Below are 56,086 nucleotides of genomic sequence, written 5' to 3' on the forward strand. Positions count from 1 at the left end.
CGCGACACGCGGATCAACCGGGGTGGTCGCAGAGTAATCAAGGTAAATCGGCAATTTCATGGACTATCTCCTAAATCAGGCTGGCTGGCGTACCGCTAGCTCTTTGGCTGTCATTCGACGGCGGACGCTTCAATCTTGTCCAGGCGTGGCACCTTGCTGTTGCAACGGCGCTGATCCTGACGCTGGGCTACTTCTTGTACCTCACGGCGAGTGACAAGGTCAGCCAAGCTGATACCGCTGAGAAATTCGTGAATCTGCAGGCTCAGATCGCACCACAAATGGTGGGTCAGGCAGGTATCGCCGTGATGGCAATCGCCCTGGCCCTGGCACTTGGTGGCATCGACCGATTCGTTCACCGCATCGATCACCTGGGCGACCTGGATGCCCTGCATGTCGCGCGACAGCTGGTAGCCGCCGCCCGGACCGCGGACGCTGGAGACCAGGTTGCTGCGACGCAGCTTGGCGAAAAGCTGTTCGAGGTAGGACAGGGAGATGCCTTGGCGCTCGGAGATATCGGCCAGGGACACCGGCCCGTGCTGCGCGTGCAACGCCAGGTCAAGCATGGCGGTCACGGCGTATCGGCCTTTTGTAGTCAGTCGCATGGACAATTACCACGGAGTTCGGAATGGGGCGAGTATGCAATTCCCGAGTATTTAAGTCAACTATAAGACCTAGTACTTTAGTCAGGATTACCCGCAAAAGAGCGGCCGCATCATAGCAAAGGCTGGCGGCGTACAGCCAGTAAATGCGCGTTATCGTTCTTCGCGGGCAAGCCTCGCTCCTACAAGGATCACGCACTACCTGTAGGAGCGAGGCTTGCCCGCGAACGCGTCGGCACTGTCTAGCTGGCCTGACTCTGATCCTTGTCCTTCACACACGCGAAGTCTTCTTCACGCAGCTCAGGCAGATCTTTCGCACAGTAATTACTGCCCAGATCCTTCAACGCCCCGCACATCCCCTCCAGACGGCCATCGACCGCCTGCAGATGATCGAGCAACTGATTGATGGCCCGCGCCACCGGGTCCGGCATGTCTTCGCCGACACCGTAGGCATCGAAGCCGATCTTCTCGGCCATGGCCTTGCGCTTGGCGTCCTGTTCTTCATCGGATTTGACGATGATCCGCCCGGGAATGCCGACGACGGTCGCCCCGGCAGGCACCGCCTTGGTCACCACGGCATTGGAGCCGACCTTGGCCCCCGCCCCCACCGTGAACGGGCCGAGCACCTTGGCACCGGCGCCGACCACCACACCGTCTTCCAGTGTCGGGTGACGCTTGCCTTTATTCCAGCTGGTGCCGCCGAGCGTCACACCCTGATAAAGGGTGACGTCGTCGCCAATCTCGGCCGTTTCACCAATGACAATGCCCATGCCATGGTCGATAAAGAAACGCCGACCGACCTTGGCACCCGGATGAATCTCGATCCCGGTCAACCAGCGACCGAAGTTCGACACCAGCCGCGCCAGCCATTTCAGCTCTGCGCGCCACAAGGCCGCCGACAGCCGATGGATCCAGATGGCGTGCATGCCCGGGTAGCAGGTCAGGACTTCAAATGCGTTACGCGCCGCCGGGTCACGATGGAAAACACTCTGGATATCTTCACGCAAACGCTCGAACATCATTAATCCTTCCGCTTTAGAAGCTCGCCACGGGCCGCTTTCTGGGTTTCCGTGAGGATGCCACGCAATATATTCATTTCCGCCCGGCTGACCGAGCTGCGTCCGTACAACCTGCGCAGGCGCGCCATCAAGTGCCGCGGTTTTTCCGGATCGAGGAACTCGATGGCCACCAGGGTTTGCTCCAGGTGCTCATAGAATCGCTCCAGCTCATCCATGGTCGCCAGCTCACCACTCTTGGTGGATGCCACTTCATCCTTCTCGACCTTGCTCGGCTGGCCCTGGGCCGCGAGCCAGGACATGCGCACTTCATAACTCAACACCTGCACCGCCGCCCCCAGGTTCAGCGAACTGAACTCGGGGTCCGAAGGGATGTGCACGTGATAATGACATCGTTGCAGCTCGTCATTGGTCAGGCCGGAGTCTTCACGACCGAACACCAGGGCAATCTCGGTGCCCTGCGCGGCTTCCTCCACCACCCTCACACCGCATTCGCGCGGATCGAGCAATGGCCAGGGAATGCGCCGATCACGGGCGCTGGTGCCCAACACCAGCGTGCAGCCGACCAGGGCATCTTCCAAGGTGGCGACGACTTGCGCGTTTTCAAGGATGTCCCCGGCGCCGGAAGCGCGAGCATCGGCCTCGTGGTGCGGGAACAGCCGCGGTTCGACCAGCACCAGCCGCGACAGGCCCATGTTCTTCATGGCACGCGCAGCCCCGCCGATATTCCCGGGGTGGCTGGTATTGACCAGGACGACACGAATGTTTTGCAGCAAGGGAGGCACTCTCGAACACATCAAAGGGGAGCAAATCTTACAGTTCCTCCTACCGTTAAGCTATGAAAGCGCACACTGTCCTTCACCTGTAGAAACTTTCTGAGTAGAATGCCCGGCTTTCTTTAACAACCTTAGGTGACACATCCATGCAGCCCATGCTGAATATCGCGCTGCGCGCCGCCCGCAGCGCCAGTGAATTGATCTTCCGCTCCATCGAGCGCCTGGATACCATCAAGGTCGACGAAAAAGACGCCAAGGATTACGTGTCCGAGGTGGATCGCGCCGCCGAACAGAAAATCATCGACGCGCTGCGCAAGGCCTACCCGAATCACTCGATCCTGGGTGAAGAAACCGGCATGCACGCCGGCAAAGGGATTGAAGGCGAAGAATACCTGTGGATCATCGATCCGCTGGACGGCACCACCAACTTCCTGCGCGGCATTCCTCATTTCGCTGTCAGCATCGCCTGCAAATACCGCGGTCGCCTGGAACACGCTGTTGTTCTGGATCCGGTGCGCCAGGAAGAATTCACCGCCAGCCGTGGTCGCGGCGCTCAATTGAACGGTCGTCGCCTGCGCGTCAGCGGTCGCACCAGCCTGGACGGCGCCCTGCTGGGTACCGGTTTCCCGTTCCGCGATGACCAGATGGACAACCTCGACAACTACCTGGGCATGTTCCGCGCCCTGGTGGGCCAGACCGCCGGCATCCGCCGCGCCGGTTCGGCTAGCCTGGACCTGGCCTACGTGGCCGCCGGCCGTTTCGACGCGTTCTGGGAGTCGGGTCTGTCCGAGTGGGACATGGCCGCAGGCGCCCTGCTGATCCAGGAAGCAGGTGGTTTGGTAAGCGACTTCACCGGCGGTCACGACTTCCTCGAGAAAGGCCACGTCGTTGCCGGCAACACCAAGTGCTTCAAGGCCGTACTGACGGCGATCCAGCCGCACCTGCCGGCTTCGCTGAAACGCTAAGCGAGCCGCCGCAAAAAAGCACCCTTCGGGGTGCTTTTTTTATGCCTGGAATACGCCCACAAGAACACCGCCCCGCCCTTGTAGGAGCCGGCTTGCCGGCGAAAGCGGTGTAACAGTTGATATCAATGTTGAATTTCCAACCGCTTTCGCCGGCAAGCCGGCTCCTACAGGGATTGGCGGCGAGTTGAATTCCGGGCACAAAAAAAGCACCACGCAGGGTGCTTCTTTTTTAATCTGAATTTAGCTCTTACTGAGCCGGTTCATTCTGCGACAGGATCAACTTACCTTCCTTATCGACCGGTATCTGATTACCCGGATCGCGATCCATCCGCACCTTGCCTTCCTTGCCATCCAGCGAATAACGCACGTCGTAACCTACTACCTTGTCACTGATGTCATTCACCGTGTTACAGCGGGTCTGGGTCGTGGTGTAGGTATCGCGATTCTGCATACCTTCCTGCACCTTGTTCCCCGCGTAACCGCCACCGACCGCACCGGCCACTGTGGCAATCTTCTTGCCCGTACCGCCGCCGACCTGGTTACCGAGCAAACCACCCGCAACGGCACCGATGGCGGTACCGAGAATCTGGTGTTGATCTTTGACCGGCGCCTGCCGGGTCACTGCTACGTCCTTGCACACTTCACGTGGCGTCTTGATTTGTGTCTTGACCGGTTCAACGGCTAGCACTTGCGCATACTCAGGGCCGCTTTTAACCAGGCTGTAGGTGGCAACAGCACCCCCGGCAGTTACACCGACAGCACCCAATACCGCACCAACCAGCAACGACTTGTTCACATGAACCTCCTGACCATCACATGCGGGACGCGCCCGCGCTTCTCCCAGCCTTGGAGCATAAAAAAAGGCGCGAGTTCAACTCGCGCCTTTTGACCGCTGGAGGACTGCCGTGGAATCGAGAGCCCCCCTCAAGGACGGTCGTCGATTTCCTTTTCGGTAGCCACGGTCGGAATCAGGTCTTCGGTACTCAGGTTCAGCCAGATCAACACCACGTTGGCGATGTAGATCGACGAATAAGTACCCGCCATCACCCCGACAAACAGCGCGATGGAGAAGCCCCACAGGTTGTCACCGCCGAAGATCAACAGCGCGCCGATCGCCAGCAACGTGGAGATCGAAGTGGCCATGGTCCGCAGCAGGGTTTGCGTGGTCGAGATGTTGATGTTATCGATCAGGCTCGCCTTGCGCAGCACCCGGAAGTTCTCGCGAACCCGGTCGAATACCACGATGGTGTCGTTCAGCGAGTAACCGATGATCGCCAATACCGCCGCCAGCACCGTCAAATCGAAGGTGATCTGGAAGAACGAGAGGATCCCCAAGGTCACGACCACGTCGTGGATCAGCGAGACGATGGCACCGACCGCGAACTTCCACTGAAAGCGGAACGCCAGGTAGATCATGATGCCGCCCAGCGCCATCAGCATGCCGAGGCCGCCCTGGTCGCGCAGCTCTTCACCGACCTGCGGGCCGACGAACTCGACGCGCTTGACCACGGCCGGGTTGTCGCCGCCGGCTTTCTGCAAGGCTTCAGCGACCTGGTGACCCAGTTGCGGGTCTTCGCCAGGCATGCGCACCAGCAGATCGGTGGTCGCGCCAAAGCTCTGCACGATGGCGTCGCTGTAACCCGACGCCGTCAGCTGCTCACGCACCTTGGTGACGTCGGCCGGACGCTCGTAGGTCAGCTCGATGAGCGTACCGCCGGTGAAGTCCAGACCGTAGTTCAGGCCCTTGCTGAACCAGCTGAACAACGCCAGAACCGTAAGGAGCAATGTGACGCCGAACGCAACGTTGCGAACGCCCATGAAGTTGATTGTACGTAACATGGCAGCCCCTTAAATCCACAACTTCTTGAAGTCACGACCGCCGAAGATCAGGTTGACCATCGCACGGGTCACCATGATGGCCGTGAACATCGAGGTAAAGATCCCGAGGGACATGGTCACTGCGAAGCCCTTCACTGGACCTGTGCCCATGGCGAAGAGAATCCCGCCGACCAGCAACGTGGTCAGGTTGGAGTCGAGAATCGCGGTGAAAGCCCGGCCGAAGCCTTCGTTGATTGCCCGTTGCACGGTCATGCCCGCCGCGATCTCTTCGCGTATCCGCGAGAAGATCAGCACGTTGGCGTCGACCGCCATGCCCATGGTCAAGACGATACCGGCGATACCCGGCAGGGTCAGTGTGGCACCCAGCAGCGACATCAAGGCCAGCAGCAACACCATGTTCACCGCCAGCGCGACGGTGGCGATGATGCCGAAGAAGCGGTAGATGGCGATGATGAACAGCGAGACGAACAGCATGCCCCACAGCGAGGCATCGACACCCTTGACGATGTTGTCGGCACCCAGGCTCGGGCCAATGGTGCGCTCTTCCGCGAAGTACATCGGTGCGGCCAGACCACCGGCACGCAGCAGCAGCGCCAGCTCGGACGACTCGCCCTGGCCGTTCAGGCCGGTGATGCGGAACTGAGCACCCAGCGGCGACTGGATGGTCGCCAGGCTGATGATCTTCTTCTCTTCCTTGAAGGTTTGCACCGGTACGTCTTTTTCGACGCCGTTGACCACTTGTTTGACGTAAGTGGTCACCGGACGCTGCTCGATGAAGATCACCGCCATGCTGCGACCGACGTTGCTGCGAGTCGCACGACTCATCAGCTCGCCACCGTGGCCATCCAGACGGATGTTCACTTCAGGCGTGCCTTGCTCGCCGAAGCCAGCCTTGGCGTCGGTTACCTGGTCACCGGTGATGATCAGGCCACGCTCGATCTGTGCCGGTGGACGATTGCCCTCACGGAACTCGAAGGACTCGGAAGTGGCTTTCGAAGCGCCCGGCTCTGCAGCCAGGCGGAACTCGAGGTTGGCCGTCTTGCCGAGGATACGCTTGGCTTCTGCGGTGTCCTGCACACCCGGCAGCTCAACCACGATGCGGTTGGCGCCCTGGCGCTGAACGATAGGCTCGGCCACACCCAGCTCGTTGACGCGGTTACGGACCGTGGTCAAGTTCTGCTTGATGGAGTATTCGCGGATTTCCGCCAGCTTGGCCGGGGTCATCGCCAGACGCAGTACCGGCTGGCCATTGAGGTCGGCCGGAACAATGTCGAAATCGTTGAAGTTCTTGCGGATCAGGGTACGAGCCTGTTCGCGGGCGGCTTCATCGGTGAAGCCCAGCTGAATGGCACCATCGACTTGCGGCAGGCTGCGATAGCGCAGTTTCTCTTTACGCAACAGGCTCTTGACGTCGCCTTCGTAGACTTTCAGACGCGCGTCGAGGGCTTTGTCCATGTCCACTTCCAGCAGGAAGTGCACACCACCGGACAAGTCCAGGCCCAGCTTCATCGGGTGCGCGCCAAAGCTGCGCAGCCATTGCGGGGTGGTTTGCGCCAGGTTCAGTGCAACGACGTAGTCATCACCCAATGCCTTGCGCACAACGTCCTTGGCCGGCAACTGGTCTTCAGCCTTGGTCAGGCGCAGCAGACCGCCCTTGCCGTTTTCCGCCAGCGTGGCCGCCTTGACGCTGATCCCGGATTCCTTGAGCGCTGCGCTCACGCGATCCAGATCGCCCTGAGTGACCTGCAGCGAAGTGCTTGCACCGCTGATCTGAATAGCCGGGTCATCAGGATATAAATTGGGAGCGGAATACACCAGACCGACCGCCAGCACCGCCAGGATCAGAATGTATTTCCACAGAGGGTATTTGTTCAGCATCACGCCGCCCGCTTATGACGCGGGGCGCCTTGCGCGCCCCGTCGATTGAGTAGAAGTTGAAACTTAGATCGCTTTGAGCGTGCCTTTTGGCAGCGTGGCGGCGATGGCGCCTTTCTGGAATTTCATTTCGACGGTGTCGGAAACTTCCAGAACCACGAAATCGTCGGCCACTTTAGTGATCTTGCCGGCGATACCACCGGTGGTCACAACTTCGTCGCCTTTTTGCAGGCTGCCGAGCAGGTTTTTCTGTTCTTTGGCGCGCTTGGCCTGTGGACGCCAGATCATCAGGTAGAAGATGACCAGGAAACCGACCAGGAAAATCCACTCAAAGCCGCCGCCCATTGGGCCTGCAGCAGGTGCAGCAGCATCAGCCATGGCGTTAGAGATAAAAAAGCTCATTTAGCACTCCAGTTGCAAATGTTGAATCTTGGGGTCAGAAAACTCAGTCCAAAGGCGGAACGGGAAGTCCGCGTTTGGCGTAGAAGGCATCGACAAAGGCGGCCAATGTACCCTGTTGAATAGCCTCGCGCAAACCAGCCATAAGCACCTGGTAATGGCGCAAATTGTGGATGGTATTCAACATGCTACCCAGCATTTCGCCGCACTTGTCCAGATGGTGCAGGTAAGCACGGGAGAAGTTCTGGCAGGTGTAGCAATCGCAGGTTGGATCCAGCGGCGAATCATCATGGCGATGAAACGCGTTGCGGATCTTCAGCACGCCTGTATCAATGAACAGATGCCCATTGCGGGCATTACGGGTTGGCATCACGCAATCGAACATGTCCACACCGCGGCGCACACCCTCCACGAGATCTTCCGGTTTGCCAACGCCCATAAGGTAACGAGGTTTGTCAGCCGGCATCTGGCCCGGCAGGTAATCCAGCACCTTGATCATTTCATGCTTGGGCTCGCCCACCGACAGGCCGCCGATGGCCAGGCCGTCGAAGCCGATCTGGTCGAGGCCTTCCAGGGAGCGCATGCGCAAATCCTGGTGCATGCCGCCCTGCACGATGCCGAACAGCGCCGCCGTGTTGTCGCCATGAGCTTCTTTGGAACGCTTGGCCCAACGCAACGACAGCTCCATCGAAATCCGCGCGACGTCTTCGTCAGCCGGGTACGGCGTGCATTCGTCGAAAATCATCACGATGTCCGACCCCAGGTCACGCTGGACCTGCATCGACTCTTCCGGCCCCATGAACACCTTGGCGCCATCGACAGGAGAAGCGAAGGTCACGCCCTCCTCCTTGATCTTGCGCATGGCGCCCAGGCTGAACACCTGGAAACCGCCGGAGTCGGTCAGAATCGGGCCTTTCCACTGCATGAAATCGTGCAGGTCGCCGTGCTTCTTGATCACTTCGGTGCCAGGACGCAGCCACAAGTGGAAGGTGTTGCCCAGAATGATTTCCGCGCCCGTGGCGGTGATATCCCGCGGCAGCATGCCCTTGACCGTGCCATACGTGCCCACTGGCATGAAGGCCGGGGTCTCGACGGTACCGCGCGGGAAGGTCAAACGACCGCGACGAGCCTTGCCGTCGGTGGCCAGCAGTTCAAACGACATACGACTCATTCTGTTTCCTCAGGGCCTGATTCTTTAGGGGCAGTCGGCGCCGGATTACGGGTGATAAACATCGCATCACCGTAGCTGAAAAAGCGGTAACCATGCTCGACGGCGGCTTTGTAAGCGGCCATGGCTTCGGGATAACCGGCGAACGCCGAAACCAGCATCAACAGCGTGGATTCGGGCAAATGAAAGTTGGTGACCAGGGCATCGACCACATGAAACGGCCGGCCCGGGTAGATAAAGATGTCGGTATCGCCACTGAACGGCTTGAGCACGCCATCGCGCGCCGCGCTTTCCAGGGAACGCACACTGGTAGTCCCCACCGCCACCACCCGACCGCCACGGGCGCGACAGGCGGCCACCGCATCCACCACGTCCTGGCCGACTTCCAGCCATTCACTGTGCATATGGTGGTCTTCGATCTTCTCAACGCGCACCGGCTGAAACGTGCCCGCACCCACGTGCAAGGTCACGAACGCCGTCTCGACGCCCTTGGCGGCAATCGCCTCCATCAAGGGCTGATCGAAATGCAGCCCCGCCGTCGGCGCCGCCACCGCGCCCAAACGCTCGGCGTACACCGTCTGATAACGCTCGCGGTCCGAGCCCTCATCCGGGCGGTCTATATAAGGCGGCAACGGCATGTGCCCGACGCGATCGAGCAGCGGCAACACCTCTTCGGCAAACCCCAACTCGAACAACGCATCGTGACGCGCCAGCATCTCGGCCTCGCCACCGCCGTCGATCAGGATCTTCGACCCCGGCTTCGGTGATTTGCTGGAACGCACATGCGCCAGCACCCGATGGCTGTCCAGCACCCGCTCCACCAGGATTTCCAGCTTGCCGCCGGAAGCCTTCTGGCCAAACAGCCGCGCCGGAATCACCCGGGTATTGTTGAACACCATCAAATCGCCCGGACGCAAATGCTCGAGCAAATCAGTGAATTGACGGTGTGCCAGGGCGCCGCTGACCCCATCCAGGGTCAACAGGCGACTGTTGCGACGCTCGGCCAAAGGGTGGCGGGCGATCAGCGAATCAGGGAGCTCGAAGGTAAAGTCAGCAACGCGCATGATGGGGTTCGTCTAGCAGGGCCGCAAAGTTTAGCGGAAATATCAAAAATTCTCCATGAAACCTGATTGACCAACGGTAATCTCATCTCTATACTTCGCCGCCATTGAGCCCTGATGGCGGAATTGGTAGACGCGGCGGATTCAAAATCCGTTTTCGCAAGAAGTGGGAGTTCGAGTCTCCCTCGGGGCACCAAAATTAAGAAAGGTCTTGCTTTGCAAGGCCTTTTTTTTCGCCTGCAGAAAAGCACCTGACACCCCACCGACCTGTAGGAGCCGGGTTGCTGGCGATGCTTTTGACCCTGCTCTTCAACGCCACCGGCACCGCCAGAACATCTCACGAGGATTCCCCCCCATGGAATTGCTGCTGGAAACCGTTGCCCTGTTCTCCCTAAAGCTTGCTTATGAGACGGAAGATTCAAGTCCGATTCTGCGGGATGATCTGATGATGAGTGATTATGAGCGGGAGGTGTTTGGGTTGCTGGTGCGTCGGGGGGATGTCGAGGCGATTCAGGGGAAAGTGGGTGAATGCCTGGGGTTGGCGCTGAACGCCATCGGGGGTGTCGATACTGTTCTGGGACGCGAGCTGCGTAGGTTGGCGGCAGATTTCAGCACTGCTCGAACGATTGAGCAGCTTGATGCACCGCTCATCGCACTCAAGGATTACCTGAAAGACATTCAGTAAATGACGGGGTAAACCCGAACGCAAATTCGGAAACGTCCCCAATCTCACAACGCTACATGTCGCAAAAGCCTCGACATCGCAACCTTCAAATGACATTCAGTTTGCTGCCCCAAGGCTTATCAATCTGTCCCCTTCCCCCCTTCCCCCTTGTCCTTCCCCCAAGTACTACGGCACACCGCTCACCGCCTTCCTGTCGGCCCTCTGTGAGCCCGGCAAGCGGCATGGCTGGTCGACTATCTTGCGTCACACCTTGGAAGGGTTCATCACCAAAGCGCTGCCTGCCTCGGCCAGCGGTCAGGCGTATCGAGCAGCCGCTCGCTTTGGTTTGGCTGCCGCCGCTGGCGAGCTGGCCACCGCGATGGGGATTACCGGCTGGCCAGACGGCACCGCCAATACTGCGGCCCGGGTATATCTGAACGCGTGGATGAATGAGCGTGGCGGCGCTGGCAACCTCGAAGGCGACGCGATTCTGGCACGGCTGCGCCAAGTCATCGAACGCTTTGGAGAAAGCCGCTTCACCCGCTGGGAATCGGCTGCCGCGAAAATCGATGAGCATGGCCCTCGCACCATCGACCGCTTGGGTTTTCGCAAGTCGTTGGAGCACGGCCTGGGTGACGCGCTGCACACCACCAACACCTACTACGTGTTGCCGGAGGCATGGCGTTCGGAAGTGTTCAAGGGCATGAACATCAATGCCGTGAACAAGGAACTGATTCGCCGTGGCGTCCTTGAGCCGGGGCCCGACGGCAAAGCCTCCTGTGCCGTCCGCTTACCAGGCTTGGGCATACAGCGTTGCTATGTGGTGAAGACGGTACCGGGAACGGATGAGAGCGAGGCACAGGCTGCTTAACGGCCCGCCTACTGATTGAGGTAAAGCCGGCCCGAACCGGCCTCGCCAGCCACTCCTAACCCAACCAAATTAGACAGGACAAAACACATGAACGCTATTCAGCAACTGAAAGACACTCGCGCCAACTTGGTCATTCAAGTGGAAGCCATCAAAGCGGAACTTCCACATTTTGAAGCGGCGCTGCACAGCGAGGAAATCATTAGCCAAGGCCGCGAGAGCGACGTCAGGCACGAGATCAGCAGTCGAAAAATAAAGATCGACTCGATCGACCTTCAGCTTTTCCAGCTGGATCAAAAACTGGTTCGCCGCGAGGCATTTGCCAACCGAGAAAGTTTGATGGCCACGCACGTTGAAGACATGGCGAATTGGAAAGCAGATGAGCAGGAACTCAACGTAAAACGTGAAAGCCTCAGCACTCGCTTGGAGGACATTCGCAAGCAAGCTGAGGTAGAGATGATGAACGCACGACAGGCTGAGACTCAGGCGGCCACCGCGTATGCACAAGCCGTGGCCTGGGGCGATGTAGAAGGCGAAAAAGCCGCCAACAACGACGCACAGAAAGCGGCGAAAAACCTGACTGCCGCGACCGAACAGCATCGTCGCCAGCAACTGATCATTGCCGCCCTGGAGCAGGAGCTGGCCATCGTTGATAAACACATCACCGAGGCTCAGGAAGAACACCAAAAAATTGAGAAAAAAGCCTTACGGCTCGCCCACGACGCCCTGGAGGAAAAGTGGAATGAAGCCGCCCAGGCCCTTCTTGATGTTGGCGGCAAGCTTTACGCCGCTGCCGGACTGATCGGCCGGGACCCAACCTCGCTGATGAAGCTCGACATCCCCGAGCAAGGTGAAAACTTTGGCAGTTGGAAGTGGCAGGACCTGACAGAGCGTGGGAACCAATATCGCCTGCAGGACCTGCTGTCGATGTAACGCTGACACCCCTGAAACTGCCTGCTTTGCGGGCTGTTTAAGCCACGTATGGATCGAAGTCATGAACACAACGACACAAAATAACTCACAAATTTTTGAAGATCTGAAAGCGAGAAAAGCCCACCTGATTGCTGTGCTCAAAATGGTGGACACCGGAACCAAAAAAAACACGATGCAAAAGCTCACCATTACGGCGATCAAAGCAGAAATGGGGTTCATTGAGCATAAGCTGAAAAAACGGTGATGAGGGTAAGCGGAAGCTCGCGAAAGCTTCCGTTGCATTCAATTCGGTGGGGCTTCCGGCTAAAAGCAGCCACTCGCGAACGGCATCTATCGACCCAGGCTGTGTGAAAACGCATGCGCCGTTTTGTAGTCTGCGTTACTACGTAAAATCTGCCCGCGCTTGGTTAGTCAGCCGCCCTGAAATTTACGTAGGAACGCGGTTTTCGTTCCTATTCTGACTGTAAAACTTGCTCTAAAACGTTTTCACACGGCCTGGACCCGAAGCGGACGGTCAAGCCGTTACTCTCCCTATTTTATTGGGCAATGCCCTGATGAAGGTGGCGGTTAGTTTTCATGTGCGAGAGAGCGGGACAACGCCAGTGCTGAGGGGAGCACGCATTACCGCTTATACAACCAGGATGGCAGTGGCATAGAAGCGCTTATCCGGTGATCAGTGAAGCCAAGCGGAATTGAACCAGTTGCCGAGATATCACTGACCCAGTCTGATTCTTCGCGAACCATTGCCTGTGCTGGATTTGTGCCGACTTGTGGGTGGGGCAGTTTTTTACCGGTACATGGGCCAATTCGACATTGGCGTCTACAAATCCTGACCTTTAGGGCTATCGCATCCGCTTAAAAATACGTGGACGCCAATGCGGGAGTTCGGAAGGTGTGTTGGCGGGACGCTTACTACTAAGGTGATGGCTTTGAGGGGGCTTGAAAAATATTAGTGTCCTCGGCTTGTATGAATTTATCTTCGGTATTTATTTATTGAATATAAATATCCGTTCTTTGATCCATTTTATAAGTTCTTCTGCACCAACAGATTGGGGCTTTCTTTTTTTAACTAGAAGACGAGCATATATGTTTTGGAATAGTGGGTGATCGATTGATCGAGTCACAAGATCTCCGCTGATCATATCGTTAAAGGCGGAAAATTCGCTCATCATCGTTACCGCATCTCCGATCATCACATAACGTCGGAGGGCGGTGAGAGAGTTCGTTACCATGGCCGGTCGAATGGATAGATTTTCTGTATGGGTTACGAGCTGAATAATCTGTCCTAATCCGTATTGAAGCGGCATCACAGCTAACGGGTAATGCAGTATCTCTTCGAATTTCAGAGGTTCACTGAGATGCGTAAGCGGATGATCTGATCGCATGAGCAATCGAACAGGTTGCAGTGATGATGCGCGGTAAATGACTTCAGGATGCGCAGGTGGATTGTACGCGAGGCCGATATGGGCAGCGCTCTGAACTACTTCCTCCAGAACGCTCTTGACCGGAAGCACATCTAGACTGATACGAATACCAGGATAGGTGGCGGTGAAATCCCTCAAAACATTGTCGATCAGCAAGTCGATGAATCCCTCGCTGGTAACGATACGGACTTCACCCTCCCTTAACCCCTTCAATCCTCGCAAGCGGTCTTCAAGATGCTCTTGTTGTGCCTGGCAGCCACGCCAGAACTCCAGGAGAAGGTGGGCTGCTTCAGTAGGAACCACGCCACGTGCTTGCCTTTCGAACAATACAGTTTCCACTTCCTCTTCCAGAAGTTGGATTTGACGGGTAATAACTGAAGGTGCCGTGTTCAGGTTTTCGGCTGCCCCACGAATGGAACCGCTGGACAGAACCTCATAGAAATACCGCATTCGGCGTTGATTCAGATCTCTCACAAAAAATCCTCCCTTGCATGACCGTTGCCCTCAGAGCAACGATACCATCAAAAAGTTGCTCTTGCTTGCCTTGCCATTCCGCCTGAATATCAATCGCACAATAAAAACGCCTACAGCGGAGGCAGTATGCAAAAGTGCATCAATCCATCGAGCGAGCTATCGACCATCTATCGGAAAATAGACTGGCGGTTATTACCCTTTTTGCTCCTATGTTACGTGGTGGCGTATCTGGATCGGGTAAATGTGGGATTTGCCAAGCTTCAGATGCAAAGCGATCTAAGTTTATCTGACGCTGCTTATGGACTTGGTGCCGGAATTTTTTTCATAGGCTACGCCTTGTTCGAAACCCCTAGCAATTTGCTATTGCCCAAGATCGGAGCGCGCAAGACGCTCAGCCGGGTAATGATTTTGTGGGGTATCACATCTGCATGCATGGTGTTCGTCGAAAGCGAGAGATCATTTTACGTGCTGCGTTTTTTCCTCGGAGTCTTTGAGGCGGGTTTCGCTCCCGGAATGATTTTTTACCTTACTTATTGGTATGGCCGTGAACGGTTAGGCAGAGTGATGGCAATCGTTATGCTTGCGGGGCCACTGGGCGGAATATTTGGGGCCCCTTTGTCCGCGTGGATCATGACCACCTTCGCAGGTTTCCACGGCTTGGCCGGATGGCAGTGGATGTTTTTTCTGGAGGCATTACCGGCTGTAGTGTTAGGTCTCATAGCGTTGAAAGTTCTTAGCGATAAACCCTCGGTCGCGCCTTGGCTGAGTGCGCGTGAAAAACAAGTGCTGAATGCGCATATCGGTGAAGGGCAGGGAGCCCACCATTCATTTGTACAAGTGTTAAAAGACCCACGTGTGTATCTAATGGCGGCTGGTTATTTCTGCTTGATTTGCGGAATTTACACAATGAGCTTTTGGCTGCCATCCATTCTGAAGGACGCAGGCGTTCAAGGTGTCATGCAGATCGGCCTGTACTCAGCGATTCCATATGTGGGTGCGATGGCAGGGATGTTGGTCTTTGGTCGTACATCAGATTACTTTTTTGAGCGGCGTTGGCATACCGCTGTACCGGCGTTGATTGCAGCCATTTGTTTAATGGGGTCTGTGATTTACAAGAATGAGTTTGTTTTTGCACTCACTTTCTTGACGCTTGCTACGACCATGATGTGGGTTGCTTATACAGTGTTCTGGGCAATTCCTTCGCAATACTTCAAAGGTGACACTGCTGCGGGTGGTATCGCAGTTATTAACACCATTGGGTTAACGGGCGGGTTTCTCAGTCCCACGGTGATCGGTTATGCCAAGTCCATCACTGGCAACTCTGATTCAGGTCTTCTGGTCATGGCTGCAATTCTAATAGTGGGTTCATTGATACTTGCCGCCAACAAGCCGCAACGTGTTCAGCAAAAAGCTTGCATTACACAGCCTGTCTAAAAATTTCAACGAGGCGTTTAATAGCCATGACATATCGAATTCTGATCGCTGGTTTTCAACACGAAACAAATACGTTCGCGCCCTCCAAAGCTGAATATGAGAATTTTGTCAGGGGTGAAGGTTTTCCTCAGATGGTAAGAGGCGTTGAGATGTTGGAGCTTCGGAATGTTAATATTCCGGCAGGCGGGTTTCTGATTGAAGCAGAGCGCTTGGGCTATGAAGTAGTCCCGGTGATCTGGGCTGGAGCCAGTCCATCCGCGCATGTTACTCAAGAGACCTACGACCGCATTACCGATGAAATCATAACGGCCGCTGCAAACGAAGCAATCGACGGTATATATCTAGACTTGCATGGCGCGATGGTTGCCGAACATACGGACGACGGAGAAGGAACGCTCCTAGCTCGGCTGCGAGCTGTTGTCGGCCAGGATATTCCGATAGTCGTATCTTTGGATTTACACGCTAATGTTACTGAGTTGATGCTCAACCACGCAGATGCAATGGTTGCATTTCGTACTTATCCCCACGTGGATATGGCTGATACTGGCGCACGAGCCGCCAAATTACTTGAATTGCGGCTCCGTTCGGGAAAACTGCATTGCGAGAGCCTGCGACTCCCTTTCCTGATCCCGATAAACGGGATGTGCACGCTCATGGATCCAGCACGAAGCCTTTACGACCAATTAGAACACCTTGAGTCCGAAGGTCTTTCATTGTCATTTACTCCAGGCTTTCCGGCTGCTGATTTCGAGGAGTGTGGGCCGGTTATCTGGGGTTATGGAACAGACAGGCAAGCGATCAAGGCTGCTGTCGCTGTCCTTTATAAAAAGGTAGTGGGGGAGGAGGATCAGTGGGAAGTACCTTTCCTGCTCCCGGACGAAGCAGTGCTCCGAGCAATGACATTAGCAGAAACCGCTCAGCGTCCAATCGTCATTGCCGATACCCAAGACAACCCGGGAGCAGGCGGGGATTCGAACACAACAGGAATGCTTAAAGCACTCATTAAACACGGTGCTACTAATGCCGCCGTAGGATTGCTTTATGACCCGGCAGCAGTTCAGTCCGCCATTGCAGCCGGGATAGGCGGTTTCATTGAAATAACGCTGGGGGGACAGTCGGGTGCACTGGGCGATAGTCCCTTGCAGGGGCGCTTTGAAGTAATGCATCTATCCGATGGCCGCTGTCGTTTTGCAGGCCCCATGATGAATGGCATGGAGGTTGATGTGGGGCCTGTTGCATGCTTGAAAATCGGGGGAGTGAAGGTTGCTGTCAGCTCTGGTAAATGTCAGATGCTGGACAGGAATTTGTATCGGATAGCAGGTATAGAACCAGAAAAAATGAGTGTACTGGTTAACAAAAGCTCTGTTCATTTCCGGGCCGATTTCGCGCCGATTGCCGACCAAATACTCGTTGCCAAAGCACCTGGGCCCATGACAGCGGATCCTGCGGACATTCCATGGAAAAGGCTTCGTGAGGGAATCAGGCTAAAACCCAATGGGCCTTCATTCCACAGCCCTGCACTCCGCGCTTAATGACCGTTTCCAACTTAGGTATTGGACTGCATTAACGTTAAATGGCGTAAGGGGACGTTCGCCTGGATTAAAAATACTTCCTGATCTCTCTGGAGTCAGAAAGTGGATTACACCAGTAGATAAGATAGAAGGCATTCCAGTTGTGCGTATTAAGTTGATGTATTCGCGTTAGCGAACGCTGCGTGGGATTCGTGTGTGTTGCGTTGGCGTGGAAGATTTCCTTGTTGCTTCTGTTACTTAAAAAGTATAAAAAAATCGGAGCGTTATAAGTGAGCGTAAATAAAATATCTGCAACTTTGATGTTTGGCAGCATTGCCATGAGTAGCCAGGCGTTTGCTGACTTCCTAAGTGATAGCAAAGCTACTTTAGGAATGAGGAACTTCTACTTCAATAACGACAACCGTGATGGCACCGCTGCCCCTTCGAAAACCGAAGAGTGGGCGCAGGGTTTCATGCTGGACGTCAAGTCGGGATATACCGATGGTACCGTTGGTTTTGGTGTCGATGCCTTGGGGTTGCTGGGTGTTACCCTGGACACAGGTAAGGGACGCCACGTCGGCAGCTCTATGATTCCCTCTGACAGTGATAAGTACAGCTGCCGATCAGCAAATCCAATATGCAAACGGAAGTCTTCATCACCAACCTCTAACGCATCACGTATTGATTGCTCGTTTAATTGGCACGTTTTGCGAGCCCAATCGAACTGGGCATAGATCTTCTGCAGCTGCATGAAATCATTGATGGCCGTGCCATCGCACATGACACCACCGCCTGGTGGGAAGATCACTTCACCAGAAAGCTTCGTCACGGTGACGTTCAAGGATTTTTTCCTGCAGCTCGCTCGCTCCTCAGCCGTCAGCGTATCAGGTGTCAAAGAACGAGAATTCGAAGGCAAGAGAGACGGCCAATTCTCTTCGATGATGTGGATAAGCTTCTCGCGAACCCAGACATCACCATGACCGGGGCCGTGGAGAAGTGTGTCAAGAAAGTAGATACAGTCCGCTTGTACCAAACCAAATGCGACGGTCTTAGTACCCTTAATCAGTCCATTGGGTAATCGCTCGATGCCAAGATGAAAATGCAGAATGCCCCAGTCATCAAGAAGCCCATCCGCTTTATTCACGCTGAACGTAGATCTGCTCAAAAACGGAAGCAGCGGCTGGCCTTGATGGACTGCAAGGCAAAGCCCATCGAACCCGCTTTTTAGATCAGGAGGGACAGAGAAAGAGGCTGCACACTCTGTTCGTCGTGGCGTGGCAACAGGGCATCTTCGTTGGAGTTTGAAAAGCAGCAAAGCGCAGGCAGTCACATCCCTATTGGGAGTCACAACGTTCAGTTTTGTCAGCTCCGATAGGACGAAAGACAGCAAGTCAGCTTCGAAATCTGTGCGCATGGTTTCCCTTTTTTTGATAGCCTCCGCGAGCTCTGATCGTAGCAGCACCTGATTAAGAAAGTGCCCCAACAGAACGTAGCGTGTATCCCTGCTTGTATCCCGAGATTCAGAATCGGTCTGAAAGCCTTGAGATACATGGAACACGCGAGTCTCCCTCGGGCACCAAAATTAAGAAAGGTCTTGCTTTGCAAGGCCTTTTTTTTCGCCTGCAAAAAAGCACCTGACACCCACCGCCCTGTGTAGGAGCTGCCGAAGGCTGCGATCTTTTGATCTTGCTCCTCGTCCACGCCGCCCGCACTGGTGGAACATTTCACAAGGATTCCCCCCATGGAATTGCTGCTGGAAACCGTTGCCCTGTTCTCCCTCAAGCTTGCTTATGAGACGGAGGATTCGAGCCCGATTCTGCGGGATGATCTGATGATGAGTGATTATGAGCGGGAGGTGTTTGGGTTGCTGGTGCGTCGGGGGGATGTTGAGGCGATTCAGTTGAAAGTGGATGAGTGCTTGGGTCTGGCACTGAACGCCATCGGCGGCATTGATACAGTCTTGGGCCGCGAGCTGAATAGGTTGGCGTCAGATTTCAGCACTGTTAAAACGATTGAGCAGCTTGATTCACCGCTGATCGCGCTCAAGGATTATCTGAAAGATATTCAGTAAATGATGGGCTCGGGGCCTCGAGGTTTTTCGTTAAGAAGGAGAAAAATTTATTTCATTTGATTAATATTTACCCCCTTTTCTATTAATAAGGAGTGAATAAAAAATGATATGCAAACAGAGCATTGCCCACTCTAATCAAACAAGCTATAGCGCAATTCTTTGCCAAAGAACATAGATACGAAATACAAGATAAACCCTGCCCACAGACTGATTTTCATTATTGCCCTAAACAGCTGCTTGCAAGAGCAACGATAGTGATTGACTACAACACCAGATAACGTACCAACTGAGAGCAGCATCAACGCCACCGCTGGCATGGCAACTTCCAAGCCTTTGAATTCCAACAACCTTGAATACCCACGACCTCCATAAGGTAGCACGAGATATTTAAAACAAACTGCATAACCGGCTAATGTTAAAAACATAAAGGAAAAAACGCTAAGCACGATCATTAATCGGATTTTATGTACCCGCGACACAGTTTTTTCTTTTGATTCATGCCTAGATTTTCTACATTCATAACAGAGACCGATTTTAATTCGTCTTGTTCCTGCTTCGCTTGGTGCGCCGCAGCATCTGCATTTTCTTGCTATTGGCTTAAATTTTCCACGAGCCATCAGCCCGCCCCCTTCCTCATGTATAACTTGCCACTAATTCCCTATGGCTGTGGTGGTCTATGCAAAACCCGCCCAAGGGGAAGGTGCCTCCAATTACGCCTTTGAATCAAACGACAAAAAGCCAATAGATAAACGCCGCAAATAATGAAATACCACTAACAACCCATGGCACCAACAACTTTCGTTTTAGGTGGACCGGGAGATTCAACAACTCATCTTTTTCTATGAGGCCACGCTTTTCACAGAGCTGAGGAATCAAAAACATTAGTGCCATTGCACAATTCCGGATGAGCAGCCCCATCAAACCTGCATGGGAAAGCACCTTGCGATTACTCGCTACAAACTTACTTTTATTCAGGTAACTTTCTACCAACTCAGTAAAAAGATATGAAGACAAAAGAATCCAGCACGCTGATACTACTCCAAGAAAAAGTATCGATATTACGATGATCGCCAGCGCAACATTACTCACTGTGGCAAGAGCTCATAAATAACTTCTCCACCCGACTCTCCTATTTTTCCACCTATCTCACCTCCATAATAGCCGCCGACGCCACCCCCAATGACTGCGCAAGCTAACGCACCAGGGCCGCCGGTGACGGTGCCTAAAGCCACAGCGCATCCTAACATCGCCATACCAGCTCCGACGGATCCACCCACAGTTCCGAGGGCAAGACTTCCAGTGAATTTGCCACCTTCAACATATTTAGCTTTTCTACACTGTATTTCACGCCCGGTGGTACACGCGGCGTAGATAGATGTTCCTGTTGCAGCCACATTCAGACCTATACCCAAGTAAGTGCCTGCTTTCATGAAATGCGAAGCTTTGGCCACGCTGTTAATAGTTTCTGCATAGCCTGTTATCACCCCTGAGTGCAAATAGCTTTTCGAGGATATCCCAAGCATATTTTTTATCGAGCCCTGATTGCGTAGACCTGACCCATATTTGGCAAAACCTTTAAGTTGATCATCAAGCCTCTTAAATAGCACCTCGCGCGTTGCTAAAAAATCACTTCGAGCCTGAGTCGTCCCACGTCTGAGATGATCACGATGAGCCACTTCGATGTCTTCAAGGGTTTGCTTGATACCATCAAGGTGTTTACTCCAGGCACCGCCAACGCTACCTACACCTATAGATGAATACCCAAGCATCCTTGTTATGAGCGCATGATTTTCAACTAAAAAACTATCACCCTGCATTCCATTGGCCATTAATGCTAAATGGACTTCAATGGCCTTCTTCATGTAGAACGCTTCTTCGGCCGTACAGGTCGGTGTCGAATCATCACCGACAATTATTAACTCGCCTGGCAGCACAACTGTATTGACAACATGTGTATTCAACACATCAAATTTTGACATTGAGTTTTTGCCAAGCTGCAATGTCGATTTCAAATATGAATAAGGCTGCATTCTTGGATTTATAAAGGTCTCTGGCATTGATGGCGACCTCAGGAGTATTTTTTATTGCTGATGCGATCCCAACCACCCGCTACGTTACCTCCACCTGCACCATCCGCTCGTTTTTGCTGGGTATAGATGGTTTTAATACGTCCATAGTTCAAGCTAAGGCTTTCAGTAGGCACGCCATCATTTGCATTTTGTGAGTAGCTTGAAATGATGACCTCTTCCAGCGTGATCTCAAAGTACTTCTGTTTCTCGCCTCCGGCGCGATGCAGTGTCAAGACGACTTCCTTCAGATGATCACCTGCGCAGCTGGTCTCTATGAGCTTACAGCTGGATTTGTCCAGGTTTTTGGTGAAGGTGAAGTCGCTAACGGTCGTGCGCCCCGATGAGGCGCCGCCTGCCGAGCTGGCTGTAGTGGAAGTGCCTTGGTGAGTGCCAAAGCTGTATCCGGTAATTTCTATCCAGTCCTTGTGTTGCTCATCAAGCGCTTCACCTGGAATACCTTCGATTTTGATAAAAGCATCAAACGCCATGCGACCACTCCTCGGCAGTAGTTTGTTTCATAAAATTTTGCACGAGGAAATGTACAACTTCTGGAAGGGTCAATCGCTCATCCAGATATCGTTAAATTCAAGATTCAGACCTTTCCTATTGTGTATTGACTGGCGGATGTAGGACGCTTCCCACGCAATAAACATACGGTACGCCTTCATTACTCTTTCTTATGGTTGTGTTGAATTAACACCTTTTCGAAGGTTGCAGGAACGGAGTCTGCGCGATACTCTTCCACCGTCGCTGCCAATTCAGCGACCGGGTGTGGTAACCCGAGTTATTCAAGGCGCTACAGCGCCCCATCACGTCTGCCGGCGCTTTTTTTATGCCTGCGGCGTGAGTTATGGCAGCTGTGCGTGGGACGCCTTCGGGCGTGCCGGTTTCCTTGATTCCCGGTTTACCACCCTGCGCACAGCTGTCACCCATTCGTGTGGTAACGAACGTGACAGCTCCTCATATCAAGGAGTCTGATAATGCGCAGCATCAATCCGTACGAAATTTGGGATTTCTCTCTACGCGACTCCCAGTTGTGTATCGCCCCACCGTCCACCCTCTCCCGCCGCCTCTCCGTCATCGGAGGTGGCCAATGACCGAACAACCAGAACTCAAAACAATCGGCTTAACACCCGCCATCTACTGCGCGGATCAAGCGCTGTTCCATGTCACTCGCGGCGTTCCCCTCGGTGATGCGCTAGCCATGGCTTCCGATTTCCTGTTTCTCGCCAAGGCGCTTACAGCAGATGCTGCCTACGCGAAGGACTCCGACCGCCACGCCTGGGCTGCGCATTATTTGACGGCGATGAGTAAGGCGGTGGTGGATGATGCGGTGAAGGTGCTTACGCGCGATCGGGCATCGGCAACGACACCTGAGCGGACGGCGGCGAAATCCGAAAGCTAGCGGCTGAGCCCCAATGAGCCCCGAGTTCTTCGGGGCTTACAATTGTGCAGCGCGTGGCGGCCGAAAACACGTGACGGCGCCCCGCCCTTGTAGTCAGATACGGCTATCGTTGGAATTTGCTGTGCAGAGGTATTTGGCGGGAATGGTTATGACACCCAATCGGAATCACACATGGAAGCGCTGATTAATCCGGACGTTCTGCGATGGGCGCGAGAGCGGGCATCCCTGAGCACGAGCACCCTGGCCAAAAGTCTTGGTACGCAGGAAGACAACGTTCTGGCTTGGGAGCAAGGCAAGAAAAAGCCCTCCTTCACTCAGGCAATGAATTACGCCCGGCAGACGTACATCCCATTTGGTTACCTTTATCTGTCTCAGCCGCCGGAGGAAATCCTTCCTCTGCCGGATCTCAGAACGGTCAATGGAAAACGCGACCCCGGATACAGTCTCGCCCTCATGGATACCATCAGGTGGGCCTTGGAGAGACAAGACTGGTATCGCGACTACCTGACCAGCCAAGGCGTCACTGAAAACAGAGTCGTCGGAAGATTTTCCGTGAGCGACAGCGTCGAGGAGATCGTTGCTGACATCCGAACAATCTTGGGGATAGCCAATAAACCAAACCGTGGCGATTTTGATGACTATTTCAAAAGCCTGGTAGGCAAAATTGAGGCTGCGGGCATACTTGTGATGCGCAACAGTATTGTGAACAACAATACGAGTAGGCCATTGCTTGTGGAAGAGTTCCGGGGCTTTGCAATCAGCGACAAGCTAGCTCCGGTCATTTTCATCAACACAGCCGATTGCCCTGAGGCAAGACTGTTCACTTTGGCTCATGAACTGTCGCATATCTGGATAGGTCGCTCTGGCGTGTCTGATGGCGAGCCTCAAAATCATAGATCGGAAGAGATCTTGTGTAATGCGGTAGCGGCAGAACTCTTAACTCCTGAGCGCGAATTCCTTTCCGTTTGGGACGCCGATATTGAGTGGCAAGAAAACATCCCGCCCTTAACTAAATTTTTCCATGTAAGTGGCTGGGTGATAGCCAGGCGGGCCCTGACTTTCAATCTCATAACGGCGTCAGAATATGGCGCGTTTATTGCCAAAAAGATCGCCGAGCACAAAGCTCGTAGCAAGACTGGAGCGCCGCCCTACAATAGACTGCAGACAGGGCGAGTCAGCAAAACGCTTGCTACAGCTGTGGCCAGCGAAGCATTAAGCGGAAGAATGCTTTATCGAGATGCAGCGCGCCTGATTGGCGTGAAGCCGCATAAGCTATCTGACTATTCTAAAAAGGAACTTGGATTTTGAGTTATCTGCTAGATGCGAACTCCTACATACAAGCGAAAAATACTCACTACCGAATGGGCTTCTGCCCTGGTTTCTGGGACTGGTTGGACAGTGCATATGACGCCGGCAAGATCTCCAGCGTATCACTTGTATACAAGGAATTAGTTGACTACGGCGACGAGCTATCCAGATGGGCGAGAGACAGACCAAATCACTTTCTACCTGTCGACGATTCCAGCACACAGATAACCTTTGCGCAGATCGCTACGTTTGTCATGGATCTACCGCTCGCTAAGCAAGCAGAAAAAATCCGCTTTCTCGATGGTGCCGATCCATGGTTGATTGCAAAAGCGAGCGCAACCAGGCAGACCGTTGTAACCCACGAGGTATTGGTGCCTCCGACCAGTCAAAAAATCAAAATCCCGAATATTTGCCAGCAGTTCAATGTGCCCTATATCAGCGCATTTGATCTACTCGATGCGCTTAATGCCAAACTTATTCTTGGCACCCATTCTTAGAATAAAAATACGAAAAAGGGGACATACGACGTTCTCCCACTACCAATCAATTCTATGATCCTCGTCATCGACACGGGTCATGGATTTGCATACTCCTGCTGGTCAGCAGCGCAACTAAATCAGGTATGTACGGAACGGCTTTGGAGGAACTGGGGCAGAAAACTTCCATGTCACAGAAACAAGAAGGCCCGAACGTAATGCCGGACTGAGCCAGCACCAGAGGATCGGGCGCGATTGGGACAAATGCTGCCGTAGCCAAATGACCAAGTCAATGTGTACGTCACATAAAGCGCCGTGGTGACGGTGCTCACGCGGGATCGGCCTTCGACCGTGACACCTCAGAGGACGGCGGCTGCGTCTGAAGAGTAGATTTTGAAAAGTGGGGGCGGGTTGCTTGGGATGATGGCAGGGCTTTCAACATTGATGTTGGCTGGTCTGGCGCTTTCGCTGGCAAGCCAGCTCCTACAGGGGTTGAGGTGAGCTGACTGGTATTGTTAGCCCCGGGTTTTCGGGGCTTTCAGTAATTTGGCTCAGAGCACGTGCTGGGAAATCAGCTTCGATACTTCCACCATCGATGTCCTGCCGGTGAATTCGAATTTCACCTTCCCCAACGATGAAAAATAGATCTCCAGCTCGGAATCCAGGTCGAACGTTCCCGAGGTTTCCACCGAGTACGCCACGATGTTTTTGTACGGCAACGAGGTGAAGTCTTTCTTGCTGCCGGTGAGGCCCTGCACGTTGACGGCGATGATGCGTTTGTTGGTAAACACCACCCCATCGCGCATGGACTTGTACGAGCCGATGACGTGTTCCCCGTCGAGCAAAAGGTCGGAAACGCGTTCGGCGTATTCGTCGTTTTGCTTGAGTTTGAAGAATCCCTTGTTGTTGAAGTCAATCATTTGCCGCTCCTGTTGTTAAATGCACTTCGACGCTTCACGCCGCACGATCGTTTCAAAGCCTACTCAATCTGAATCGGTCCCTTGGTCCCGGCATCGCTGTCCATCCAGTAGTCCTCATTCTGCAGGCGCCGATCGCCCTGAATAGTGAAGAGGATCTTGCCCTGGCGAAACTGCAGCGTGCCGTCGGTACGTTTGGCGCTCACCCGCTTGCCGTTGACCCAGACTTGTTCCTTGGCATCGATACGGATGGTAGCGACGGTCGCGCCTGAATCGCTCTTGGCCACCCACTGCCCGGCATAAGGGGTCTGGGCGCTATCCGCGGCGGGGTTGGTGAATCCGGCCTTGGCGTTTTCCGCTTTGGTCTTGTGGATATCGCAGCCTTGGGTTTCGCTGACCTGGGTGCAGCCGGATTGCTCGAGTTGTTTACGGTATTTGTCGTTGATGGCGTATGCCGGGGATTGGGCAGCGATCAGAATGACCAGCGCCGGCAGGATGATTCTATTCATGTTTGTTCCTTTGCGATCACTATCGAACGGCATCGCACGTTCACCCCTTCAGCTTGGCACAAGCGACAGCCATCGATGACCAGCATCTGTTTTCGACCTTCGGCATTCTGCGCTAACAAGCGCCGATCACTCGCCACACAGTGTACCCCCACGACAAGAACGTGCTCATCGGCCCCATCACCTGATGTCGTAGGCCATGACTTGAGGGAATACCCCCATGCCGATTCGTTGATTGCGCCCGCCGTTGCATAAACGGTTAGCTATGCCCCAAGCGAAGACTTCGAAGCGAATAGAGAGCGGCAGGATGCTGCCGGGTTCGCACCTAATAATGCCGTTAAGGCGATAAAAATAATCAGTCTGGGGAATCGCACGATATGAAGTATCCATTGCGGCCGTTGGTTTTTTGGCCAACGTTCCTGATATTGCTGGCAGCGGTGATTGCCAGCTATGTCGACCTGAACGCGTTCCTCGCGGTGAGTAAACAGCTCAACACGATGATCCTCACGAATTTCTCCTGGCTGTTCAGCGCGGGCTCCTTCTCCATGGTGGTCCTGACCGGGATCGTGTACTTCTCGCCGCTTGGCAAGGTGCGCATCGGCGGCGAACAGGCTCAGCCTTTGCTGAGCAAATGGCGCTGGTTCATGGTCGCGCTGTGCACCACCCTGGCAGTGGGTGTGTTGTTCTGGACCACGGCCGAGCCGCTGTATCACCTGTATTCCCCGCCCGCCAGCATGGCGATCGAGGCGGGTAGCTCAGCGGCCAAGACCTTCGCGATGTCGACGATGTTCCTGCACTGGACCATCACCCCTTACGCCATTTACCTGGTGCCTTCACTGGTGTTTGCGCTGGTGTTCTACAACCTGCGCGCCAATTTCTCGATTGGCTCGATGCTGCTGCCGTTGCTGGGGGCCGAACGGGTCAAACGTTATGCGGGGCTGATCGACACCCTGGCCATGTTTGCACTGGTCGCGGGCATGGCGTCCTCGCTGGGCACCGGCGCGCTGACCCTGGCCGGCGGCCTGAGTCAGTACATCGGTGGTGAAACCACGCCGCTGCGCCTGGCGGTCATCATCGGCGTGATCGTCATCACCTTCGTCGCCTCGGCCGCCAGCGGCCTGCAGCGCGGCATCGTCATGCTGTCGTCGTTCAACACCTGGATCATGCTGGCACTGGGTTTATTCGTCCTGCTCTGCGGTCCGACCCTGTTCATGATCAGCCTGGGCGTTGAGTCCCTGGGCGTTTACCTGGACACCTTCTTCAGCCGCAGCCTCTTCACCGGCGCCGCCAGTGGCGACAGCTGGCCGCAAAGCTGGACGATCTTCTACTGGTCGGTCTGGTTCGCATGGGCTCCGGTCAGTGCCTTGTTTCTCGGCAAGATCGGTCGTGGCTACACGGTACGCGAGTTTATCCATATCAACATGCTCTACCCGGCACTGTTCACCGCGCTGTGGATCTGCATTTTCTCCGGTTGCAGCCTGTATTTCGACGCGCTGGGCGATGGCAGCCTGAACCGTGTGCTCAACGAGCAAGGCGTCGAGCATGTGCTGTACCAGATGTTCCAGCAGTTGCCGGCCAGTGGCCTGATGGTCGCCTTCCTGCTGTTCATTGCGTTCATTTCTTTCGTCACGGCAGCGGACTCCAGCACCGACGTGATCTCCAACCTGTGCAGCAAGGGTGTCACGGCGGATTCGGACCTGGACGGCAACCCGATGCTCAAAGTGGTATGGGGGGTGATCATCGGGACGGTGTCCTGGGTCATGGTGGCCTTCGTCGGTATCGACGGGGTGAAGATGCTGTCCAACCTGGGCGGGCTGCCGGGCATGATTCTGGTGCTGCTGGCCAGCACCTCGCTGATTTACTGGCTGAAGAATCCGGCGCTGCTGGAGGTGAAAGTCGTCCCTGTCAGCCAGGCCACTCGAGCACGTGAGGTGCCCGTCGTTGCCACTCAAACGCCGGTGCCCGCGCGATGAAACTGCGCGTATTCGCCCTGGCCTGAGCCCTTCCCGTTACGTCAGCAAGCTTTTGCCTCCCCGTGCATGGGGGAGGCATTGGCTCGCGTCACAGATTTGAATTTTTGTCTTTGGAGTCACCAATGGAAACCATCACCGAGTTTGCCCACAAGGTTCGTGAAATCGAGCATTGCCTGATCCCGTTGAGCGATGGCACTCAGCTGGCTGCGCGCCTTTGGCTGCCCGACACCGCGGGCGAGCAGGCTTTCCCGGCGATCCTGGAGTACCTGCCTTATCGCAAGCGTGACGGCACCGCCGTGCGTGATGCGCTGACCCACCCCTGGATGGCCGGCCAGGGTTACGTGTGCATACGCGTGGACATGCGCGGCAATGGCGAGTCCCAAGGCTTGATGGCCGACGAGTACCTCCTCCAAGAGCAGAATGACGCGCTGGAAGTGATCGAGTGGCTGTGCCGGCAAACCTGGTGCGACGGCAACGTGGGCATGATGGGCATCTCCTGGGGAGGCTTCAACGGCTTGCAAGTGGCGGCGCGTCAGCCGCAAGCGTTGAAGGCGATCATCACGCTGTGCTCCACCGATGACCGTTATGCCGACGACATCCATTACAAGGGTGGCAACCTGCTGATGGAGAACTTCGGCTGGGCGGCGACCATGCTCAACTTCAGTGCGGCGGTGCCCGATCCATTGCTGGTCGGCGAGCGCTGGAGGGGCATGTGGCAGGAGCGGCTGGACGCCATGCCGTTGCTGGCCGAGACCTGGCTGCAACACCAGACGCGTGATGATTACTGGCGCCATGGTTCGGTGTGTGAGGATTATTCGGCGATCAAGGCGGCGGTCTACGCCGTGGGCGGTTGGGGCGATGCGTACAAGAATGCCGTACCGCGCCTGATGGAAAATCTGCAGTGCCCGAAAAAAGCCATGATCGGGCCGTGGATTCACAAATACCCGCATTTTGCCGTGCCCAACCCGGCCATCGGTTTCCTGCAGGAAGCCAAGCGCTGGTGGGATCACTGGCTCAAGGGTATCGACAATGGCGTGATGGACGACGCATCGGGTACTTTCTATCTGCAAGATGTACTGCCGCCCAAGGGCAGCTACGCCGAGCGCCCGGGCATTTGGGTCCAGACCTGCGGCTGGCCGGACCCGCAGATTCAATGGACGGACCTGTGCCTCGATGACCGCGGCCTGAGCCCGGGCCGGCAGGCCTTGGGCGCCTCACGCAGCATTTGCTCACCGCTGACCACCGGCCTGCATCAGGGCGAATACTGCGCGATCTGGTTCGGCCCCGATGGCCCGACCGATCAGCGCCGCGACGATGCGCAGTCCCTGTGCTTCGACTCCCAACCGCTGACGGAGCCGCTGGCGTTGCTGGGTGATGTGCGGCTGAAGCTGCGCCTGAGCAGCGACACCGCCTGTGGCCAACTGGTCGCCCGACTCAACGCCGTAGCGCCGGATGGTCAAGTCAGCCAGATCACCTATGGCGTGCTGAATCTCAACCTGCGCGACGACTTCGCCCGACTGACGCCGCCTGTGCCGGGCGAGCCGATGGACGTGGAGCTGAGCCTGGATCAGGTGGGTGTCCGGCTGCCGCCCGGTTACCGATTGCGCCTGGCGCTCAGTACCGCCAGTTTCCCCCTGCTGTGGCCGAGCCGCGAACTGACCACCCTGACCTTGTTGCCCGGGGTGCAAAGCGTGCAACTGCCGGTATTTACCGGCGAGGCGGTGCAATGCCCGTTCGAAGCGCCGCAAAGTGCGCCACCGGCGGCCCTGGAAGTCCTGCGTGCGGCCGCACCCAAGCGCACCTTGATCGAAGATGTGGGCAGCGGTGAAGTGTGCGTGCGCATCGAAGACGATCTGGGCGCGCTGCGCTTTCTCGACCACGGCTTGTGGGTCGATCAGCGTTGCACCGAGGAGTACCGCACCTTGCCGTGGGACCCGTTATCGACACGTGCCGATATTCAATGGCAGTACCGCGTCGGGCGCGAGCAGTGGTCGGTCGAGGTCGACAGCCGCCTGCACCTGCGCGCGGATGACCAGTGGTTCTACGTGGAGGCCGAGCAAGTGGCACGGGAGAACGGCGAGCAGGTGCATCACCGGCAATGGAGCAAACGCGTGGCCCGGGTCGCACTGTGAGTCCGGGGATGGCAGGATGCTCCGGAATTTGACCACCGGCTGACCCCAGTTCGCTGGGGTTACCTCTTGCCATTGGATCCCTCATGTCGCGCCGAAACGTCGATCTCCCACCGCTCAACTGTCTGCAGACATTCGAGGCCGCCGCCCGTCATTTGAGTTTTACCCAGGCGGCCCATGAGTTGAACCTGACCCAGAGCGCGGTCAGCCGACAAATCAAGCGTCTGGAAGAAAACCTGGCGCGCCCGCTGTTCCACCGTCTGGCGCTGGGCATCAGCCTGACGCCGGCCGGCGAGCGTTATTTCCGCACCATCCAGCGGCTGTTGCGCGAGCTGGATCGCGAATCCGCCGAGTTGCGCCGCCGTGGTGCGGATCGGCAACTCACCCTGGCCAGCACTCCGACCATCAGTTCGATCTGGCTGGCATCGCTGTTGCCGCAATTCCAGAGCCAGCACCCGGAGCTGGATATCCGCATTCTGTGCAGCGAGAGCCCGAGCCACCTGGACGTCAGCGAATACGACCTGGGATTGTTCTATCACCTCGATGAATTGCCCGCACCCCATGGCCTGGAACTGTCAGCGGTGTTTGAAACCGAGGAGGTGATCGCCGTCTGCAGCCCCGGGTATCTGGAGCGCCGAGGCGAGATTAAAGACGCGCAACATCTGCTCGACGCCCATACCTTGCTGATCGTGGAAGACCATTACCACGACTGGCTGACCTGGGCCGACTGGTTCTCCGATGCCGGAGCCAGCTACCACAGCCCCCGGCACGCCTTGCGCACCAACAGCTATCAATTGCTGATGCAGTCGGCGGTCATGGGTCAAGGGGTGTCCCTGGGCTGGAAAAGCCTGCTCGAAGGCGAGCTGGCGTCGGGCCGCCTGCAAATGGCCTTGCCCCACAGCATGCGCAGCCGCGGCCGCCTGTACCTGATGCAACCGCACCACCGCAACCCACCGCCTGCCGTGCGCAGTTTCCGCCATTGGTTGCTGGCGCACTCCAACGCTTTGAAAGTAAACCCCTGACATCCACGCTCAAGCGAAATGGCATAAAGCCCCTTCACCTTTTTACAGGCCTCAGCATCCCCTGCTGCACACACGTCTTGAACCTTTACGGCAGATGCTCCTCGGCCGACGGCAGTACCCAGCCAACCGCCGTATTGAACGTATTTGGAAGCCTTCGCCACACCTTCAAGATGGGTGGCGTAACCCGGTACTTGCCCCGCAGGACTGGCGTCGGTCCAGAGGTGAACCAGGCTTTGACTTGAAATGCCCAGTGCCTTTTTCAAGTTGATATGGTCAGGGAATCCAATGCCCTTGCGGGTCAGTGCTCTTCATGCCCCGCCGCCCGCACTGCAACCTCAATCGCCCGAACACTGATCGCCGCAAATATCGCTGTCATCAGCACCCCGTTGAACCCCAGAAAAATCGCCAGAACCCGCGAGACGCCAAGTTTCGGCACGAGTTCTCCATAACCAATGGTCAAACCGGTCACGAAGCCGAAATAGATGCCGTCAAAAGGATCCCATCCCTCCAGGTGGCTGATGATGAGGCCGATCAGCACGATCAGAAAAAGCAGTATGGAAAAGATCGGCCAGACAACGCGAAAGTAGAACCCGACTGCTTTGTAGAATTCTCGACGGACGTGCGATGCATGAGTGGGCTTCATGTCATGGGCTTCCTGAGGTTTGCCTGAGCGGCAGGCGTATTAACACTCCATCAGCTTGGCACAAGCGCTGGAAACTGGTGGCCAACTGATCCACTCCCTCCCGTCTTGATCACATCCTTGATGCGGTCCTTGAATTCCACCCCTCCCATGACGTCGGCCAGTCGGCAAGGTGCATCAGCAGCGGGTTTGGGGTGGTTCAAACTTGATTTGCGATAGCGCTGCACATAGCGCCCCGACCATTCAGGGACGACGCCTCGGGCCGCACTCTTCTAGACTCAATAGAAGGTCGTGGAAAGAACCGAACACGTCGCTTTGGTGCAGATGAATCAATAGCCGCATGGCAAGCTGGTTTATATGCCCTGAAGAGGTGCGGCAAAGACCGCGCCGGGCCCTACAAGATGCCCGCTCAGGGTGCCTGGCCAACGGCCTGACAATGCCACGATACCGTGACGTGGTGTGAATGCCGCAGCCGACACTTTCGGACGACCGACAACCGCCTGGTTTGTCCGTGACCGTGAGGATTGCTGAATGCCTGATGAGATGTTGCACCTGCCTTTGGTCAACAGCCTGCTGGAGCGCCACAAGGGCTCCCCCGGCGCACTGTTGCCCATCCTTCATGATATTCAGGAACGCATCGGTTACATCCCCGATGCCGCCGTCCCCGAGATTGCCCACGCCCTCAATCAGAGTCAGGCCGAGGTTCGCGGGGTGATCAGCTTTTACCATGACTTCCGTACCGCGCCGCCGGCCCGGCATATCTTGCGGCTGTGCCGGGCCGAGTCCTGCAAGAGTCGCGGCGCCGAGCAGCTGGCCGCGCAGTTGCGCGAACGTCTGCAACTGGACGACCACGGCAGCAGCGCCGACGGCAGCATCAGTTTGCGTCCGGTGTATTGCCTTGGTGCCTGCGCTTGTTCGCCCGCCCTGGAGCTGGATGGCCGGGTGCATGCGCGGCTCAGCGCCGAGCGTCTGGATGCCTTGCTCGACGCTTGCCGGGAGGACGCATGATGCCGGCTTACTATGTGTCCGGTGATTCGCTGGCCCGTGCCGTGGGTGCCGAAGAGGTGGCGGTGGCCCTTATCACTCAGGCCCGTGAGCGCAATCTGCCCCTGGAGTTGCAGCGTACCAGCTCGCGCGGCCTGTACTGGCTGGAACCGCTGCTGGAAGTGGACAGCCCCCAAGGCCGTGTCGGCTTCGGCCCGCTGACCGCAGCCGATGTGCCGTCCGTGCTCGAAGCCCTGCAAGGCGAGCCGTCCGCGCATCCACTGGCCTTGGGTCTGGTGGAGGAATTGCCTTATCTCAAGACTCAACAACGCCTGCTGTTCGCCCGCGCCGGGATTACCCGGCCGCTGTCGCTGGACGATTACCGGGCTCACGGCGGTTTCGAGGGTTTGAACAGGGCCGTCACCATTGGCGGCGAGCAGACCGCGACGGAGGTGTTCGATTCGGGCCTGCGTGGCCGTGGCGGCGCGGCGTTCCCGGCCGGGATCAAATGGCGCACGGTGCGCGCCACCCAGGCGGCGCAGAAATACATTGTGTGCAACGCCGACGAAGGCGACTCCGGTACCTTTGCCGATCGCATGTTGATGGAAGGCGACCCCTTCCTGCTGATCGAAGGCATGGCCATCGCCGGCCTCTGCGTCGGTGCCACTTACGGCTACATCTATGTGCGCTCGGAATATCCAGACGCCGTGGCCACACTGCGCCAGGCGCTGACCATTGCAAGGTCCGCCGGTTACCTGGGCGCCAATGTCGGCGGTAGCGGCCAGGCCTTCGACATGGAAGTACGGGTCGGTGCCGGCGCTTACATCTGCGGTGAGGAAACCGCGTTGCTGGACTCGCTCGAAGGCAAGCGCGGAATCGTCCGCGCCAAGCCGCCGATCCCCGCCTTGAAGGGCCTGTTCGGCCTGCCGACCCTGGTGCACAACGTGCTGACCCTGGCCTCGGTGCCGCTGATTCTGGCCAACGGTGCGCAGTTCTATCGCGATTACGGCATGGGCCGTTCCCTGGGCACCATGCCCTTCCAGCTGGCGGGCAATATTCGTCACGGCGGCCTGGTGGAACGGGCCTTTGGCCTGACCTTGCGCGAGCTGGTGGAAGACTACGGCGGTGGCACCGCCAGTGGCCGACCGCTGAAGGCCGCCCAAGTGGGCGGGCCGCTCGGTGCCTGGGTGCCACCTTCGCAACTCGACACGCCGCTGGATTACGAAGCCTTCGCCGCCATCGGCGCCATGCTCGGTCACGGCGGTGTAGTGGTGGCTGACGACAGCCTGGACATGGCCCACATGGCGCGCTTCGCCATGCAGTTCTGTGCCGAGGAATCCTGTGGCAAATGCACGCCATGCCGCATCGGTTCGACCCGGGGCGTGGAGGTGATCGACCGCCTGCTGGCCGCGCCTGACCAGAGCGGTCGCGATGAGCAGGTGATCATCCTCAAGGACCTGTGCGACACCCTGCAATACGGTTCGCTGTGCGCATTGGGCGGCATGGTCTCCTTTCCGGTCGCCAGCGCCCTCAAGCACTTCCCCGCCGACTTCGGCTTGCAGCCCTCGGAGGCCGAGCAATGATCACTTTCTTCGACCCGAAAACAGATATCGATTTAGGAACACCGGCCCGCGACAGCCAGGTGCAAGTCACCCTGAGCATCGACGGCCGCAGCATCAGCGTGCCCGAAGGCACCTCGGTGATGCGCGCCGCCGCGCTGCTGGGCACCACCATTCCCAAACTGTGCGCCACCGACAGCCTGGAAGCCTTCGGCTCCTGCCGCCTGTGCCTGGTAGAGATCGAGGGCATGCGCGGCTACCCGGCGTCCTGCACCACGCCGGTCAGCGAAGGCATGAGCGTGCACACCCAGACGCCGAAGCTCGCGACCCTGCGCCGCAACGTCATGGAGCTGTACATCTCCGATCACCCGCTGGACTGCCTGACTTGCTCGGCCAACGGCAACTGCGAGCTGCAAACCGTCGCCGGCCAGGTCGGCCTGCGGGAGGTGCGTTACGGCTATGAAGGCGACAACCATCTGGCCGACGTCAAGGACACCTCCAACCCCTACTTCGACTACGACCCGAGCAAGTGCATCGTCTGCAACCGCTGCGTGCGTGCCTGCGAAGAAACCCAGGGCACCTTTGCCCTGACCATTACCGGGCGCGGGTTCGAATCCCGGGTCGCGGCCGCCGGTGGTGATAACTTCCTCGAGTCGGAGTGCGTGTCCTGCGGCGCCTGTGTGCAAGCCTGCCCCACCGCGACCCTGATGGAAAAAAGCGTGGTCGAACTGGGTCAGCCCGAGCGCAGCGTGATCACCACCTGCGCCTATTGCGGCGTGGGCTGCTCGTTCCGCGCCGAGATGAAAGGCGACCAACTGGTGCGCATGGTTCCGGACAAGAACGGCCAGGCCAACCACGGTCACTCTTGCGTCAAAGGGCGCTTTGCCTGGGGCTACGCCACCCACCCGGATCGCATCACCAAGCCGATGATCCGCAAAAACATCAACGACCCTTGGCAGGAAGTCAGCTGGGATGAAGCGGTGACCTACGCCGCCAGCGAATTCCGTCGCTTGCAGCAAAAGTACGGCCGCGACTCGATTGGTGGCATCACCTCCAGCCGCTGCACCAACGAAGAAACCTACCTGGTGCAAAAACTGGTGCGCGCCGCGTTCGGCAACAACAACGTCGACACCTGCGCGCGGGTCTGCCACTCACCGACCGGCTATGGCCTGAAACAAACCCTGGGCGAGTCCGCCGGCACCCAGAGTTTCGACTCGGTGATGCAGGCCGACGTGATCCTGGTGATGGGCGCCAACCCCAGCGACGCCCACCCGGTGTTCGCCTCGCAGCTCAAACGCCGCCTGCGCGAAGGCGCGCGGCTGATCGTCATCGACCCGCGACGCATTGATCTGGTGGACTCGGTGCACGCCCGCGCCGAACTGCACCTGGCCCTGCGCCCGGGCACCAACGTCGCCATGCTCAACGCGCTGGCTCACGTCATCGTCAGCGAAGGCCTGCTCAACCAGGCGTTTATCGACGCCCGTTGCGAGGGCAGCGATTTCGCTCGCTGGAGCGAATTCGTCAGCCGCGCGGAAAACTCGCCGGAAGTGCTTGGCCCCCTCTGCGGCGTAGACCCGGCTGACATCCGAGCCGCTGCCCGTCTGTATGCCACCGGTGGCAACGCGGCGATCTACTACGGCCTGGGCGTCACCGAGCACAGCCAGGGCAGCACCGCGGTCATGGGCATCGCCAACCTGGCCATGGCCACTGGCAACATCGGTCGCGAAGGCGTGGGCGTGAACCCCCTGCGGGGGCAGAACAACGTTCAGGGCTCCTGCGACATGGGCTCCTTCCCCCACGAGCTGCCCGGCTACCGGCACATCTCCAACGAAGGGGTGCGCGCGCAGTTCGAACAGGCCTGGAACGTCACCCTGCAACCCGACCCGGGCCTGCGCATTCCCAACATGTTCGAAGCAGCCTTGGGCGGCAGCTTCAAGGGCCTGTACTGCCAAGGCGAAGACATCGTCCAGAGCGACCCCAATACCCAGCACGTCACCGCCGCGATGTCGGCCATGGAATGCGTGGTGGTGCAGGACATTTTCCTCAACGAAACCGCCAAGTTCGCCCACGTGTTCCTGCCGGGCTGCTCGTTCCTGGAAAAAGACGGCACCTTCACCAACGCCGAACGGCGCATCTCCCGGGTGCGCAAAGTCATGGACCCTCTGGGCGGCAAGGCCGACTGGGAAGGCACCGTGGCCCTGGCCAACGCCTTGGGTTACCCGATGCACTACACGCATCCGTCGCAAATCATGGATGAAATCGCCAGCCTGACGCCGACCTTCACCAACGTCAGCTACGCCGCACTGGACAGCCACGGCAGCCTGCAATGGCCGTGCAACGCCGCGGCACCGGACGGCACGCCGACCATGCACATCGAGCAATTCGTGCGCGGCAAGGGGCGCTTCATGCTCACCGGCTACGTGCCCACCGAGGAAAAGGTCAACAATCGTTATCCGCTGCTGCTGACCACCGGGCGCATCCTCAGCCAGTACAACGTCGGCGCCCAGACCCGGCGGACCGACAACGTCGCCTGGCACAACGAAGACCGCCTGGAAATCCACCCGACCGACGCCGAGAGCCGTGGCATCAACGAAGGTGACTGGGTCGGCATCGGCAGTCGCGCCGGACAGACCGTACTGCGTGCGCGGATCACCGAACGGGTCGCCCCGGGCGTGGTGTACACGACCTTCCACTTCCCTGAATCGGGAGCCAACGTCATCACTACCGACAACTCCGACTGGGCCACCAACTGTCCGGAGTACAAGGTCACCGCCGTGGAAGTCAGCCGCGTCTACCACCCTTCCGAGTGGCAAAAGCGCTACCAGGCGTTCAGCGACAATCAACAACGCCTGCTCGACGAACGCCGCCAGGCACGTGGCGCCAAAGCGGAGGTACGCCGATGAGCACTGCCAACCTGATCAAGATGGCCAACCAGATCGCCCAGTACTTCGCCAGCGAACCGGACCAGCAACAAGCGGTGCTCAGCGTGCGCAATCATCTGCAGATGTTCTGGGCGCCGAGCATGCGCAAGGAGTTGCTGGCCTGGCAGACCGCGCATCAGGGGGCCGACTTGCACCCCCTGGTGCAGGCGGCGGTCAGTGGGGCGGGTTGGGAGGCTTAGGTTCAAACGAGCCCTTTGGATTGTCCTTTGGTCTGTGAAGGCAGACCAAAGGGCAATAATCCGACGCAAGTCGGCAACGATTCATTGACACCCGCTGCGTTATCATCCCGCGTCCCTGCACCTTGAGTCTTGAACCCGGATGCCCATGTCTTCACCCTTGCCAGACGCTCATCAACCCCTGCCCCCTGTCCTCGTCGGCCCGCTGTTGCGGCGCCTGGAGCCCACGCGACTGGTGTTGTGGCTGGTAGGATCGCGGGCATTGTCGCTGACATTGCGGTTGCAGAATGTCGGCGATATCCGCCTGGACGACACGTGCTGCACGATCGTCCCGGTCGGCACTCACGCCTTTGTGCATTTGATCGATGTGCCCTTGGACAGCCCCCTGCCCTGCGACACACTGATCGAATACGACCTGTTGATCGGCGAAGACGATGATGCCGAGTCGGGCATCGCCGATTGGGCCCCGCACTTGCTGTACGGCGAGGCCGGTTGCCCGAATTTCGTCCTGCGCTCACGGGTTGATCAACTGTTGCACGGTTCCTGCCGCAAGCCGCACTTCCCGGCGCCGGACGGTCTGCTGTGTGTCGATCGCTTGCTGGAGGCCGAGCCGGAGGCAGAAAAACGCCCGGCGCTATTGATGATGAGCGGCGATCAGGTGTACGCCGACGATGTCGCGGGGCCGACGTTGCGGGCCATTCACGCCCTGATCGAGCGGCTGGGACTGTTCGAGGAGCACCTCGAAGGTGCGGTGGTCAGCGACAGCGCCAAACTCTACAACCACCCGGCCAGTTACTACCATCGTGCGGATTTGTTACCGGCGCTGCAAAGCAACGACACCCTGCGTGATCGGTTTTTCGGCGGCGCGCGCAAGCCGATTTTCACCAGCAGCAGTGCCGACAACCATCTGGTGAGCTTCGCCGAGGTCATGGCCATGTACCTGCTGGTCTGGTCGCCGACGCCCTGGACGTTGATCGCGCCGAAACCGCCGAAATTGATTCCCGAACGGCGCGAGCGGTATGCGCTGGAGCAGACGCGCATCGATGGCTTCAAGGCCGGGCTTGGCAACGTCGCCCGAGCGCTGGCACATCTGCCGAGCCTGATGATCTTCGACGACCACGATATTACCGATGACTGGAATCTTTCCGCGCAGTGGGAGGAAACGGCCTACGGCCATCCGTTCTCCAAGCGCATCATCGGCAATGCGTTGATCGCCTACATGCTGTGCCAGGGCTGGGGCAATAATCCGGATGCGTTCAGCGGCGTGCTGGAGAAAACCTGTTTATTGAGTGCCACGGGGCAGGACCACTACCTCGACAGTGATGTCCAGGATGAGTTGATCGATGAACTGTTGAGGTTCCAGAACTGGCATTTCGTGCTGCCCACCACCCCGGCGATCGTGGTGCTCGACACCCGCACCCGGCGCTGGCGCAGCGAGATGACGCTCAAGCAGCCATCAGGCCTGATGGATTGGGAAGCGCTCAGCGAACTGCAACAGGAACTGCTGGATCATCCCTCGGCGATCATCGTTTCGCCGGCACCGATCTTCGGCGTCAAACTGATCGAAACCGTGCAGCGCGTCTTCAGCTGGTTCGGCTACCCCTTGCTGGTGGACGCGGAAAACTGGATGGCCCATCGCGGCGCGGCGCAGGTGATCCTGAACATTTTCCGACACTCGCGTACACCCGGTAACTACGTGGTGCTGTCGGGCGATGTGCATTATTCCTTCGTTTATGAAGTGCTGATCCGACATCGCCAAGCGGGTCCGAGGATTTGGCAGGTCACCAGTAGCGGCATCAAAAACGAATTTCCGCCGAGCCTGCTCGAGTGGTTCGACCGGCTCAACCGTTGGCTCTATTCGCCGCGCTCACCGCTGAACTGGCTGACCAAACGCCGACGGATGCGCATTGTTCCGCATGTTCCGCAGCATGCTGAAGCCGGTGAACGGCTGTGGAATTCGGCGGGGATCGGGCAGGTGTTCTTTAATGAAAAAGGACAGCCGCAGGAGATTTATCAGTTGAATGCGGATGGGGCGCCGAAGACGCGGATGGTGGCGCCTGAGGAGCGTGACTGACGGAGTGAGACCGAGTCGGCTGCTTCGTCGGAACGCCGCCCCGAGCCGGCTCGCTCCCACCGTTGAGAATCGCTCTGCAGATTGTTTGATCGGTGACGCTTATGGATTTCACCAGAACCCTGATCATTGGCAATTCCGGTTCCGGCAAAAGCTGGCTGGCCGGGCGATTGGCCAGGCATCTACAAGTGCCGCGGGTTGATCTGGATTCGATTCACTGGCTATCCGATGAACACAGTATTGCCCGCCCAAGAGGTGAGGCTTTGGCGATGGCGCGGATTGCGGCCAGTCAAGAGTGCTGGGTGATTGAGGGCGTTTACGGCTGGATGGCAAGCGAACTTGTCCACCGGGCCACGGCGCTGATCTGGCTGTGTGTTGAAGATGAGGAATGCGTCGCCAATATTCGCCAGCGAGAAACCGCGCGCAATGATAATGATGAGTTGTTGATTGCGTTGCTGGACTGGGCCGGCAGTTATCGGACGCGTGATGACTCCAGTGGATATGCCGCGCATCGGCGACTGTTCGATGGGGCCAGCGGCTCGAAACTTCGACTGGTGAACCGGACAGCAATCACCGATTTCATCAACCCCCTGCCCCACACCCCACTTTTTTGAGAGCACTATAGCGCTCGCCCTTTTCACGCCCCGGGATCTGAACCATGCGCGCGCCCAACCACCTCAACGCCTTGCGGGCCTTCGAATCTGCGGCCCGGCACTTGAGTTACGTGCGGGCGGCCGAAGAGCTGAACGTCAGCCCGGCGGCCATCGGCCAGCTGGTTCGCGGGCTGGAGGAAACCCACAACGTGGTGCTGTTTCATCGCTCACGCAGCGGCCCGGCGCGCCTGGAACTGACAGACGAGGCGCGTGCCGTGTTGTCGGATTTGCAGACCGGCTTCGACTTCCTCGCCCAGGCGGTGGCAAAGCTCAAGGCCGGCGGCGCGCCTGCCTCCATCAGCGTGACCGTGCCCCCAGCGTTTGCCGACAAGTGGTTGTTGGCGCGGGTCGAGGGGTTTCAGTCGCGGTATCCGCAGTACGAATTGCGCCTGGACACCAATGGCAAACTGGTGGATTTCACCACTGAGCGGGTCGATTTGGGTATTCGTTTCGGCAACGGTCGTTGGCCGGGGCTGGTGACCACCTATCTGATGGGCGATGAATTCTTTCCGGTGTGTAGCCCTTCCCTGCTGACCGGTGAGCATCCGCTGACCAGTATTGAACAACTCAAACATCACCCGTTACTGCACGACGTTTCAATGCGGGGCACTCAGGCATTTCCGACTTGGGAGGTGTGGTTGAGACTGGCGGGCCATGACGCGGTAGAGGCCGGTCGCGGTTTGCAGATCAATGATTCGGCGGCGGTGATGCAGACGGCGATCTCGGGCAATGGTGTGGCGTTGGGACGCAGCAGTCTGGTTGCTGCCGATCTGGTTGCCGGGCGATTGGTCCGACCGTTCGGCGAGGCTCAACCCTGCGAACTGGCGTATTACATCGTACAGCGCGAAGGCATCGAGCTTACCCCCGCTGCCGAAGCCTTCAAGGAGTGGCTGCTGGCCCAGGCCAACGAAAAATGACCCGTCGGGCACGAGCCGTTCGGGTCATTGTTCATGATTGAAACTATTCAGAATGTGGCTTTACCAATCACCTCGACAATCCGCTCGGCGATGTAATCGGCATGGGTTTCCAGGGCAAAGTGGCCGGTGTCGAGCAACTCCACTACCGCGTTCGGGTTGTCCCGGGAATAGGCCTCGGCACCGGGCGGAATGAAGAACGGATCGTGCTTGCCCCAGATCACCAATGTCGGCAGCTGTGTATCCCGAAAGAACTGCTGGAAAGCCGGGTAGAGTTTCAGGTTATTGGCGTAATCCAGGAACAGGTCCAGCTGGATTTCCTTGTTGCCCGGACGCTGCATCAACAGGTCATCGAGCAAGTACGATTCCGGCGCCACCGCGTCCGGGTTGGCCACACCATGCAGGTACTGCCAGCGAGTGCCGTCCAGGTTCAGCACGTTGTCGTGAATCACTTGACGATTGGTCGTAGTCGGCTCGGCCCAGTAAGCCTTGATCGGCGCCCAGGCGTCCCCGAGCCCTTCCAGATAAGCATTGCCGTTTTGCGAAACCAGAGCGGTCACGCGTTGTGGATGAGCCAGGGCCAGACGCAGGCCAACGGGTGCGCCGTAGTCGAAAATGTACATCGCAAAGCGCTTGAGATTCAGCGCTTCGACAAAATCGCCAAGGGTCTTGGCCAGCGCATCGAAGCTGTACACATAACCGCGCGATTCAGGCACTTCGGTGAAACCGAAGCCCGGCATATCCGGCGCGATGACGCGGTAATGCTCGGCCAACAGCGGAATCAGGTTGCGGTATTGGTGGGACGACGATGGGTAGCCGTGGAGCAGCAACATGACCGGAGCATCGGCATCACCGGCTTCACGGTAGAACACCCGCACGCCGTCGGCTTCGATGAATTGAGTGGTGACGCTATTCGACGTTTTCATGATTCGAGCCTCTGAGTCTTGAACATTGAATTCGATGGTTTGAACCCCCGGTCTGTCTCGCAAGCGCCCACAGCTCATCGTCAAAACAACTCTAAAGTCATTTCAAAGTGCGCCTGTTACTCCGGGACAGCCGGTGGTTGAAGCGGGATCAGAAGTGCGAGATGCCGCCGTCGACGATGATTTCCGAACCGGTCATGAAGGACGAGTCGTCACTGGCGAGGAACACTACGGTGCTGGCAATTTCACTGGCTTCGCCGAAACGTCCCAGCGGCACTTGCGATTCGATGCTGGCGGCGACCGCACTCAAATCGGCGTCCGACAACCCCAGCTTGCTGTGAAATGGAGTGCTGATCGGGCCAGGGCTGATCGCGTTGACACGAATCCCGCGCGGAGCGAGCTCGGCGCCCAAGGTCAAGGCCAGTGAACGAACGGCGGCCTTGCTGGCAGAAAGAATCGATAAACCTGGTGCACCGACGCGGTTCAGGAACGAAGTAGTGAGAATCACGCTGCTGCCTTTGACCAACAGTGGCGAAGCTTTCTGAACGGTGAAGAAAATGCCTTTGAAGTTGAGGGAAAACTGCTCGTCGACCTGCTCATCGGTGACCGCTTCAAGTGGGGCGGCAGTGCCGGCACCGGCATTGGCAAACAGCACATCGATGTGATCGTAGCGGGTGCGGATGGCGGCTATGACCTTGTCCAGATCTGCAGTCTTGCGCAGGTCGGCCGAGATCACCATCGAGTTCGGGCCCAGCTCCTGAGTGGCCGCTTCGAGGCGTTCCGGGTTGATCCCGGTGACGATCACATGCGCGCCTTGATCGCGAAACTGTTTGGCGGTTTCCAGGCCGATACCAGAAGTTCCGCCGGTGATCAGAGCTACTTTGTTTTGCAGTTTCATGGTCGTTCTCCAAGGGGTCATCGATTGAGTGAAGCTGCCGAGGCGGATGCCTGGGCCGTGGATTCACTATCGCGAATGGCCGTTTTGGTCACAACGCACAAGATCTGTGGGGGTGGGATAGAAAAACTTGGGTGCAGGAGGATGGCGCGTAAATCGGATCGGGATTACAGCCATCACGGAAACGTCTTTTGGGAAGTCGATGGATACTGAGTGACTCTCGAATCCGGAGAACCACGATGCGAACCCTCCAACAACCAGATAGCGACCACTTCGAAAAAGGCTCTGCGGCCAATGCCAAAGCATTTGATGAAACCGCCTACCTTTTGAGCTCGAAAGCCAATGCGAAACGTTTGTTCAAGTCGATTGCTAACTTACGGGCAGAAAAGCTGATAAAACTGACCGAGACACAAGTCGTGTAGGAGCTGCCGAAGGCTGCGATCTTTTGATCTCCAGGCGATTCCAGCTCAGCCGGAAATCAAGATCAAAAGATCGCAGCCTGCGGCAGCTCCTACGGGGGATTGTGTGTGTCCCGGGGGATATCAGGTTGCACTCAGTGCCCTACAAACCCCTCTGACAATCATCTCCACCTCACGCTCATCGATCGTCAACGGCGGCAGCAGGCGGATGGTCTTGCCCCTGGTCACGTTGATCAGCAAACCGTGATCCCGGGCGGCGATCAATGTCAGGTCGCGAATCGGCTGTTTGAGCTCGATGCCGATCATCAGGCCCTGGCCACGGATCGCCAGGACGTTCGGATCGTCCGCCAATTCGATGTGCAATCTGCTCAGCAAGCGTTCGCCTTGCAGTTTGGCGTTTGCCAACAGGCCTTGCTCCTCAATGATCTCCAGCACGGTACAACCCACGCGGCACGCCAGTGGATTACCGCCGAAAGTACTACCGTGGCTGCCGGGGGTAAACAGGTCGGCGGCCTTGCCCCGGGCCAGGCAGGCACCGATGGGGATGCCGTTACCGAGGCCTTTGGCCAGGGTCATGACATCCGGGAGGATGCCTTCGTGCTGGAACGCAAACCACTGGCCGGTGCGGCCGATGCCGGTCTGGATCTCGTCGAGCATCAGCAGCCAGGCGCGCCGGTTGCACAGTTCACGCAGGGCCTTGAGGTAACCGGGCGGGGCTAGTTGCACGCCGCTTTCGCCCTGGATCGGCTCCATCAGGATTGCCACGATGCGTGGGCCGTGGGCTTGCTGCACCTTGTCCAGCGCCTTGAGGTCGCCGAACGGCACTTTGACGAAATCTCCCGGCAGCTCATTGAAACCCAGACGCACGGCCGGGCCGTCGCTGGCGGACAAGGTGCCAAGCGTGCGGCCGTGGAAAGCGTTCTCCATCACCACCACCAGCGGTTGCTCGATGCCTTTGTGCCAGCCGTACAAACGCGCCAATTTCAGCGCGGTCTCGTTGGCTTCGGCACCGGAGTTGTTGAAGAACGCCCGATCCATGCCCGCCAACTGCGTCAGCTGCTGCGCCAGCCGCTGTTGCCAGTCGATGCTGTACAGGTTGGAGGTGTGCAACAGCAGGCCCGCCTGTTCGCTGATGGCGTAGACAATTTTGGGGTGGGAGTGACCGACGTTGGTCACCGCCACGCCCGCCACCGCGTCCAGGTACTCACGACCGGCCTGATCCCACAGGCGCGTGCCCAGGCCCTTGCTGAAACTCAAGGCCAGGGGTTGGTAAGTGTTCATCAGGCAAGCGGCGGTCATGACATCAGGCTCCATCAATAGTCGGTGTTTTTAAAGTATGGTTAGCCACCTGAGCTAGATAAACGCTGTAAAACTTCAATCATTTAAAAGCTGGGCTTGATAATGGATTTGTTCCAGGCAATGACCGTCTACGTGAAAGTGGTGGAGGCTGGCAGCATGACTGCCGCCGCTTCAGCGTGCGAAATGTCCACGACCATGGTCGGTAATCACCTGCGGGCGCTGGAGCAACGCCTGGGGGTGCGCTTGCTCAACCGTACGACGCGACGCCAGCGGCTGACGGAGTTCGGCACGGCCTACTATCAACGCTGTCTTGAAGTATTGGGGCTGGTGGCCGAGTCCGAGCGCCTGGCCGAGCAGGCGCTCGACGAGCCGAGCGGCACCCTGCGCATCACCGCACCGCTGACGTTCGGCAGTGAAAAACTGGCACCGGCCCTGAGCGAATTCACCCTGCTGTGTCCGCGGGTCAAACTCGATGTGGTCCTCACCAACCGGCGTCCGGACCTGCTCGAGAACGGATTCGACGTGGCCTTTCGCCTGGGCAACATGGAACAGACCAACCTGATCTCCCGTCCACTGGTCGCCTACCCCCTGACCATGTGCGCCTCACCGCAATACCTGGCGCGACGAGGCAACCCGCAAAGACCTGAAGACCTGCAACACCACGACTGCCTGTCCTTCGCCTACCCGGCCGGAGATGACTGGCACTCGGTGGAAAAGGTGTGGCGGCTCATTGGGCCGGAAGGCGAAGTCGCTGTGGCGGTGAGTGGACCCATGCTGATCAACAGCTCCGCAGGCTTGCATCAAGCGGCACGAACCGGCATGGGTATCGTGCTGCTGCCCGATGCGTTGGTCGAACAAGACCTTAAGAATGGAAAGCTGATCGCCGTGATGTCGGATTACTTGCCACCGAGCCGGCCTATGAGCCTGATGTACGCCCAGGATCGCTATCGCTTGCCGAAACTGCGTAGTTTCGTCGACTTCGCCTTGCAGAGATGGGGCAAGCTCTAGCCGGCTCAGCAGACCTTGAACCAAGAGTGCCTCCCTGTCTGCTCACATCCCCGCCTTCACCAGTACCGGTTTTTCCTGATACCGATCCGGATACAGCCGCTTCAACTGCGCCACCTTCGGCAGGTCATTGATCACGATATAGGGATAGGTCGGGTGTTCGGTCAGAAAGTCCTGATGCTCTTCCTCTGCCGGGTAGAAACCGTTGTAGTTTTCAAGCCGGGTCGCAATGGGCTTGTTGAACGAACGGGTGGCGTCGAGCTGGGCGATGTAGGCCTGAGCCACGCGCTGCTGTTCGCTGCTTTGCGGGAAAATCGCCGATCGGTACTGGGTTCCGGTGTCAGGCCCCTGACGATTGAGTTCGGTCGGATTATGGGCCACAGAGAAATAGATTTGCAGCAAGATGCCATAACTGACCTGAGTCGGATCGAAGGTCACTTCGACGGACTCCGCATGGCCGGTATCACCCTCGCTGACCCGCTCATATCGAGCCGTGTCGGCTGTACCGCCAGCGTAACCGGAGACGGCCTGCTTCACGCCTTTGACATGCTGGAACACACCCTGGACGCCCCAGAAGCAGCCGCCGGCAAGGACCACGGTCTCGCTACGGGCCTGGGTCGTTTCATCGAGGGTCGGAGGTGGAATGAGCACGGCTTGTTCAGCGGCACCGAAAGAGAACGCCGCGCATTGACCGATGACGCCAGCGGCAGCCAGCCCCAACAGGGCGCGACGCCAGGTGAACAGGGTTTTCATGAGGCTGACTCCTGGGTGAATGAAAGGGCGATCAACCGAAGGTAGAGGCATGGGCCGAGACACCCGGATCGAGAAACTCGATGCTGAAGGTCCGGTCCTTGACGCTGCCGGTCTGGCGCACAAAGAGAGAAAGGATCAAGCCACCTGTGGCTTGAAGGTCAGCGCCAGACCGTTCATGCAATAACGCAGGCCGGTGGGCTTGGGCCCGTCATCGAAGACGTGCCCCAGGTGACCGCCGCATCGCCGGCAGTGAACCTCTTCGCGCACAACGCCGAAGGACCGGTCCTGACGAGTGGCCACGGCCTTGTCCAGCGGCGCCCAGAAGCTCGGCCAGCCGGTGCGGCTATCGAACTTCGTCGCGGAGGAAAACAGCGGCAGATCGCAGCCGGCACAGCCGAAAATGCCGTCACGGTGTTCATTGTTCAGCGGGCTGCCATAGGCCCGTTCGGTGCCTTCTTCGCGCAGGATTTCGTACTGCTCGGCGCTGAGCATGGCGCGCCATTCGCTGTCGCTGTGGCTCACCTCGAAATCCTCCGCCGCGTTGGCATTACTGACCGGTGCAGCGTTCGCGGCAAATTTTGGCAATACACCGACCACCAGGGCTGCAGCCCCCAACCCGCCGCACGTTCCAAGAAACTGCCGCCGTGAAAACATGATCTTCTCCGATAAATCCAGGTGCCTGACATGGAACACAGCCTAGGCTTGGTTTGATCGCCAAACCCTCACGGAGAGTTAAACAATTCGTGATAACTCCAGCCGAGAAAAACCCGCACAATGCGCTCATCGCGCCGAAGGATTGAGCTTGATGGAACCCACCAAACGCATCCTCGTGGTCGAGGACGACCTGCCTATCGCCGACCTTATCTGCCTGCATCTGCGCGATGAGCAGTTCGAGGTGGTGCACTGCGCCAACGGCGACGACGGCATGCGCCTGCTGCAGCAAGGAGGCTGGGATGCACTGATCCTCGACCTGATGCTGCCCGGTGTCGACGGCCTGGAAATCTGCCGCCGTGCCCGCGCCATGGCCCGTTACACACCGATCATCATCACCAGTGCACGCGCAAGCGAGGTCCACCGTATTCTCGGGCTCGAACTCGGTGCAGACGACTACCTGGCCAAACCCTTTTCCATGCTGGAGCTGGTCGCCCGGGTCAAAGCACTGCTGCGACGGGTCGACGCCATGGCCCGCAACCTGAAAATGGACGCCGGCAGCCTGATCATGGATGGCCTTTCCATCGACCCGATTACCCGGGAGGTGTCCCTTGACGGCCGCCGCCTCGACCTCACACCCCGGGAGTTCGACCTGTTATATTTTTTCGCCCGCCAGCCCGGCAAAGTGTTCTCGCGCATGGACCTGCTCAATGCCGTGTGGGGTTACAGCCACGAAGGCTACGAGCACACGGTCAACACGCACATCAACCGCCTGCGCGCGAAAATCGAGGCCGATCCGGCACAACCGACACGAATCCTCACGGTGTGGGGTCGTGGCTACAAGTTCGCGGCGAAGGAGTAATAGCGCTCATGAGGCTGACCCTGACGCAACGCCTGTCCCTGGTCTTCGCCGTGCTGTTGCTGGTGTGCTGCGCTACCTCGGCGTGGATGCAGGTGCGCTCCAGCCAGATGCATGAACTGGAGGTGGTGCAAGGGCTGTCGCGCAATCTGGCGCAGCATATTGCCCAGGACACGGTACTGATGGATGCCAATGGCCTGATGCCCGATGCCGTGCGCGAGCTGTTCAGCAAGCTGATGCAAGTCAACCCTAGCGTCGAGGTCTATCTGCTGGACACCGAAGGCGCGATTGTCGGCAGCGCGGCACCCGAGGGGCGGATACGCCGGCAGCGGATTGACCTGGCGCCGATCCAGCGTCTGCTCAGAGGGGATGCCCTGCCGATTGTCGGCGACGACCCGCGCAGCGCCGATGGCCGCAAGGTGTTCAGCGCCGCACCGTTGCAGGTCAACGGCAAACCGGCAGGTTACCTGTATGTCGTGTTGCTCAGCGAAGAGCGCGACCGCCTCGCCGAACGCGGCGCCACCAGCGCAGCGCTGAATACCGCCTTGGTGTCCATCGGGCTCGCCGCCTTGTTGTGCCTGATTGCCGGCCTGACGGCCTTTGCACTGATCACTCGCCCCTTGCGACGCTTGACCGAAACAGTCAGCCAGTTCGACATCGACGGCGTCCCGGTCGCGCCAGTCGTGCCCGCCCCGGTAGAAAAAGCTGCCAGCCACGATGAGATCGCTATCCTCGACGCCGCTTTCCGGCAGATGCAGGCACGCCTCGGCGAACAATGGCGCTCGCTGACCCGCCAGGATCAGGAACGCCGCGAACTGGTGGCCAACATTTCCCACGACCTGCGCACGCCATTAGCCTCGCTGCACGGTTACCTGGAAACCCTTTCCTTGAAGGATGCAACATTATCCCCCGCCGATCGCCGCCGCTACCTGGGCATCGCCCTGGATCAAAGCCGCAAGGTCGGTGGCCTGGCGCAGTCGCTGTTGGAACTGGTGCGCCTGGAACACGGTTTCGTGCAACCGGTGCTGGAGCGCTTTTCCCTGACCGATCTGGTGCAGGACATCTTCCAGAAATTCGAACTGACGGCCGAGGCCCGGCAAGTGCAACTCGAGGCCAGCTTTGCACCGACGGTATCCGGGGTGTTTGCCGACCTGGGGCTGATCGAGCGTGTACTGACCAACCTGTTCGACAACGCCTTGCGGCACACACCGCCTGGAGGAACCATCGGCATCAGCCTCGTTGCGCAAGGCAAGTTCGTCGAAATCACTGTCAGCGACAGCGGGCCGGGCATCCCGGCAGAACTACGGGAAGGTCTGTTCCTGAGGCCGTTCAACATTGGTGGGGCACGACGTGACGGGGGCCTGGGTTTGCGCATCGTGCAGCGGATCCTGCAGCTGCATGGCCGTGAGATTCGTCTGGTGGATGTGCCTGGGCAAGGTGCTACGTTTATCTTTTCGCTGGCCCTGGATGAAGAAACCGCGACCGCCTTGGCGGTGCGCTCGTTGAACCTGAATACACCGGGGCTGGCCTGATGAACCCTGGTGCCTGCTTCGCGAAGACGACAGACCATTCAACGCGACCGACAAACGCGAGCAGAAATTGCTTCATCCGTGATGGTGCCGGGGAAATAGTCGACTGCTTCTAACGGAGCACGGCTATTATGCCCGCACATTTTTTTGGCAAGGACGCTGCCCAATGCTCAACGCCCTGCAAAACACCCCGCTGTGGGTTTATGCGATCTTTGTGCTGCTCTGCTACCTCGGCATCAGAGCCCTCTCCCCAACCCGCGAGAGCAAAACGTCGTTGTTGATCACACCACCGATTGTGCTCGGCTGGTCCCTGTATTCGCTGAACCTGTCGTTCCATTCATCGTTATCGGTAGGCTACTGGATGGTCGCCGTAATGGTGGGCAGCGCCGCCGCGCTGGTGATTTTTTCACCCAAGGGTGTCACGCTGGATGACACGGGAACCGCGTTGATCCTGCCGGGCACGATCAAAACCCTGGCGCTTTATCTGCTGTTCTTTGCGGTTAACTACTACTTTGGCTACGAGGCCGAGGTTCACCCGCAACAATCGAAGACCCTGCCGGTCATGTTGCTCAAGGCGTGTGCGTCGGGCGTTGCCAGCGGTTTGTTCTGTGGGCGTTCGATCAGGTTTTACCAGACTTTCCGCTCACTGAAGACCGCCCCCCTGTAGGAGCTGGCTTGCCAGCGAAAGCGGTGTGTCAGTCGACACATGTATTAACTGACACACCGCCTTCGCTGGCAAGCCAGCTCCTACAGGGGGGGCGCTGTCAGGTGTTTTGTCCGACAGCCGTGACAATCCGGCGCAGGTCCAATAGATTAGGCGGCCTGAAAAGCCCCGTGCTTTCTCGCCTCAACCCAAGTTAAAAGAAGTAGTGAAATTTCAATGTCCGATTCCAATACCGCTGAATCCGTAGTCACCTTGTCGTCCAAAGCGGAATACGAAAACTCCATCAATCTTTCACAGCATGTACCCCAGGCCAAGACCATCAGCGAGATGGTCCTGGACGCTTTTCAGTCCACCCGGGAAAGCGACCAGATCCGTGAGCTGCGTGCCGCGATTCGCCAGGCTCACGACCGCTTCGACGACGATACCGCCTACGAACTGATGGGCGAACTCAAGCAACTCAAGGACGCCGAAGCAGCCGACATCGCGGCCCTGGAAGACTTGAGCAGCAAATTCCCGATCAGCCGGATTCTCTCCAGCTTCAAGGACGATCCGGCCTTTCAGGAAATCGTCTACGGTCTGGCGCTGAAGGTGCTGAACCAGACCCACCAGGCCATCAGCAACCCGACCAGTGGCAAGAGCAAGGCTGCACGGGCCAAGAAGGACGGCGAAGTGTTCATCATCAGCAAAGACGGCATCAGCGTCACGCTGCCGCTGCGGACTCCGCGTTCGAGTCTGAACGTAGACCGTAAAGCCCTGGAGTTCCTCGGCCTGACCTTCGTCGGCGAAGGCGATGAAGCGGAGCTGGAAAGCGCGACGTTCCTGGACAATGCGGGGGCCGAGCAAGCGGTCAACCGTAAAAACATCATCACCGCGCTTCAGCAGCAAACCGCGTTCGAAGGCTACAGCATCGCCGCCCAGTAACACCCCCCTGCCAGCGGCGCTTCAGACGCCACTGAGCCAAGAGCCCCGCCCAGGAGCCCCGCCCTAGAGCGGGGCTTTTTATTGCCCGCGACTCCAGCAAAAGCACGATTACTCTCTCAGTATCGACAGCAGAAAGAACACTTCCCTTAACCCTTGAACACCACGGGTCCGCCTGCGGGGAGCGTCAACTCACTTTCCAGCCCAAGACTTCAGTGGTGCGATTGCTGAGGTCATCATGCACACGCTCCCCTTGTACCGTCAGTTAGCCAACCACTACCTCGATGCGATCCGCAGCGGCACCTTGAAAACGGGGGAGCGGTTCCCCTCCATTCGGCTGATGATGGAAAAACACGCCGTCAGCCTGTCGACTGCGGTCCAGGTATGCCGGGAACTCGAGGACTACGGCGTGCTGGAAGCCCGTCCGCGCTCCGGCAACTATATTCGCCAGCCTGACGACGTGCCCAAGCCACGCGCCATCACCCCTCCCCCACCCGTGGACACCGGTGTCTATGTCGGCATTCACGAACAGGTGTCGTGGGTACTCAAGGCCAGCCAGCGTGCGACGATCAAGGTCAATTTGGCCAGTGCCTACTGCGCGCCGGAACTCTATCCGCTAAAGACGTTGCAGGACCATATGCTCAAGGCGCTGCGCCAGGATCAGCATTTGCTCGGCGCGGCAGGGTCGACCTGCGGTCACAGCGCATTGCGTCATATCCTGGCCCGACGGGCGCTGACCGCCAAAGCGAACCTGAGCGCGGAGCGGATTGTCATCACCAATGGCGCGACCGAAGCGATCAACCTGGCTTTGCGCGCGGTGACCCAACCCGGCGACACCGTGGCGGTGGAGTCGCCGACCTTTTACGGCCTGTTGCAAATTCTCGAAAGCCTGAACCTGCGGGTACTGGAAGTCCCGGCGACGGCGCATGCGGGGATCAATCTGTTGGCCCTCGACCAACTGTTGCAAGGCCCCGAAAAAATTCAGGCGCTGATCGTCATTCCCAACCTGCAAAATCCCTTGGGCAGCATCATGCCGGATGCCAATAAGGCGCGGCTGGTGCAAGTGTGTGCAGAGCACAATACCGTGCTGATCGAAGACGACACCTATGGCGACCTGGTGGATACCGAGCAGCCGTTGTCCACCCTCAAACACTGGGACCGAACCGACAATGTGATCTATTGCGCGTCGCTGAACAAAACCCTGGCACCGGGCATGCGCCTGGGCTGGATCAGTGCGGGAAAATGGCACGACCGCGTGGAAATGCTCAAGCACACCCAGTCCCGCGGTTGCGAAGCGCTGTCGCAACTGGCGGTCAGTGCGTTCATGAAGACCCCGTCCTACGAACGTTACCTGCGCCGGTTAAGGAAAACCCTGACGCAACAACGCCAGCAGATGAGCGTGGCGATCACCCGCTACTTTCCTCCAGGTACCTGCGTCACCGGCCCTCAGGGCGGTACGCTGTTGTGGGTGGAACTGCCTTGCCACTATTCGTCCATGGTGCTTTTTCAAGAAGCGTTGAAGCTTGGCATCCAGATTTCACCTGGGGATATCTTTTCCAATACCAAGCGTTTTGACCACTTTGTGCGCATTGGTTGTGGTACGCCGTATTCACCGCGGATAGATGAGGCGCTGGCGACCCTCGGCCAACTCCTCAAAAACCAAGGCTGACACATACCTTGTAGGAGCTGGCTTGCCAGCGAAGGCACTCGAATAGACGATGCAAATTTCAAGGACGCCTTCGCCGGCAAGCCGGCTCCTACAGGGGATTTGCGTGCAGGCAGATAATGTGCGGATCGTCATTCCAGTGCGGGAAACGCTCGGCGATCAGCGGGTCGTGGCCGGGAATGACGTGGTCTTCGCTGTCGGCCAGACGGTCGATTTCCATGAAAGCCTCAAGGGTTTGCGCCAGATCATCCAGAATCGGAAAAGGGCTACGTTCACGGATGTTGGCCCACAAATGCGCAGCATCCGAAGCCAGGACAATCCACCCACGCTCGGTGTTCACCCGCACCACCTGGCTACCCGGCGTATGCCCCCCCACCGGGTGCAAGGTCACTCCGGGCAACACCTCGACCGTGCCGTTATGCAAGCGCATCCGCCCTTCAAACAACGGCGGCAGCGCCGACATCACATCGTCGACCTCGTAGGTTTTGTTCACCGTGCGATGGGCCATTTTCGGCCCGGTACAGAAGCGCAATTCCGCTTCCTGCAGATGCACGGTGGCCTTCGGAAACAGCCCGAGGTTACCGGCGTGGTCCCAGTGCAAATGGGTGAGGATCAGGTTGTCCACTTGCGCCGGATCAATGTCCAGCTGGCGCAGGGACTCTTCCGGCAGGCGGTACATCTGCCGGTTGCGCCGATCCGCCGTGGCCGGTTGAAAACAGGTGTCGACCACGATCACCTGCTGCGCGTTACGGATGACCCAGAAGTAGTAATCCAGCGGCATGGACGCATCGGGATCACCGCAGCATGCATCGTATAGAAAATTCTCCCGGGCGGTGCGCTGGGCATTGGCACCGACACGGATGGCGAACACTTCGTACACAGGAACGGACATATTCACCTCCTGATTCAAGCCGCTGCCGTGGCGTTGAGGGTCGGACGAAAGTCGAAATCGATCTCGTCACTGATGCCAAGATCCTGGGCCAGCCGATGCAGGCCGCTATAGTCACGCATGATCGTGGCGTTCTTGTTGCTCTCCCGGGTGTCGGCAATGATCAGCGCGGCGTCCTCGACCCCGAGCTGCGTCAGAATCGCCTCCCACATCGAGTAGTCCTGAGCGATAAAGGCACTCAGCGCCACCGACAAGGTGCGAGCGAAAAATGCCCGCTGGGGCGGTTGCATGTTGGCGTACATGACCTTCGCCACTTCGGCGAGAATCTTGCTGTGGGCATACTCGTCGCGATTATGCAGTTCGGCCACCCGACGGTTTTGCGGCTGAATGCTCTGATCGTCGGCCAGCAGATCCAGATAGGCGTTGACGCTGATCTCGGCCACCACCGCAAACGTGATCGCCGCCAGATCCCGCTGCCATTGCTCGGGCAGTTCTTTACGCAGGGCAAGCAGGCGCAGGTAGGTCACCGACGGCGGCAAGTCCAGATCCTGATCGAGTGCGCGTTCCTCCCTGGTGCGCTCAATGGCCCGCAGGTGCATGAGCGTGTGGTAGTGCTCGTCGATCAGGGTCTGCTGCATGGCCTCGCGAAAATGCCAGTCGTTCTTGCCCAGGTACTGATTGGCGATGACGCTCAGCGCCGGGTTCACCACATGTTCTTCGGCGGTCACCGTGCGCAAGTTGTAGCCGATCCAGCCCCAGGTCACCACGGTGCTCTTGAGTTCGTCGCTCAGGGCCTGGAATTTCGGGTGATGGAAAAACGGCACCATGGACTCCGGATAATCCGGGCGTGCCGGATCGAACGCTTCGCGGGGCTCGGCCTTGTCCTGTGCACACACCGTGGCTCTTTTGGTCCAGGACTGATTGAGCCGCACGACCAGTTGGTGATCGACCTTGGCGATCTCGATTGCTGTTTGCATGACGCGATACCTGTAGGACGCGTACCCGCCAAGGGGTACGCCGATGGAAGAGTGGGCGACGGATGAATCAGGCCAGCCAATAGCGGGTCAGGTGGCGCGCCGGGTCAGTGTATCGACTGCGGGCGTGGATCATTCGCCAGTTGTCCCAAATCAGCATGCACCCGTCGGGAATCAGCACCGGGGTGTTGTGCTGCACGAAATACGCTTCGCCCAGCACCGCAAACCTGGCCAGTGGCGAGTCGCTGCTGGCGACCTGGGAATGGAGTAGATCTTCCTTGGAAGGGTTCACATCGCCGTAGTGAAACTGGTTGTAGCTGAAGCGGAAAATATCCCCTTCCTCGGTCGGCGTCAGGATGTATTCCTTGACCCGGTGTTGCGCCGCTTCGCCGGGTTTGGCGGTGGCAACGAACTCCACCGCCGTGTCGTCGATCCATTCACGCAGCTGCGGATCGGTGCGCCCGAGAAACGCCAGGAATTCATAACCGTCCACCAGCCCCGTATGCCCGCCACCGCACGTGGCCTGTTGATGACAATGCAATGCCAGGTAGCGCGGCGGCGGTCCGTAGACCGGCGCTTCGGTGTGCGGGCCGATGCCGTTCATGCTCTGGGAATACGGCAAGTCTTCGTACCCCGGCTTGCGGGTGATGGCGAAAGCGGTCTGGCCATTGAACTGCGGAATGACCGGGCCGAACTCATGCAGCGTGCCGAGCACATCGTAGGCGAATTCGCCTGGCGTCAGCACCGTCCAGCCCCGCGCCGACAACTCCTCATGGCGGTGGCCCAGTGAAACGTAAGGTGCAGACGCAACAATCCCTTGATCTGACATGGTGAGGTTCCTGGCTGTTTATCAGGCGTTGACGGTTGAGGTGTAAGCGGCAATGAATTCGCGGCAGGCGCGGCCCGGTCGATAGCGCTGCTGATCGATGCTTTGCACCGGGGTGATTTGTGCAGCGGTACCGGTGAGAAAACATTCGTCGAAGTCGCCAAGCTCCGTAGGAACAATGGTGCGTTCGAGCACCTGGTAATCCAGGGTCTTGGCCAGTTCGATGACGGTCTGGCGGGTGATGCCGTTGAGGAAGCAGTCCGGCAGCGGTGTGTGCAATATCCGGTCTTTGACGAAGAACACATTGGCGCTGGTGGCCTCGGCGACGTGGCCCCGCCAGTCGAGCATCAGGGCATCGTGATAGCCGTTGTTTTCCGCGTCGTGCTTGCTCAGTGTGGCGATCTGGTAATGCCCGGACGCCTTGGCTTCGAAGGGGCTGCAACTCGGCGGCGGACGACGCCACTCGGCGGTCTTCAAACGAATGCCGGCCATGTGCCCTGCTGGGTCGAAATAGCTTGGCCACTGCCAGCAGGCAATCGCCACATGCACGCGATTGAAGCGCGCCGAGGTCGAAATCATTTCACTGCCGCGCCACGCCACCGGGCGCAGATAACCCTCGACCACACTGTTGCGTTTTAGCAGTTCATGGCTGGCCGCCTCCAGCTCGGCCAGTTCATAGGGAATGACAAAATCCATCAATTGCGCCGAGCGATACAGGCGCTCGGTGTGTTCACGCAGTTTGAAAATCTTGCCGTTGTAGACGCGCTCTCCTTCATACACGGTGCTGGCGTAATGCAGACCATGGGTCAGTACATGCAGCCGCGCCTGGGACCACTCGACGAACTCGCCATCGAGCCAGATAAACCCTTCTCGCTGATCAAACGGGATACCGCTCATATCCATATCTCCTGAAGAATCGTCCTACGCTGTCTCGAGCAGGACCGGTATCAATTCGGGCACTGCCACAGGCTCGGGCTGAAAGAAGAACAAGCGCT

At 57.9% G+C, this 56,086-nt stretch carries 56 protein-coding genes, 1 tRNA gene and 3 pseudogenes (2 of these 60 only partly in view); 31 read left to right on the forward strand and 29 right to left on the reverse strand.

The annotated features are described in order from the left end of the window. From ACA062_RS27430 to trmJ, 4 genes are all read right to left on the reverse strand, one after another. Window positions 1-60, reverse strand: the start of a protein-coding gene (locus ACA062_RS27430; protein WP_497453835.1) for an IscS subfamily cysteine desulfurase. The gene continues 1,155 nt to the left of window position 1, outside the view; only the first 60 of its 1,215 coding nucleotides appear in the window; it begins with the start codon at window positions 58-60; its stop codon lies off the left edge, out of view. Window positions 61-110: 50 nt separating this feature from the next. After that, the gene (gene iscR / locus ACA062_RS27435) at window positions 111-602 is read right to left on the reverse strand and encodes a Fe-S cluster assembly transcriptional regulator IscR (RefSeq protein WP_064679565.1); all 492 of its coding nucleotides are present in this window, start codon (window positions 600-602) and stop codon (window positions 111-113) included. Between the two features lie 239 nt (window positions 603-841). After that, a complete protein-coding gene (gene cysE, locus ACA062_RS27440) occupies window positions 842-1,618 on the reverse strand; it encodes a serine O-acetyltransferase (RefSeq protein ID WP_064679566.1) in 777 nt (258 codons plus the stop codon). Between the two features lie 2 nt (window positions 1,619-1,620). After that, complete coding sequence (gene trmJ, locus ACA062_RS27445) at window positions 1,621-2,391, reverse strand: tRNA (cytosine(32)/uridine(32)-2'-O)-methyltransferase TrmJ (protein WP_128869516.1); 771 nt, start codon at window positions 2,389-2,391, stop codon at window positions 1,621-1,623. A gap of 146 nt (window positions 2,392-2,537) precedes the next feature. Here trmJ and suhB point away from each other — a divergent pair, with 146 nt between their 5' ends. Next, window positions 2,538-3,356 (forward strand): type III secretion system regulator SuhB, encoded by an 819-nt coding sequence (gene suhB, locus ACA062_RS27450; RefSeq protein WP_497453836.1) that lies wholly within the window; start codon window positions 2,538-2,540, stop codon window positions 3,354-3,356. Between the two features lie 247 nt (window positions 3,357-3,603). Here suhB and ACA062_RS27455 read toward each other — a convergent pair whose 3' ends face one another. The 6 genes from ACA062_RS27455 to queA all read right to left on the reverse strand — a co-directional run bounded on the left by ACA062_RS27455 (window position 3,604) and on the right by queA (window position 9,701). Next, window positions 3,604-4,152 (reverse strand): glycine zipper 2TM domain-containing protein, encoded by a 549-nt coding sequence (locus ACA062_RS27455; RefSeq protein ID WP_150763830.1) that lies wholly within the window; start codon window positions 4,150-4,152, stop codon window positions 3,604-3,606. Between the two features lie 128 nt (window positions 4,153-4,280). Beyond that, window positions 4,281-5,195: a protein translocase subunit SecF gene (gene secF / locus ACA062_RS27460; RefSeq protein WP_497453837.1), complete on the reverse strand. Its 915-nt coding sequence runs from the start codon at window positions 5,193-5,195 to the stop codon at window positions 4,281-4,283. A gap of 9 nt (window positions 5,196-5,204) precedes the next feature. Further along, window positions 5,205-7,073 (reverse strand): protein translocase subunit SecD, encoded by a 1,869-nt coding sequence (gene secD, locus ACA062_RS27465; protein WP_497453838.1) that lies wholly within the window; start codon window positions 7,071-7,073, stop codon window positions 5,205-5,207. Window positions 7,074-7,136: 63 nt separating this feature from the next. Continuing rightward, the gene (gene yajC / locus ACA062_RS27470) at window positions 7,137-7,472 is read right to left on the reverse strand and encodes a preprotein translocase subunit YajC (protein WP_053214538.1); all 336 of its coding nucleotides are present in this window, start codon (window positions 7,470-7,472) and stop codon (window positions 7,137-7,139) included. Between the two features lie 43 nt (window positions 7,473-7,515). Next, window positions 7,516-8,631, reverse strand: a complete 1,116-nt coding sequence (gene tgt / locus ACA062_RS27475) for a tRNA guanosine(34) transglycosylase Tgt (protein ID WP_170219133.1) — start codon at window positions 8,629-8,631, stop codon at window positions 7,516-7,518. Between the two features lie 5 nt (window positions 8,632-8,636). Next, entirely contained in the window at window positions 8,637-9,701 is a 1,065-nt protein-coding gene (gene queA / locus ACA062_RS27480) for a tRNA preQ1(34) S-adenosylmethionine ribosyltransferase-isomerase QueA (protein WP_497453839.1), read from the reverse strand. A gap of 108 nt (window positions 9,702-9,809) precedes the next feature. Between queA and ACA062_RS27485 the strand changes: the two genes are divergently transcribed. The 5 genes and pseudogenes from ACA062_RS27485 (at window position 9,810) to ACA062_RS27505 (ending at window position 12,407) form a co-directional block, all read left to right on the forward strand. Then, window positions 9,810-9,894, forward strand: a tRNA-Leu gene (locus ACA062_RS27485). 159 nt (window positions 9,895-10,053) lie between these two features. Continuing rightward, window positions 10,054-10,383 (forward strand): hypothetical protein, encoded by a 330-nt coding sequence (locus ACA062_RS27490; RefSeq protein WP_497453840.1) that lies wholly within the window; start codon window positions 10,054-10,056, stop codon window positions 10,381-10,383. A gap of 160 nt (window positions 10,384-10,543) precedes the next feature. Next, a pseudogene (locus tag ACA062_RS27495) lies at window positions 10,544-11,233 on the forward strand (DUF927 domain-containing protein); the annotation flags it as partial. A gap of 87 nt (window positions 11,234-11,320) precedes the next feature. Further along, window positions 11,321-12,163 carry a chromosome segregation protein SMC gene (locus tag ACA062_RS27500; RefSeq protein WP_497453841.1) on the forward strand — a complete coding sequence of 281 codons (843 nt, stop codon included), beginning with the start codon at window positions 11,321-11,323 and terminating at the stop codon, window positions 12,161-12,163. A gap of 61 nt (window positions 12,164-12,224) precedes the next feature. Continuing rightward, on the forward strand, window positions 12,225-12,407 hold the full coding sequence (locus ACA062_RS27505) for a hypothetical protein (protein WP_497453842.1): 183 nt from the start codon (window positions 12,225-12,227) through the stop codon (window positions 12,405-12,407). A gap of 742 nt (window positions 12,408-13,149) precedes the next feature. Here the strand turns inward: ACA062_RS27505 and ACA062_RS27510 are convergent. Further along, window positions 13,150-14,061, reverse strand: a complete 912-nt coding sequence (locus tag ACA062_RS27510) for a LysR family transcriptional regulator (RefSeq protein ID WP_497453843.1) — start codon at window positions 14,059-14,061, stop codon at window positions 13,150-13,152. Window positions 14,062-14,187: 126 nt separating this feature from the next. Here ACA062_RS27510 and ACA062_RS27515 point away from each other — a divergent pair, with 126 nt between their 5' ends. From ACA062_RS27515 to ACA062_RS27535, 5 genes and pseudogenes are all read left to right on the forward strand, one after another. Then, window positions 14,188-15,495: an MFS transporter gene (locus ACA062_RS27515; RefSeq protein ID WP_497453844.1), complete on the forward strand. Its 1,308-nt coding sequence runs from the start codon at window positions 14,188-14,190 to the stop codon at window positions 15,493-15,495. A 26-nt stretch (window positions 15,496-15,521) separates the two neighbouring features. Then, a complete protein-coding gene (locus tag ACA062_RS27520; RefSeq protein WP_497453845.1) occupies window positions 15,522-17,027 on the forward strand; it encodes a M81 family metallopeptidase in 1,506 nt (501 codons plus the stop codon). A 299-nt stretch (window positions 17,028-17,326) separates the two neighbouring features. Further along, window positions 17,327-17,614, forward strand: a pseudogene (locus ACA062_RS27525) (OprD family outer membrane porin); the annotation flags it as partial. A 153-nt stretch (window positions 17,615-17,767) separates the two neighbouring features. Continuing rightward, entirely contained in the window at window positions 17,768-17,986 is a 219-nt protein-coding gene (locus tag ACA062_RS27530; protein WP_497453846.1) for a hypothetical protein, read from the forward strand. A 761-nt stretch (window positions 17,987-18,747) separates the two neighbouring features. Further along, on the forward strand, window positions 18,748-19,077 hold the full coding sequence (locus ACA062_RS27535) for a hypothetical protein (protein WP_497453847.1): 330 nt from the start codon (window positions 18,748-18,750) through the stop codon (window positions 19,075-19,077). Between the two features lie 131 nt (window positions 19,078-19,208). Here the strand turns inward: ACA062_RS27535 and ACA062_RS27540 are convergent, their stop codons facing one another. The 4 genes from ACA062_RS27540 to ACA062_RS27555 form a co-directional block, all read right to left on the reverse strand. After that, window positions 19,209-19,694 carry a hypothetical protein gene (locus ACA062_RS27540; RefSeq protein WP_497453848.1) on the reverse strand — a complete coding sequence of 162 codons (486 nt, stop codon included), beginning with the start codon at window positions 19,692-19,694 and terminating at the stop codon, window positions 19,209-19,211. Window positions 19,695-19,800: 106 nt separating this feature from the next. Then, window positions 19,801-20,166 (reverse strand): hypothetical protein, encoded by a 366-nt coding sequence (locus ACA062_RS27545; protein WP_497453849.1) that lies wholly within the window; start codon window positions 20,164-20,166, stop codon window positions 19,801-19,803. Next, window positions 20,163-21,134, reverse strand: a complete 972-nt coding sequence (locus ACA062_RS27550; protein WP_497453850.1) for a hypothetical protein — start codon at window positions 21,132-21,134, stop codon at window positions 20,163-20,165. The genes ACA062_RS27545 and ACA062_RS27550 overlap by 4 nt, the downstream gene beginning before the upstream one ends. Before the next feature lie 11 nt (window positions 21,135-21,145). Further along, window positions 21,146-21,634, reverse strand: coding sequence for an Hcp family type VI secretion system effector (locus tag ACA062_RS27555; RefSeq protein ID WP_497453851.1), 489 nt, complete (start codon window positions 21,632-21,634; stop codon window positions 21,146-21,148). 605 nt (window positions 21,635-22,239) lie between these two features. Here ACA062_RS27555 and ACA062_RS27560 point away from each other — a divergent pair. From ACA062_RS27560 to ACA062_RS27570, 3 genes are all read left to right on the forward strand, one after another. Then, window positions 22,240-22,551 carry a DUF3077 domain-containing protein gene (locus tag ACA062_RS27560; RefSeq protein ID WP_497453852.1) on the forward strand — a complete coding sequence of 104 codons (312 nt, stop codon included), beginning with the start codon at window positions 22,240-22,242 and terminating at the stop codon, window positions 22,549-22,551. 171 nt (window positions 22,552-22,722) lie between these two features. Next, on the forward strand, window positions 22,723-23,859 hold the full coding sequence (locus tag ACA062_RS27565) for an ImmA/IrrE family metallo-endopeptidase (RefSeq protein ID WP_497453853.1): 1,137 nt from the start codon (window positions 22,723-22,725) through the stop codon (window positions 23,857-23,859). Next, on the forward strand, window positions 23,856-24,356 hold the full coding sequence (locus ACA062_RS27570) for a DUF4411 family protein (RefSeq protein ID WP_497453854.1): 501 nt from the start codon (window positions 23,856-23,858) through the stop codon (window positions 24,354-24,356). The genes ACA062_RS27565 and ACA062_RS27570 overlap by 4 nt, the downstream gene beginning before the upstream one ends. 530 nt (window positions 24,357-24,886) lie before the next feature. On the opposite strand, the gene ACA062_RS27575 is transcribed toward ACA062_RS27570, so the two are convergent. Both ACA062_RS27575 and ACA062_RS27580 read right to left on the reverse strand, forming a co-directional pair. Beyond that, window positions 24,887-25,255 (reverse strand): PH domain-containing protein, encoded by a 369-nt coding sequence (locus ACA062_RS27575; RefSeq protein ID WP_497453855.1) that lies wholly within the window; start codon window positions 25,253-25,255, stop codon window positions 24,887-24,889. A 59-nt stretch (window positions 25,256-25,314) separates the two neighbouring features. Next, window positions 25,315-25,761 (reverse strand): hypothetical protein, encoded by a 447-nt coding sequence (locus tag ACA062_RS27580; RefSeq protein ID WP_497453856.1) that lies wholly within the window; start codon window positions 25,759-25,761, stop codon window positions 25,315-25,317. Between the two features lie 374 nt (window positions 25,762-26,135). On the opposite strand from ACA062_RS27580, the gene ACA062_RS27585 reads away from it, so the two are divergent. From ACA062_RS27585 to ACA062_RS27595, 3 genes are all read left to right on the forward strand, one after another. Then, window positions 26,136-27,731 (forward strand): BCCT family transporter, encoded by a 1,596-nt coding sequence (locus tag ACA062_RS27585; protein ID WP_497453857.1) that lies wholly within the window; start codon window positions 26,136-26,138, stop codon window positions 27,729-27,731. A 122-nt stretch (window positions 27,732-27,853) separates the two neighbouring features. Then, window positions 27,854-29,863, forward strand: a complete 2,010-nt coding sequence (locus ACA062_RS27590) for a CocE/NonD family hydrolase (protein WP_497453858.1) — start codon at window positions 27,854-27,856, stop codon at window positions 29,861-29,863. Between the two features lie 83 nt (window positions 29,864-29,946). Then, complete coding sequence (locus ACA062_RS27595) at window positions 29,947-30,882, forward strand: LysR substrate-binding domain-containing protein (protein ID WP_497453859.1); 936 nt, start codon at window positions 29,947-29,949, stop codon at window positions 30,880-30,882. A gap of 32 nt (window positions 30,883-30,914) precedes the next feature. Here ACA062_RS27595 and ACA062_RS27600 read toward each other — a convergent pair. Further along, window positions 30,915-31,184, reverse strand: a pseudogene (locus ACA062_RS27600) (PAAR domain-containing protein); the annotation flags it as partial. After that, the gene (locus ACA062_RS27605) at window positions 31,181-31,525 is read right to left on the reverse strand and encodes a potassium channel family protein (RefSeq protein WP_497453860.1); all 345 of its coding nucleotides are present in this window, start codon (window positions 31,523-31,525) and stop codon (window positions 31,181-31,183) included. The gene ACA062_RS27605 and the pseudogene ACA062_RS27600, both read right to left, overlap by 4 nt. Before the next feature lie 528 nt (window positions 31,526-32,053). Here ACA062_RS27605 and ACA062_RS27610 point away from each other — a divergent pair. The 7 genes from ACA062_RS27610 (at window position 32,054) to ACA062_RS27640 (ending at window position 40,824) form a co-directional block, all read left to right on the forward strand. Further along, window positions 32,054-32,530 carry a formate dehydrogenase subunit gamma gene (locus ACA062_RS27610; RefSeq protein ID WP_497453861.1) on the forward strand — a complete coding sequence of 159 codons (477 nt, stop codon included), beginning with the start codon at window positions 32,054-32,056 and terminating at the stop codon, window positions 32,528-32,530. Next, on the forward strand, window positions 32,527-34,089 hold the full coding sequence (locus ACA062_RS27615; protein WP_497453862.1) for a formate dehydrogenase beta subunit: 1,563 nt from the start codon (window positions 32,527-32,529) through the stop codon (window positions 34,087-34,089). The genes ACA062_RS27610 and ACA062_RS27615 overlap by 4 nt, the downstream gene beginning before the upstream one ends. Beyond that, window positions 34,086-36,968, forward strand: a complete 2,883-nt coding sequence (fdhF, locus tag ACA062_RS27620; protein WP_497453863.1) for a formate dehydrogenase subunit alpha — start codon at window positions 34,086-34,088, stop codon at window positions 36,966-36,968. The genes ACA062_RS27615 and fdhF overlap by 4 nt, the downstream gene beginning before the upstream one ends. After that, the gene (locus ACA062_RS27625; RefSeq protein WP_497453864.1) at window positions 36,965-37,186 is read left to right on the forward strand and encodes a formate dehydrogenase subunit delta; all 222 of its coding nucleotides are present in this window, start codon (window positions 36,965-36,967) and stop codon (window positions 37,184-37,186) included. Before fdhF ends, ACA062_RS27625 begins: the two co-directional genes overlap by 4 nt. A gap of 139 nt (window positions 37,187-37,325) precedes the next feature. Next, entirely contained in the window at window positions 37,326-39,257 is a 1,932-nt protein-coding gene (locus ACA062_RS27630; RefSeq protein ID WP_497453865.1) for an alkaline phosphatase D family protein, read from the forward strand. Window positions 39,258-39,358: 101 nt separating this feature from the next. Then, window positions 39,359-39,868 carry a P-loop NTPase family protein gene (locus tag ACA062_RS27635; RefSeq protein ID WP_497453866.1) on the forward strand — a complete coding sequence of 170 codons (510 nt, stop codon included), beginning with the start codon at window positions 39,359-39,361 and terminating at the stop codon, window positions 39,866-39,868. Window positions 39,869-39,912: 44 nt separating this feature from the next. Then, complete coding sequence (locus ACA062_RS27640) at window positions 39,913-40,824, forward strand: LysR substrate-binding domain-containing protein (RefSeq protein WP_497453867.1); 912 nt, start codon at window positions 39,913-39,915, stop codon at window positions 40,822-40,824. Window positions 40,825-40,871: 47 nt separating this feature from the next. Here ACA062_RS27640 and ACA062_RS27645 read toward each other — a convergent pair whose 3' ends face one another. Further along, entirely contained in the window at window positions 40,872-41,747 is an 876-nt protein-coding gene (locus tag ACA062_RS27645; RefSeq protein ID WP_497453868.1) for an alpha/beta fold hydrolase, read from the reverse strand. Between the two features lie 148 nt (window positions 41,748-41,895). After that, window positions 41,896-42,642, reverse strand: coding sequence for an SDR family oxidoreductase (locus ACA062_RS27650; protein ID WP_497453869.1), 747 nt, complete (start codon window positions 42,640-42,642; stop codon window positions 41,896-41,898). Between the two features lie 236 nt (window positions 42,643-42,878). Between ACA062_RS27650 and ACA062_RS27655 the strand changes: the two genes are divergently transcribed. After that, complete coding sequence (locus ACA062_RS27655; RefSeq protein ID WP_497453870.1) at window positions 42,879-43,061, forward strand: type II toxin-antitoxin system Phd/YefM family antitoxin; 183 nt, start codon at window positions 42,879-42,881, stop codon at window positions 43,059-43,061. Window positions 43,062-43,181: 120 nt separating this feature from the next. On the opposite strand, the gene ACA062_RS27660 is transcribed toward ACA062_RS27655, so the two are convergent. Continuing rightward, window positions 43,182-44,357 carry an aspartate aminotransferase family protein gene (locus ACA062_RS27660; RefSeq protein ID WP_497453871.1) on the reverse strand — a complete coding sequence of 392 codons (1,176 nt, stop codon included), beginning with the start codon at window positions 44,355-44,357 and terminating at the stop codon, window positions 43,182-43,184. Window positions 44,358-44,459: 102 nt separating this feature from the next. Here ACA062_RS27660 and ACA062_RS27665 point away from each other — a divergent pair, with 102 nt between their 5' ends. After that, a complete protein-coding gene (locus ACA062_RS27665) occupies window positions 44,460-45,365 on the forward strand; it encodes a LysR family transcriptional regulator (protein WP_497453872.1) in 906 nt (301 codons plus the stop codon). A gap of 42 nt (window positions 45,366-45,407) precedes the next feature. Here ACA062_RS27665 and msrA read toward each other — a convergent pair whose 3' ends face one another. Both msrA and msrB read right to left on the reverse strand, forming a co-directional pair. Further along, window positions 45,408-46,115: a peptide-methionine (S)-S-oxide reductase MsrA gene (gene msrA / locus ACA062_RS27670; RefSeq protein ID WP_497453873.1), complete on the reverse strand. Its 708-nt coding sequence runs from the start codon at window positions 46,113-46,115 to the stop codon at window positions 45,408-45,410. A 135-nt stretch (window positions 46,116-46,250) separates the two neighbouring features. Further along, window positions 46,251-46,769, reverse strand: coding sequence for a peptide-methionine (R)-S-oxide reductase MsrB (gene msrB / locus ACA062_RS27675; RefSeq protein ID WP_497453874.1), 519 nt, complete (start codon window positions 46,767-46,769; stop codon window positions 46,251-46,253). Window positions 46,770-46,920: 151 nt separating this feature from the next. On the opposite strand from msrB, the gene ACA062_RS27680 reads away from it, so the two are divergent. The 5 genes from ACA062_RS27680 to ACA062_RS27700 all read left to right on the forward strand — a co-directional run bounded on the left by ACA062_RS27680 (window position 46,921) and on the right by ACA062_RS27700 (window position 52,405). Continuing rightward, the gene (locus ACA062_RS27680) at window positions 46,921-47,628 is read left to right on the forward strand and encodes a response regulator transcription factor (RefSeq protein WP_497453875.1); all 708 of its coding nucleotides are present in this window, start codon (window positions 46,921-46,923) and stop codon (window positions 47,626-47,628) included. Between the two features lie 8 nt (window positions 47,629-47,636). Then, on the forward strand, window positions 47,637-49,157 hold the full coding sequence (locus ACA062_RS27685) for a sensor histidine kinase (protein WP_497453876.1): 1,521 nt from the start codon (window positions 47,637-47,639) through the stop codon (window positions 49,155-49,157). A gap of 163 nt (window positions 49,158-49,320) precedes the next feature. Then, a complete protein-coding gene (locus ACA062_RS27690; RefSeq protein WP_497453877.1) occupies window positions 49,321-49,821 on the forward strand; it encodes a hypothetical protein in 501 nt (166 codons plus the stop codon). A gap of 213 nt (window positions 49,822-50,034) precedes the next feature. Further along, window positions 50,035-50,739 (forward strand): hypothetical protein, encoded by a 705-nt coding sequence (locus ACA062_RS27695; RefSeq protein ID WP_497453878.1) that lies wholly within the window; start codon window positions 50,035-50,037, stop codon window positions 50,737-50,739. Window positions 50,740-50,974: 235 nt separating this feature from the next. Continuing rightward, a complete protein-coding gene (locus ACA062_RS27700) occupies window positions 50,975-52,405 on the forward strand; it encodes an aminotransferase-like domain-containing protein (protein WP_497453879.1) in 1,431 nt (476 codons plus the stop codon). 88 nt (window positions 52,406-52,493) lie between these two features. Here ACA062_RS27700 and ACA062_RS27705 read toward each other — a convergent pair whose 3' ends face one another. From ACA062_RS27705 to ACA062_RS27725, 5 genes are all read right to left on the reverse strand, one after another. Further along, the gene (locus ACA062_RS27705; RefSeq protein WP_497453880.1) at window positions 52,494-53,294 is read right to left on the reverse strand and encodes an N-acyl homoserine lactonase family protein; all 801 of its coding nucleotides are present in this window, start codon (window positions 53,292-53,294) and stop codon (window positions 52,494-52,496) included. Window positions 53,295-53,308: 14 nt separating this feature from the next. Beyond that, window positions 53,309-54,268: a diiron oxygenase gene (locus ACA062_RS27710; RefSeq protein WP_497453881.1), complete on the reverse strand. Its 960-nt coding sequence runs from the start codon at window positions 54,266-54,268 to the stop codon at window positions 53,309-53,311. A gap of 67 nt (window positions 54,269-54,335) precedes the next feature. Further along, on the reverse strand, window positions 54,336-55,094 hold the full coding sequence (locus ACA062_RS27715) for a TauD/TfdA family dioxygenase (protein ID WP_497453882.1): 759 nt from the start codon (window positions 55,092-55,094) through the stop codon (window positions 54,336-54,338). Between the two features lie 21 nt (window positions 55,095-55,115). Further along, entirely contained in the window at window positions 55,116-55,988 is an 873-nt protein-coding gene (locus tag ACA062_RS27720; protein ID WP_497453883.1) for a branched-chain amino acid aminotransferase, read from the reverse strand. A 24-nt stretch (window positions 55,989-56,012) separates the two neighbouring features. Next, window positions 56,013-56,086, reverse strand: the final stretch of a protein-coding gene (locus tag ACA062_RS27725; protein ID WP_497453884.1) for a KamA family radical SAM protein. It continues 1,267 nt past the right edge of the window; only the last 74 of its 1,341 coding nucleotides appear in the window; its start codon lies off the right edge, out of view; its stop codon occupies window positions 56,013-56,015.

This window comes from Pseudomonas sp. LBUM1679 (assembly GCF_059695565.1).

What these genes read in the sequence shown, in the direction of transcription:
- ACA062_RS27515 (WP_497453844.1), top strand. Translation starts at nt 14,188, where the DNA reads ATGCAAAAGTGCATCAATCCATCGAGCGAGCTATCGACCATCTATCGG.
- ACA062_RS27560 (WP_497453852.1), top strand. Translation starts at nt 22,240, where the DNA reads ATGACCGAACAACCAGAACTCAAAACAATCGGCTTAACACCCGCCATC.
- ACA062_RS27660 (WP_497453871.1), bottom strand. Translation starts at nt 44,357, where the DNA reads ATGACCGCCGCTTGCCTGATGAACACTTACCAACCCCTGGCCTTGAGT.
- ACA062_RS27595 (WP_497453859.1), top strand. Translation starts at nt 29,947, where the DNA reads ATGTCGCGCCGAAACGTCGATCTCCCACCGCTCAACTGTCTGCAGACA.
- ACA062_RS27645 (WP_497453868.1), bottom strand. Translation starts at nt 41,747, where the DNA reads ATGAAAACGTCGAATAGCGTCACCACTCAATTCATCGAAGCCGACGGC.
- suhB (WP_497453836.1), top strand. Translation starts at nt 2,538, where the DNA reads ATGCAGCCCATGCTGAATATCGCGCTGCGCGCCGCCCGCAGCGCCAGT.
- cysE (WP_064679566.1), bottom strand. Translation starts at nt 1,618, where the DNA reads ATGTTCGAGCGTTTGCGTGAAGATATCCAGAGTGTTTTCCATCGTGAC.
- secF (WP_497453837.1), bottom strand. Translation starts at nt 5,195, where the DNA reads ATGTTACGTACAATCAACTTCATGGGCGTTCGCAACGTTGCGTTCGGC.
- ACA062_RS27635 (WP_497453866.1), top strand. Translation starts at nt 39,359, where the DNA reads ATGGATTTCACCAGAACCCTGATCATTGGCAATTCCGGTTCCGGCAAA.
- ACA062_RS27705 (WP_497453880.1), bottom strand. Translation starts at nt 53,294, where the DNA reads ATGTCCGTTCCTGTGTACGAAGTGTTCGCCATCCGTGTCGGTGCCAAT.
- ACA062_RS27520 (WP_497453845.1), top strand. Translation starts at nt 15,522, where the DNA reads ATGACATATCGAATTCTGATCGCTGGTTTTCAACACGAAACAAATACG.
- ACA062_RS27565 (WP_497453853.1), top strand. Translation starts at nt 22,723, where the DNA reads ATGGAAGCGCTGATTAATCCGGACGTTCTGCGATGGGCGCGAGAGCGG.
- ACA062_RS27580 (WP_497453856.1), bottom strand. Translation starts at nt 25,761, where the DNA reads ATGAATAGAATCATCCTGCCGGCGCTGGTCATTCTGATCGCTGCCCAA.
- ACA062_RS27720 (WP_497453883.1), bottom strand. Translation starts at nt 55,988, where the DNA reads ATGAGCGGTATCCCGTTTGATCAGCGAGAAGGGTTTATCTGGCTCGAT.
- ACA062_RS27490 (WP_497453840.1), top strand. Translation starts at nt 10,054, where the DNA reads ATGGAATTGCTGCTGGAAACCGTTGCCCTGTTCTCCCTAAAGCTTGCT.
- ACA062_RS27590 (WP_497453858.1), top strand. Translation starts at nt 27,854, where the DNA reads ATGGAAACCATCACCGAGTTTGCCCACAAGGTTCGTGAAATCGAGCAT.
- ACA062_RS27605 (WP_497453860.1), bottom strand. Translation starts at nt 31,525, where the DNA reads ATGAAGCCCACTCATGCATCGCACGTCCGTCGAGAATTCTACAAAGCA.
- secD (WP_497453838.1), bottom strand. Translation starts at nt 7,073, where the DNA reads ATGCTGAACAAATACCCTCTGTGGAAATACATTCTGATCCTGGCGGTG.
- ACA062_RS27625 (WP_497453864.1), top strand. Translation starts at nt 36,965, where the DNA reads ATGAGCACTGCCAACCTGATCAAGATGGCCAACCAGATCGCCCAGTAC.
- ACA062_RS27585 (WP_497453857.1), top strand. Translation starts at nt 26,136, where the DNA reads ATGAAGTATCCATTGCGGCCGTTGGTTTTTTGGCCAACGTTCCTGATA.
- ACA062_RS27610 (WP_497453861.1), top strand. Translation starts at nt 32,054, where the DNA reads ATGCCTGATGAGATGTTGCACCTGCCTTTGGTCAACAGCCTGCTGGAG.
- ACA062_RS27710 (WP_497453881.1), bottom strand. Translation starts at nt 54,268, where the DNA reads ATGCAAACAGCAATCGAGATCGCCAAGGTCGATCACCAACTGGTCGTG.
- ACA062_RS27505 (WP_497453842.1), top strand. Translation starts at nt 12,225, where the DNA reads ATGAACACAACGACACAAAATAACTCACAAATTTTTGAAGATCTGAAA.
- ACA062_RS27640 (WP_497453867.1), top strand. Translation starts at nt 39,913, where the DNA reads ATGCGCGCGCCCAACCACCTCAACGCCTTGCGGGCCTTCGAATCTGCG.
- ACA062_RS27540 (WP_497453848.1), bottom strand. Translation starts at nt 19,694, where the DNA reads ATGGCTCGTGGAAAATTTAAGCCAATAGCAAGAAAATGCAGATGCTGC.
- ACA062_RS27685 (WP_497453876.1), top strand. Translation starts at nt 47,637, where the DNA reads ATGAGGCTGACCCTGACGCAACGCCTGTCCCTGGTCTTCGCCGTGCTG.
- iscR (WP_064679565.1), bottom strand. Translation starts at nt 602, where the DNA reads ATGCGACTGACTACAAAAGGCCGATACGCCGTGACCGCCATGCTTGAC.
- msrB (WP_497453874.1), bottom strand. Translation starts at nt 46,769, where the DNA reads ATGTTTTCACGGCGGCAGTTTCTTGGAACGTGCGGCGGGTTGGGGGCT.
- ACA062_RS27665 (WP_497453872.1), top strand. Translation starts at nt 44,460, where the DNA reads ATGGATTTGTTCCAGGCAATGACCGTCTACGTGAAAGTGGTGGAGGCT.
- ACA062_RS27655 (WP_497453870.1), top strand. Translation starts at nt 42,879, where the DNA reads ATGCGAACCCTCCAACAACCAGATAGCGACCACTTCGAAAAAGGCTCT.
- ACA062_RS27650 (WP_497453869.1), bottom strand. Translation starts at nt 42,642, where the DNA reads ATGAAACTGCAAAACAAAGTAGCTCTGATCACCGGCGGAACTTCTGGT.
- ACA062_RS27695 (WP_497453878.1), top strand. Translation starts at nt 50,035, where the DNA reads ATGTCCGATTCCAATACCGCTGAATCCGTAGTCACCTTGTCGTCCAAA.
- ACA062_RS27715 (WP_497453882.1), bottom strand. Translation starts at nt 55,094, where the DNA reads ATGTCAGATCAAGGGATTGTTGCGTCTGCACCTTACGTTTCACTGGGC.
- ACA062_RS27690 (WP_497453877.1), top strand. Translation starts at nt 49,321, where the DNA reads ATGCTCAACGCCCTGCAAAACACCCCGCTGTGGGTTTATGCGATCTTT.
- queA (WP_497453839.1), bottom strand. Translation starts at nt 9,701, where the DNA reads ATGCGCGTTGCTGACTTTACCTTCGAGCTCCCTGATTCGCTGATCGCC.
- fdhF (WP_497453863.1), top strand. Translation starts at nt 34,086, where the DNA reads ATGATCACTTTCTTCGACCCGAAAACAGATATCGATTTAGGAACACCG.
- ACA062_RS27575 (WP_497453855.1), bottom strand. Translation starts at nt 25,255, where the DNA reads ATGATTGACTTCAACAACAAGGGATTCTTCAAACTCAAGCAAAACGAC.
- ACA062_RS27700 (WP_497453879.1), top strand. Translation starts at nt 50,975, where the DNA reads ATGCACACGCTCCCCTTGTACCGTCAGTTAGCCAACCACTACCTCGAT.
- yajC (WP_053214538.1), bottom strand. Translation starts at nt 7,472, where the DNA reads ATGAGCTTTTTTATCTCTAACGCCATGGCTGATGCTGCTGCACCTGCT.
- ACA062_RS27530 (WP_497453846.1), top strand. Translation starts at nt 17,768, where the DNA reads ATGGCCGTGCCATCGCACATGACACCACCGCCTGGTGGGAAGATCACT.
- tgt (WP_170219133.1), bottom strand. Translation starts at nt 8,631, where the DNA reads ATGTCGTTTGAACTGCTGGCCACCGACGGCAAGGCTCGTCGCGGTCGT.
- ACA062_RS27555 (WP_497453851.1), bottom strand. Translation starts at nt 21,634, where the DNA reads ATGGCGTTTGATGCTTTTATCAAAATCGAAGGTATTCCAGGTGAAGCG.
- ACA062_RS27550 (WP_497453850.1), bottom strand. Translation starts at nt 21,134, where the DNA reads ATGCCAGAGACCTTTATAAATCCAAGAATGCAGCCTTATTCATATTTG.
- ACA062_RS27680 (WP_497453875.1), top strand. Translation starts at nt 46,921, where the DNA reads ATGGAACCCACCAAACGCATCCTCGTGGTCGAGGACGACCTGCCTATC.
- ACA062_RS27535 (WP_497453847.1), top strand. Translation starts at nt 18,748, where the DNA reads ATGGAATTGCTGCTGGAAACCGTTGCCCTGTTCTCCCTCAAGCTTGCT.
- msrA (WP_497453873.1), bottom strand. Translation starts at nt 46,115, where the DNA reads ATGAAAACCCTGTTCACCTGGCGTCGCGCCCTGTTGGGGCTGGCTGCC.
- ACA062_RS27630 (WP_497453865.1), top strand. Translation starts at nt 37,326, where the DNA reads ATGCCCATGTCTTCACCCTTGCCAGACGCTCATCAACCCCTGCCCCCT.
- ACA062_RS27500 (WP_497453841.1), top strand. Translation starts at nt 11,321, where the DNA reads ATGAACGCTATTCAGCAACTGAAAGACACTCGCGCCAACTTGGTCATT.
- ACA062_RS27615 (WP_497453862.1), top strand. Translation starts at nt 32,527, where the DNA reads ATGATGCCGGCTTACTATGTGTCCGGTGATTCGCTGGCCCGTGCCGTG.